We start from the raw sequence: 57,671 nt of genomic DNA on the forward strand, positions 1-57,671 counted from the left end.
GTCTGTGCCATCGGCAATTTGTTGAGAACCGCAGGCTATCGTATCGAAGCTCAAGGTCAAGTGGCCACAATAGTTGAAGACATGGCTAATTAAGTGGAATGCTGGCTGGCCTTTTCGCCCGGCAGCAACCTCCGGTGAACTAGCCGCCGAAAATGCCCGCCTTAAACGGCTGCTGGCGGAGCTGAATATGAACCGGTTATCCTCCAAAAGATCGCAACACACCTGACGAAGCCAGGGGGGATGTTCAACTTAAAAATGGTTGCTTCCGGTCCGCGACGAAAGGTGTATGGCGGAAGGGTTTGAACACTTAAGCTCTGTTGACCTGCCCCCATGATTAGATACAACGCTCAGTTAGTAATGTCGGATCTGTGACCCGCGCCCCATATGTGATCCATTCATAATCAGGAATAACCGGCTTCAGTCTGGCTGCATATTCTGGCAACCGGCAGATTTTTCGGCGAATTCGGAGGGTGTCATCCAGCCCAGTGCAGAATGGGGACGACTCTGGTTATAGTGTATGCGCCAGGCCTCGATTTTGCACCGTGCATCCTCCAGAGACATGAACCCGTTCTCGTTCAGACATTCCTGCCGCAGTCTGCCGTTGAAGGACTCTACCGTCGCATTATCCGTCGGTGTGCCCGGCCGTGAGAAGTCAATGCGGATACCCCTTTCATATACCCACCTGTCCAGCATTTTACCTGCAAATTCAGAACCATGATACCTATTGAGTGCATCCAGCTAGCGTTTAAGTCAGCTATTTTCTACAACTTGTAATGTCTGTGTCTGTCACAAGTGGAGAAAATCAATGAACACTTTAGTTAGTAACATCGGTGTGTCGGGGACTCTGATTGCCCTAGATATCGCTAAAAAACATCACGATGCAAAAATTCGGCACCCGGATGGACGAACATCCTACCTGCGTATTGAAAATACCCTGGAAGGGTTCAACCGACTGCTTGCGCTCACCGCTTCACCCCATGAAGATATTATCGCTGCATTTGAACCTACAGCTGATTATCACCGTAACATCGCATGGTGGTTACATAAGCAGGGAGTTCAGTGCCATCTTGTTTCATCTGTCAGATGTGCGCGAGCTCGTGAGATGCTGTTTAAGACCTGGGATAAAAATGATCGCAAAGATGCCAGTGTCATTATGTATTTGCTCGAACAAGGATTATCTTCACCATTTTATGATCCTCTGGCGAATGGCATTATCGATATACAGGAGATATCAAACACATACCATCAGGTTACTCTGGCACGAACACGATGTCTGAACAGCCTGGTTAACCACTATCTAACCCTTTATTTTCCCGAAGCTGAGCAGTTTCTGCATATGTCCCGGGCAGAGTGGTTCTGCCAGTTTTTACTTCAATTCCCTACACCGTCTTGTATCACGTCACTTAACCGGGATGTGTTTGTAAAACAGTCATGGGATGTTGTTGGGCGGAAACAGTATAAACAGCAGTTTCTAGAACATCTCTATGATGTTGCAGCGAATTCCATTGCATTACCGTTACCAGATGATTCTCTGGCAGTGGCCACGTTCAGATTACAGCTTCATCGATATATCGAACTTTCGGCCCAACGATTACAACTTGAGAAACAAGCAGAAAAATATTTGCAGAAACGAAGTGACTACCAGCATTTACGTACGATCCCGGGGATTGGACCTGTGATTGCCCTTATGGTTATTGCTGAAAGTGGTGATTTGACACGTTTCGCTCATTATCGACAGTACCTCAACTTTTGTGGTTTTAATCTCTCCGCCATTCAGAGCGGGCAAAAGCACAGTGGTTACAGATTATCAAAACGTGGAAATGCGCGGTTAAGATATGCCTTCTGGCTTGCCGCCACAGTAGCAGTAAGAACGAGGGAAAACAGTTTCCGGTACAAATATGAACGCTATCTTCGGGAAAATGGAGACAAGCCTGATCAGAAAAGAAAAGCCATGACGGCTGTGGCAACAAAAGTCGCCAGAGTGGCGCATGCAATTGTAAAGCAGAATATTGATTACAAAGGGTATTATGAAATAAGCCATGGGACGTGATTCAACGGGCCGTAAGGCGCATCGCGACCATTAGATAATGCTCAACGTCCATGGTTTCCCAAAAATGCTTTGTTAAGTCCTGTCGGGCCATTTCGGACCCTTGTATGTCATGGTAAGCATATTTATAAGCCGAAAGGAAATGTGGGCAGTATCGGATATTAAAATGAACTATCGTCTTTGTATTAGATGGCTGTATCCCTGCGTGTAAAATAGTTGACTCAGACGGTAGTCCGTTATCAGTTTTCAGCAACGGCGGTAAAGGGCGCCTGAGCGCTATGCTGTTCAGCATTTCTGCCACTTCTGTTGAACGCAGATTCTGCCCCACGCAGATCCCCAGGCACTCGCGGGTGTACAGGTCGATAACCGTCAGCAGGCGCAATCTGCGCCCGTCAAACAGCGCATCAGAAACAAAATCCATGCCCCAGACGTGATTCGGATACAGGCCCTGGGGCTGCGGTTGCCTGCGCTGAGCGGATTTATTGCGGCGTGGCCGTTTGAGGCGCAGCGACAGACCCTGTTCACAGTAGAGACGGTATATCCGTTTGTGATTATCGCGCCAGCCCTCACGCCGGAGCATCACGTATACCCGGCGATATCCGTAGTGAATTCGCGTTTCGGTGATCTCACGGATACGCAGGCGCAGTGCGCTGTCATCGGCAGCAACTGAACGATACCTGAGCGAGCTGCGGCTGAGCCGTAACGCAAAACATATCTGTCTTTCGCTGGCACCGTACCGGGCCTGTAAATCCCTGACCCATTCGCGCAGGCGTGCCAGCGTCAGCTCTTTTTTGCCAGCACGTCCTGCAGCATTGCCTTGTCGAGGCTGAGATCGGCAACCAGCCTCTTCAGCCGCAGGTTTTCCTCTTCCAGTTGGCGCATATGTTTGAGTTCAGATGGGGAAATTCCACCGTATTTCTTACGCCACGTGTAAAAAGTGGCATCGGAGATACCCAGCTTGCGGCAGACATCCGGTACGGACGTACCCAGCTCAGCCTGCTTCAGGGCAAAGACAATCTGCTCTTCGGTGAATCGTGACTTTTTCATCGGCACCACCTCCGTTCAGGGGAGTGTTTATCATGCCGGAATTCTGTTTCTGAATGGAACAGGATTTTGGGGTAGGGTCATCTAGATGCCCGCATCAGCGATGAACGCATTTCTCTAAAATACAACATGATCGGACAGGAAACGAATGGCCTCGGTGGTTTTGCCAATGCCTGTCGTACCATTCCCATTGCTCTAGACATTGCCCATGAAATGGAACAGTTGTGCCCTGATGCATGGCTCCTGAACTTCACTAACCCATCGGGAATGGTCACTGAAGCCATTCTCAAAAACAGTAAAATCCGCACCGTAGGCTTGTGCAATGTGCCGGTCATTATGCAAAAAGGAATCGCTAAGATGCTCGGTACTGATGACATAAATGATTTCATTATGCAGGTTACTGGCCTGAACCATTTCATCTTAGCCCGCCATATCTGGCATGAAGGTAAAGACAAGCTGAATGTCGCTATTCAACAGATCTCAGCAGGTAACGACCCACTAATACCCAAAAATATTCCTCCTTTTAAATGGCCTACTCATCTGTTCGAAAGAATGGGAATGATACCCTGCCTTTATCTGCGTTATTACTACATGAGTGATGATATGTACCGCCAGGAGTTGGGTGAAGCTCAGGGTGAAGGGACTCGCGGTGAAGTGGTTAAAGAACTCGAAAGAGAACTATTTGAAATCTATCGCAATCCGGACCTGGCAGAAAAACCTAAAGCGCTGGAAGGTCGTGGGGGCCAATACTACTCTGATGCGGGCTGCGAGTTGATGAGCGCGATTTATAACGACAAACGTATCATCATGCACGTCAACACACGTAACAACGGTGCTATCGCTGCCCTCCCTGACAATTGTGCCGTTGAAGTCAGTGCTATGATCACCCGTTCCGGGCCGATCCCGCTTAACGTGGAACCCTTCCCTGAGGATATCCTTCGTTTAATTCAGTTAATGAAGACCTTTGAAGAACTGACTATCGAATCGGCAATGAGCGGAGACCGGCATACCGCATGGCGTGCTCTGGTTATCAATCCATTAATCAAGAGCGGTAAAGTACTTGAGGATGCATTAAATGAAGTGCTTGAACATAACAAAGCATTAATGCCTGCATTTCATCAGTGCTGACTATTCGAACTGACGAAGTATTAAAAAGATTGATCCTGAATTGTAGCAATGGTGCCACTTCAGCTTTGCGCTGACATTACAATTTCTGGGATCGTCACAGTGCCTGTGGCGATCTCCGCCCACGTTTATTGCTGAATTTTGAGACGGAAAGCGTTAGCGAGCAAACGCTGCCAGGTAACGACACTATCATTATTATTACCTTGCCACGCGATTGCGTGTCAAAAATAGGATGTGTTATCATCCGCCCCGGCTACTTACTTTTACATCTTTTATGATTTTTCATGCACTGAATATTCAGTGTAATTTCTCTCGCCCGCTTTTTTCTTCGTGGTGAGCGGAACAGTTATGTAAAAGGCCACTTCCATGTCATTTTCTTCCATTCGAAATTTCTGCATTATTGCCCACATCGACCACGGCAAATCTACGCTTGCAGATCGTTTTATTGAGTTAACATCTACCGTGTCCCGACGGGATATGCGGGAACTCCTGCTCGACTCAATGGATATTGAGCGCGAACGCGGAATTACCATCAAACTACAAACGGTACGCATGTGCTATCAGAGCGATAAGGGTCACCAGTATCAGTTCAATCTGGTGGACACGCCAGGACACGTTGATTTTTCTGCGGAAGTTTCACGCAGCATCGCCGCTTGTGAAGGTGCAATACTGTTGATTGACGCCACGCAAGGCGTCCAGGCCCAAACTATTGCCAATCTCAATCTGGCTAAACAGCACGGACTGACCATACTGCCAGTCCTGAATAAAATCGACAGTCCGCAAGCTGATATCGATAGCGTAATGCGGCAACTGGCCGGGATCCCCGCACTGGATCTCAGTACAGTATTACAGATATCGGCAAAAACCGGGGAAGGCGTGGCTGACGTACTCACCTTTGTCGCCCGATATTTCCCCTCCCCTTGTGGCGAGTCAAATTCCCCGCTAAGGGCACTGGTATTTGACTCTCATTACGATCCTTATCACGGCGCCATCATGCATGTCCGGGTTGTGGACGGCAGCATCAATATCGGCGATCCCCTCTGTTTCATGTCATCTGGTTTTCGCTTTGAGGTCGCCGAAACAGGGGCTTTCCATCCTGGGCGACAACCCTGTAAAAAACTGGATACGGGAGAAGTGGGCTATATCGCCGCCGGGATTAAAGATGTGGGGGTGATTCAGATTGGCGATACCCTGACGCAGGCAGTAAATCCGGCAATCAAAGCGGTTTCGCGCTATCAGGAAATGAAACCGATGGTGTTTTCCGGACTCTACCCTGATGCCGATGAAAATCTGAAAGGGTTACGTAACGCCATGGATAAACTGTCGCTTAACGATGCGGCACTGCACATTGAACAGGAAGTCTCCGCATCACTGGGCGCAGGCTTCCGTTGTGGTTTTCTGGGTATGCTACACATGGACATTGTCTGCGAGCGCCTGAAGCGGGAATACGGCATCTCTGTGATTGCCACCGCGCCGAGCGTTGAATATCACGTCTGGTTGCATAATGGCCAATGCCTGAGCGTCGATAACCCGGCTCATTTTCCTGGTGAAGACACGCTGAGTTACGTCGAAGAACCTTTCGTCGTCAGTACCATTCATACGCCGGATACTTATGTGGGTGCCATGATGGAGCTTTGCGCCTCCCGGCGTGGCGAGTTTGTGGATATGCATTATCTGGGCAGTGCCACCGTACGTCTGACCTGGGAGATGCCGCTTAATGAGATGGTATTCGGTTTTTTTGACACACTGAAATCCCTCACCCAGGGCTATGCCACGCTTGATTACGAATTTTCAGGGTATCGACAATCCGATCTGGTACGCTGCGATATTTATCTCGATAACCAACTGGTGGATGCCTTTTCTTTTATTATTGCCAGACAAAAAGCCTGGGCACGCGCGTCCGAAATCGTTAAAACGCTGAAGTACGTCATCCCGCGCAAACTGTATCCGGTCCCGGTACAGGCAAAAGTAGAAAACCGCTTTATCGCGAGGGAAGATATCCCGCCATTGCGTAAAAGCGCTCTGGCACAAGGGTTCCAGGGCAGCTTGTCGCAAAAAAAACGACTCATTCGTAAGCAACGCGAGAATAAGAAACACAATATTGGGTTTTCAAAACGGGAAATTCCTCGTGAGGCATTTATGGCGATTTTGGCGATTGACGGCTGATTGTTAATTACAACCAGACACGGATAAAGAAACACACAAATGCGGTCTGTATATAGGCGCATTTGCTTCAAGCTCTATGTACGCTGGCTTCCCAAATCACTTACTGGTGTAAGCTTCTGTGGATTCACGCGGTTGCCACCTTTCTGCAACTCAAAATATTTGGTGTACAACCTCGTTTGGCGAGTGCTCGGCCAGTGAATGGGACCAAAAACAATTCAGCACTGTCTTCGACTCGCCGGTGGCAAGTTCGTCTTTCACCAGGATAATCTGGAAGGCACGCGCTGGGGCTGTGTTACATTACCCTATCGGAAGAAGAGGACGAAAGAGCAAGTAGCACACGAATATTGCGACTTGATGCGACCCAGTTCATGCAAAACGGCTGCCAGACCGCTTTTGGTCAAGAGCGGCCAATTCCTAAATAGCAAAATGGCCCTTGTCCAAAAGGACCAGGGCCATTGATTATTCTACACTGCGTTAATGGACGGAATTTAAAACTTCAGAATTTCGCCATCGGCTGGAATAAGTACGCGGCCCTGGATACCATGTTGCTTCACATGTTCCTTTAGTTCCTTGCGACTTAGTGTCATATGGTTGATTGCATCCATATGCGTTGCGATTATCGTTGCCTTCGGCATCGCTTGATACGCGTGAAGGACGTCGTCCTTACCCATGATGATGGAACCTGTGTAACCAACCATGCGGGCGTCCCCCGTATTCAGGATGATCACATCGGGTCTGAACTTCGCCAGGGTTTGGTCTACATCGCTACCCCAAACAGTATCTCCGGCAATGTAAACCGTTTTCATCCCCGGTGCCTGGAACATAATGCCCATTGCTTCACCCAGCATCTCGGCTACCGGTTTTTTTGAGTACATCTCATCCGTACCGTGCTGCCCGCCAATTTTGGTCAAGTGCACGCCTTCGAAAATAGTGTCTTCACCCAAGATCCGAACGTTGGTATAACCCTGCCCGCGGATCAGTTTAGCGTCGACCTCATCCTGCACGAACAGAGGAATATCCTTAGAAATGAACTGCTGGTCACCGCCGTCCCAATGGTCTAGGTGGGTATGACTCACGATCACCGCATCTACTCCCTCCAAAATATCCTTCGCCGGCATTGGCAACTCAACGAGCGGGTTGCGTAGTTGGCTGTTGAATGTCCCAGGGAAACCAGGGTACTTGCCTTTTTCTGCAAGGAAGGGATCGACCAGGAAGATCTTTCCTTTATAGTTGATCTTCAACGTGGCGTTGCGAACCTGTTGAACTTGCAGTATCGACTTGGTCGTCGTTGAATCGATATTGGCGACATCATTAGCCATTACATTTGCTGCCCCAAGAGATAAAGACAGAACGAGAGCCAAGGCTTTCAATCGTTGCATTTTGTTGCTCCATAGATGTTGTAGTTGGTAACCGCATTGTAAACGCACTACGCTAACTGTAATATTGGCTCAAAAGTCAATTATCAATACTTTTAGGCCACGCAGAGAGGTTTTCCAGCTATGACCGAAAAATTACCTGTTGTCGCCTTAATCGTTTACCCCAACTTCAGCCCATTCCACTTCTCCGTACCGTACATGGTTTTCGGCGCAGAGTTGCCAGAGGGTCGTTTGTTTGACCTGAAGATTGTTTCATTGGGTGCACAGCCCCTGACTGCAGAACGTGCGATGACCATACAGCCGGACGGTGGGCTGGACTTGGCAGAAAAAGCGGACATCGTGATCGTACCAGGGTGGCACGACCTAGACACACATCCAGACCCAGAATTGGTAGAGGTGCTTGCGCATGTGCATGCAAGGGGAGCCCATGTCGTGGGACTTTGCTACGGCGCATACGTACTCGCTTATGCGGGACTACTTGACGGCAAACGCGCCTCGACACATTGGATGGCGGAAAAGGATTTTTCCAAACGTTTTCCGCGTGTTAGACTTGATATGAATGCGTTGTATATTGAGGAAGACCGGTTAATTACTTCGGCAGGTACTGGTGCTGGGCTCGACTGCTGTCTGTATATTGTGCGTGCTTATTATGGGCCGAAGATCGCCAATAAAGTTGCGCGGACAATGGTCATTCCACCTCATCGCGAGGGCGGTCAAGCGCAGTTCATTGAACAACCCATGGCCATATCAACGCAAGATTCACAGGTAAACCGGCTGCTCGACTACTTACGTGAAAATCTCGGCAAGCGGCACAGCATTGATGAACTGGCGACTAGGGTGGCGATGAGCCGTCGAACACTCACTCGTCACTTTCAAAATGCGACAGGTATGACAGTCATCGATTGGCTAATCAATGAGCGCCTACGGCAAACACGCGATCTTCTGGAAACGACCTCGTTGTCGATTGAAAGAATTTCAGAACTGACTGGCTTTCAAACGCAACAGTCATTGCGTCAGCACTTCAAAAAGCGTTTCCAAGTCAGCCCAAGAGATTGGCGCAGGTCCTTTGGACAGAAAGCAGTCGGTGACTGAAATGAATACACTCGGCTAACTGTGCGTCAGCCACAGGCCATCATTGTGCCTCATAGCAACGGGTTCAAGGTAACCCCGTCATCCTTTAGGCGTGACGTTACGGCAACTCCTCATGTTTTATAAGTAGATTCATGCAATGTCCACCCTCCCTTTAGCTGTACACCCTAGACAAAAACATATGAGTGTGACCTTCGTTGTCATTATCTGATCAATCAGCGAAAACAGGACTGGCCTCACAAATATAGGAAATTTCGATACTCGTAACAAACTTACTCGGAATCCTAAGAACTGATTCCGCAATAGGTAACAACAGTGGTATCTTTACCATTGTGATTCTCTGATAAAGATGGCCATTCTGGTGATTTTTACAGAATAGAGTTTCTCATTTAGCTTATTATTAGCAAGTTACTGGCAAAAGCAATCCCAGTCAGAGAAGCCAAATTAAAGAAGCCCGCTCAGGAAACTAAGCGGGCTTCTTTGCTATTCGATGGTTTCTGGGGAACGGTTAAGAGCGAAAAGCCGACTTACTGAGCTTTGTAGTAATCTTCTGATAATGTCGGCCGTTCATCGAATTCACCGCTAGACCGCCACCCAGCTTATTTGAGTGGCCCTTCAGCCAAGCATTTCAGCCAACCACTGCCGTACGCTACGCGGCTCAAGCCCAAGCCGGTGCTGCGCGCTAGTCTCGCCATCAATCACGTTGTCTGCGGCTTGCGAAAGAGTTTGATAGAGGCCCACGACGCCGACAGTGGCCGGGCCAAGCATCGGCTCAATCAGTTTGCCGAACGAGTCAGGCGTCAATGCTTCGAATGTGACGGTTCGACCAAACTGCTCTGAAAACCCCACAGCGAGATCTGCGCCCCTCAATCCAGGCTGGTGGCCAACGCCGACAACACCGGTCACGGAATGGTCGGACAGTAGCCTCTCAGCCACCTTGGCGACATCGAGGTGCGAGCTCCATGAAACCGGGAAGTCGGCACCCACCGGATACCGCAGAACGCCCTTGTTCTCCGCTGGCTCGAAAACCATCGGCAGGAGCAGGTTCTCCAGATAGAGACGTGGAGCGACGATGGCATGCGAGACGCCGCTTTCCTCCACGCCACGCACAAGGATTGCAACGGCGCTGTCTTCGGGTGCCTGCAGCACAGTTCCAGGTTGGTCTATGATTGTGCCACTGGTCGAGACCACGACACGTTTGGGTTTTGCGGCCTTGATAGCCTGGACAATATTCTTGGCCTGCTGGACGCGGGCGGGCTCAGACATATTCGGTAGGTGGATGAAAACGCCGTCAGCATCGCGGTAGGCGGCAACTAGCGAATCAACGGAATCGTTATCGACCGCAACGGCAGGCTTGCCTGCGACCTTGGCAGGATCGCGAACAGCGGCGAGCACGTTCTTGCCCGAAGCGAGTAGACGGATATAGAGTGGACCGCCTTGGGCGCCGGTCGCGCCGTGGATAATATAGGACATACATAACCTCTTCATTGCTATAGAAACTACATTTAAGCAATACTTGCACCAGTTACGTCAAATGCACTAATGGAAGAAAAACAAATATGTCTCGAAAAAAACTGCCCCGATGTGGCGTGGAGCGCTTCCTGCTCCTTCTCGACGGACCATGGGCGACGCTGATCGTGAGGGAACTGCTGCACGGCCCTCGGCGATTTACAGAGCTCCGAGGGGCCTTGAATGGCATCAGTGCGCATACTCTGACTCATCGTCTGCGCCGTTTCGAGGAACATGGGTTGGTAACGCGCACGACCTTCGCCGAGACACCGCCTCGGGTCGTCTATGAACTGACCCCGTTGGGGCTGTCCTTGAAAGATGTTCTTTATGCCATGAAGGATTGGGGCGACGCGATTCCGGATGACGCACTGGACGCGCCAACATCCGACGTGGCGGCCCAAGTGTAAGCACCCCGGTAATTTGGTCAATATTAAACACAGCAAACGTTTTCAGCATAGGAGTGTAATTGGTTTCTCCTGTGACCTGACCCAAAATCCTGCTCCATTCAGTAACAGAATTGCGGCATGATAAATACTCCCCTGAACGAGGGCTGTACCGATAAAAAGTCACGATTTACCGAAGAGCAGATTGTTTTTGCCCTGAAGCTGGCTGAGCTTGGAATGTCCATGCCAGATGTCTGCCGCAAGCTGGGTCGCTAAAATGACCAATCACACCCTGTTTACTGTAGCCAGAGACATTCAGGTCTATTTTTGTGATCTTCAATCACCCTAGCAACTTGGATCAAATGAAAACACGAACAGATTACTCAGGCAGTATTTCCCAAAAGAAACTGACTTATCAGTTCACAGCCAGCAAAGATTAAATAGTGTAGTCAGGCAACTCAATGAGAGACCAAGAAAAACGCTATACTATGAGTCAGTGCAGAAGGCTTCGACTCAAGCAGCGCCTTAAGTGAACGGGAGATTTCAGCGATTTCCTGCGTCCGGTTCTCCTGGTAAGGACACCGCATGAGTTGCATCATGATCAGCGAAGACCTACAGAACTTGCGCGCATTGCGACGGCCCCGAATGCGCAACATCGACGGTGTCAAAATAGCTGGTATCATCAATTGACCTGCTCCCCATTGATTAAAACAGCGTGATGTTGGCTTTGTTGAATAAATCGGGTTTAGATAAAACTACCCCTTATCAGTCATTTTCTCAGGAAATTCGTACACTTTCAGGCATGCCTGCACGCGTCATTTTGTTCAATGCACGGATCATAACCATGGCCTCACCGACCGCCGGTTATAAGCCGTGTTCCATTTCCAGTAAGCATTGCTCCCCGTAAGCCTCTACCTCGCCACCGCCTGATTTCTGTCCGCATACTCCACCGGCCAGTAACCCGCCCGGGTGCGCGGCGGGATAAGCGCCTTGATTTTCTTACGCCGCAGCTCGTCATGGCATAGTTTTGTGTCATAAGCGCCATCGGCGGAAGCCACCTTAACTTTCCGATGGGTCTGACGAATAAGTCCCGGGAATGCTTCCGAATCGGTCACGTTGTTCAGGGATAAATCAGCGCAGATAACCTCGTGGGTATCGGCGTCCACCGCAAGGTGCAGTTTCCGCCAGACGCGACGTTCTTCCTGACCGTGCTTTTTCACCTTCCACTCACCCTCACCGAAGACTTTTAAGCCGGTGGCATCGATAACGAGATGGGCAATCTCGCCGCACGTGGTGTTTTTGAAAGGGATACGGACGGACTTAGCCCGTCTGTTGACGCAGGAATAATCTGGGCAACGGGGCGGGAGCTTCATTAAGGTAAAAATGGAATCAATGAATCCCTGAGCGGCGCGTAGTGTGAGGCGAAAGACGCGTTTGAGCATCAGTACGGTGGAAATAGCGAGTTCAGAATAGCGTTGCGGACCACCCCGTGAAGACGTTTTGGGTTCGTCATACCAGGCCTGAATGGCCGACTCATCAATCCAGAAGTCAGTGAACCTCGATTGACGAGAGCCTTGTTGTAGGCGTTCCAGTGGGTAATTTTGAACTTTTGTTTTGCCACGTGATACCGCCAGAGGGGGTAGGAATGTTGTGATCTGATCCTGATTGCGGCCAAAATTTCGATTTATTCAACAAAGCCCGTAAATTAATATGCAATTGTGTATGTTCAATGACGATATTTTCATAATATCCTGGTGGAGTCTCAGGAATCGTTTTTAAACTCAACCATCCGAAGTTAAACAATCCAATGCAAACCATGAGTAGCACAGCAATTATTTCATATTGATTTCTTCTAATACTTTGTAAAAACACAATCATCGACGAAACTCTCTTATTGATGTCATTTGTATATGAGATTCCTCGTTCAACCTCTGTTTTTATTAGGCACTATAGGCCACAACAGATGATGGTCGATGCCCCATTTCCTTCACACTGTTCTCCCCGATTGATAGAGTGCGCGTAGGATACACCTGCCCAAGTATGATGCATGTTACGATTTAAAACATGTGAATATTCATTATTGCCGTCACCCGATCAAAACATTCAGCAAAGACAGCTCAGACTATCTATATGTAACCTACAACTATTGGTGGTCATTCTGGTGGTCTTGACAGAAAGGGAATTTATGTTTAGCCTATTTATTAGCCAGTTACTGGCAAAGGCGATCCTAGCCAGAGGAACTGCTGTTCATTCGTTCCACGGTCTCTCGCGAGACTGCAACCATGTAGCATTTAAACGCTTCCATAAACAGTTATCGAAAGCAGCGTAGTTGCTACCAGAGCGGCAGGAGGTGGAATGATGCTTTCATTTAGTGTATCGATGTGAATGTTTGCTATTACCGCAGAGCTGATTGCAGCTATTGGAACAATAGTACAATTAGGAAATCTACGGAATAATTAACCTAATTGAATGCTTTATCATGTTTGCATAATTATATTGCGATGAGGACCATGCAGAGAATGGATTAAAGGCCTGCTTATTTTCGGCTTCAATTTCAGGGAAATTGCTAATTTTCAGGCCGGGATGCTTCGCGGTATTGCTGTGTTATACGAGAGTATAGTGCTAGCAAGTTCTATCGCCATCAGTCCATCGCTTGATATCACTTATAGTTGGCGACCTGATGCCCGTACTCAAGATATTCTTAGTTGTGTATAGACTGATCTTAGCGTTGTCACCACCATGGTTTTCTATCTCAATAAGCGTGTTGTTGATAAACAATCCCTCTGAAAGAAGCTTTTGATTGATCTCACCTACTTTGCGCTCACTGTCAAACTCGCTTAATACGATGACCGGATTTCCTGAATATGACTGATATTCCAGACACTGCCTTGCCATGTGCCTTAGGGTTCGATAAGTATCGGAGGACCCCGTCTTGCTAATGAAACTGCCGTCTAAAGATGATTGGCTGTTTTTTAAATCGCTTACGGTTATGGCGCATCCGCTGAGTGATATAGAAAATAATATTGTAGCCAGGGCCAAATATTTCAATTTATGCTCCATTATTCTGGTAAATGTCCTACGCAGGGTTGGGACAAAAATTGTGCTTTCTTTCAGACGGAATTGTGCTTTGGGAAGTCAACAATAACCATGAGCCCACCTTCTGCAGACGTACCCAGGAAAACACTGCTGTTGTGTTGCTGCGCAACCGCTTTGACTATTGCAAGCCCCAATCCACTCCCGCTTTGCATCTGATTGGGATCACGAAAAAATCTGTCGAACACCCGCTCCCTCAATTCAACCATGATGCCGGGCCCTGCATCTGAGATACGCAGTTGAGTGGATTTATCTAATGACCGTACCTCTACCTCAACCCGCCCGCTCTCAGGACTGTACTTAACGGCATTTTCAATTAAATTGTCGATCAGCGACATCAGCCGTTCCCTGACACCTGTAATCCAGATTTCATCATGAGAGTAGAATTCAAGCTCAATCCTGCTCTCAGCAGCTAGCGGTGCCAACTCAGCCATTCGCTCTTGTATGAGCGTCGTTAGCGGCACAGACTCTATAATAGTGTCAATGCGCGCTTCGCTGTGCATCAGCAGCAGCAACTGATTGACGAGACGAGCAGCACGGCTATTGCTGCGAATAATCCCTTCAAGCAACTCCTGTTGACTAACGCTGCTCACATAGGACTGCAAAGCCTCAACATTAACTCGCATCGCAGCCAAAGGGGTACGCAACTCGTGAGCGGCATCTTCAATGAAAGTCCGTTCCCTTTCAGTACTTTCTCTCACCCTGGCAAGAAATACATTAATCGCGTCCACCATTTGGCGAAGCTCCATGTGCTTTGGCACTGCTTTTAAGGGAGAAAGATCTTCTGGTGTTCGTAAGGAAACTTCATTTGCCACCTTGTTCCAAGGGCGCATTGCAATGCGGATTGACAGCCACGCAGGAAACAAAAGAAAAGGAATGCATACCAGCAGCGGCAATATGTAGTATCCGCGCGAGTTCAGGTATATAAAGAAGTTCCAGCCTCCTGCAGGGGTGACTAGTGTTACCTCTGTGTCGGAGGTTCCAGACTTCAGAGTACGGCTAGTCCAAGTGCGACCGTTACTCTGAATACTCTGAATTGCCCCATACCTAGTGTTTGTCACCCCTACCGGAGCGCCATCAGATGAATAAATTATCTCTTTATTCTTCCGAACGATTAGGCTGATTGACAGTTCTGGGTCTTCACCTCCGCCATAACCTTCCCGCAACGCCGTGCTGAACTTTTCCAGCACATCGGTTAGATCCTGCGGACGATCACCAACACGATCAACCAATGTCAGAATGGTTTCGTAAGTATTGCTGCCTGATAGCATAGGGGGGCTACGCAAGTTCTCCCACAAAATATAGGTCAGGAAAAGACACCAAAGCAGTGTAAGCAATAGCATCTGGGCGATCATAATTCGCCGTACGAGCGTTGGGGTTCTCAGATGGCGCCAAAAAATGCGCATCAACCTGCCCCCTTCCGTATCGGTACGGTATCAATGACATACCCTACGCCCCTCACCGTTCGCACATAGCCCTCGCCGATTTTGCGACGCAAATTACCCATATGCACATCGAGAGGATTGCTCATGTTTTCTTTTGCACCGAATATCCTTTCTTCCAGAAACCTTCGTGTAAGCACGCGGTCAGTGCGCAGCATTAAAGTTTCAAGCAGCGCGTATTCACTTGCCGTCAAATCAACATTGCCTGCACTCACTGTCACGCGTCGAGTCGGCACATGTAGAGATAATCCCCGAATTTCTATCACCTCATTCTGAAAACCGTAACTGCGCCGCGCAAGTGCTCTCACCCTGGCCAACAACTCGGCAAGAACAAAAGGTTTGACGAGATAGTCGTCTGCACCAGCATCCAGCCCAGTCAGGCGATCTTGCAAAGTGCCTCGCGCTGTCAGGATGATGACGGGGATCCCCTTGAGCTGCTGACGCAGGCGCGCCATCAGGCTCATGCCATCACCGTCGGGCAGGCCGAGGTCGAGCAATACAAGTTCTGGCACGCAGACATCGAGTTGATGCAGCGCATCCACTTTACGGCGAACCCATATGACATCTAATCCTTGATCTGCAAGGGCAATACGTACGCCATTGCCGAGATCGATGTCGTCTTCGATTAGGAGAATTTTCACAATAGTTATTTTATCAACAGTGAATGAAGAACGTCTGAAGAAAAAGACGGTATAAGGAAATCTATCAGATTTGCAGCACCGATACTTACTTCAGTATTTCTTCATTTTTGGCTCATGAGAACTTCAGGGTGAGCATTCAAACTGAACGTTCTGGCGTTTAAAACCGCTTGTATCGTAAACAGTTTAATCCACAAGGACTTCTTTAATGAGAAACATCGAACTACGTCATAAGTTCCTCCATTCACTCTCGGGGCGTACCCTGAAAAGACTGTTGTCGGGAGCTTTCCTGGCGTTACTGGCCACCCCAATACTGGCAGCAGAACAGAAACAGGGCAACGAGTTGACCCTGGGGGGTGGCGTGGATGTTGGGCCACGTTATTCAGGCTCGAATGAAAGCCGCGTCACGACTGCCCTGGTGATTGATTACTCTATGGTAAATGGTTTCTTCGTCAGCACCACGCGTGGTATCGGTTACGGTAACAGCATCGGCAAGCTGGATTACAGCGGGGCGCTGAGCTATCGCGCAGGCCGTAAGGATCGTGACGTGGACAGCGACTCGATCAACTACGGTAGCGACTACTTGCGAGGTATGGGTGACGTCAAAGGCTCGGCTATCGGTGTGATTGGCCTGGGATACGAGGTGACCGATTGGCTTAATTTGCAATTGCAGGCTGAGGTACCGATTTCTCAGCGAAGCAATGGTGAGGCCCTGCATTTCGGCATTGTCAGCCCGCTCTATACGTCATCGAAAAATGCTGTGAAGCTGGCGCTGACCAGCAGTTGGGGGACCAGTGAATATATGCAGACTTACTACGGGGTAAGTGCATCACAGTCGGCCGCATCGGGGTTTACTCGATATGATGCCGGGTCTGGAATTTATGCCTATTCACTGAATATGGACTGGACGCACAAGATCAACCAAGACTGGAGCGTAGATGCCGAAGCAGGTTTTACGCAGTTGACTGGTGACGCACGCAATAGCTCAATCGTTCAACGAAAAACATCGCCCACTGGAAGCTTGAAAGTGACATATAGCTTCTGATCTTTGTTTGTTACTGGACAAACAATTGAAACATCTGGCGGAGCTGGCAGACTTATGTAATTTCTTCCATTCCACTCAAATAATGTTTGAGAACTGGATTAATTTAGTCTGGTATTTTTTCTTGTTCTTTTTACCTACAGCTAGACATGGGCCGGACACGGGGCCTGAAGCGCTAAGCAGCCCCGTTTCAATATAATCCAGACCTCACAACGTTATAGATACCGCACCCTGAAAAAATTTCACTGAACAATTTCATGAAATTTTTGAAAAACCCAATAAAAAAGAGGAGATTTATCATGTCAAAAAAACAACCATTATCAAGTACAAACTATAGTTCTCCTGACTGGCTGACTATAAGTGAAGCAATTGAAATGACAAATAAAAAAGGGCTGGGGATTAAAAAAAAGTGACATTTACAAACATGCGTTACATGGTAGTATTCGTCTCTCCATTTACTTTCAGTCGCCAATAATATTACGAAAAATTCAAAGATCAGACTATAAAGTAAAGCTTAGAAAATCAGAACCGTCATTAATTAATCGTTTATGTTTTCTTGATAAAAAAACCTTTCTTAACGGGCATGATTTTATTATTAGTACTAACGGTACATATATCATACCCACGCAGAGAATCCTTGAAACTTCATTAATTGGATATGAACATGTTTTAATACAGAGGTTACTTTCCTACTCTCTTAAAATCCCCTTACCTGTAACAGGATCCATTGAGTTTAATTATGGCATAACAGTCAGTGTCCATGAGGAAACATATCAACTATTTGATAGGGTAACATGGAAACAAAGAATTAAACAAAAGATTATGCAACTACCTACAAATATCGCACAAGATGTACACGAGAAAATATTCTCTCAGAGGATAAATGGTTACTTGGAAAAAGAGTATTTCCCCGCTCATGTTCTACCCCGGGATGCATGCTTTGTCATTCGACATGCTGAACTTGATAAATTAATTAACATCGAGATTAAGAACAAAATGAACCCATTATCTTCAACACGAATATCAACACCACTATCTCGTTTTTTCTGGCTAGCCTGTAAAAATAATGAAGCTATCAGCCCGTTAATAAAAAAACCGTACAAGTTACTGTCCATTTTCGAGAAATGGGCATCTGATGAAGGTATTACCGACAGGCTCAGTGGTGATACGCTAAAAACTGCGCTTGAGCGCGGCTCTCCCACATCAGAATCAGATTGATATGAGTGAAATTCACTGAATCAGAATGTCCGTATTATGGGCTCAAAAAACAGTAATACGGGCTTGATTACTTTCTTTCCCTCACTCCTTTGTGTCTCTTTGTCATCTCCGGGCATATGCTATTTCCGTACTGGAGACAACTATAGCTTCTCATCAATTATTAAGTCTGAAACAAGTAGAAGTATAACCCGGTCTGAAACGCTCGAAAATACCCATGTACATGGAAGAAGATGTCTTCCCCTATTCAATAAAAATTTGACCTGCCAATGTAGCCTGGCTCGGTTCTTAAATTAACGAATGGATCAAAATCAAATTAGCCAACCACTAAATATATCCAGATAAGAGCCAGAATCATGATCGTATTAATGGATTGCACTGTATTATCCGACGCCTTACGAGCCCTGAAAGATGATAATATTCATCACTGCGACCCCCTAGGATTCACTTGCGATGAGATGAATGCCTTCAATTTTTTCTTCGGCAAGTTTACTCCAGAGGCACGACGACTAGAATTACCAGGAGGGACCTGCACGTAATTTAAGACGACCCTTGAATATTTCCAAAAAAATGAACCTAATGATGCTGGTAGTTATTTTATCCCCAAGGAGAGCTATTTTGAATACTGATAGCAATTTTCCTATACTTGTGTGGCGGGAGATTGTGTCTTTTGCGGAATGCTCTGGTTAATGATTGTTGAGAGTCAAAGCCAAATCGTATCGCTATGTTAATCAATGATTCGTTTGTTGTGATAACTGTTTCTGCGATAAGGTTTAATTTTCTCTCTCTGATAAATTCCCCAAGGCTCTGACCAGTTTCTAAAAAAACAACCTCTGCAAATGCCATTTTGAATATCCAGATTTGATAGCCACATCATCAATTTTTAGTGGCATGTCAATATTATTATTTATCCAAATAATTAAGTCTATTATAAATTCTTTTCTGTTTTTCATAACCATAATCTCAGAGTTACTCTACCAGAAAGTAGATTCTCATCTGGCTTATAGATTCAAGAGTTGACAACTCTCCGGTTCTGTAGAAATCCTCAATAGAGACCATACTTTTTATTATGGTGTGATGGATATACTGGCAGACAGCCCAGCCACCAATTCAACTCCCTCCGGCAACGTGTCTATATGAATCCGAACCGGGATACGCTGCGCGAGCCGCACCCAGCTAAATGTCGGCTCGACATTAGGCAGGCCAAGCTCACCCGTCTCGTCATTGTTGTCACCTATTCCACGTCCGATACTCTCAACATGCCCCGTGATCATCGGCTCAAATCCCATCAGAGAAATGTGTGCAGTATTTCCCGCGCGAATATGGACCAACTTGGTCTCTTCAAAATAGCCAACCACCCAAAAACTATGGGCATCAATGATGGCAACTTTAGTTTCTCCCGCCGTGGCATGGTCTCCAGGGCGAAGCCGCAAATGCGTGACATAGCCCGCAACCGGAGACCGAACAGTGGCATGACACAAATTAAGCTCTGCAAGGTCCAGTGCAGCCAGTGCACCATGATAATTGGCCGCAGCGACGCTGGCTGTGCTGGCTGTTTGCTGTAAATCCTCGCTGGAAATCACCCCTTTGATCTGAGAGCGTCGCCTGGCCGCATCCTGGCGCATCAGCATCTCATGACGTTTCGCCTCAACATCTGCTTGTGCGCTGACCACTGCCAGCTTCAGCCAGTGCGGATCGATGGAATAGAGCACATCGCCACGATTAACCCACTGATTATCGCGGACAGCCACGTCCAGCACCGGCCCGGAGACATCCGGCGCAATCTGTACCACCTCCGCACGAACCCGGCCATCGCGGGTCCAGGGCATCTGCGCATAATGTTTCCAGAGAATAAAAGCCAAAAGTGTAGCCACCGCCACCGCGCTTAGCGTCAGCGCGTAGCGGCCCAGTAGAGAAAGTAACGATTTCATGCAAATAACCCCAGTTTGGTCAAGCCCTGCAGCAGCAGGTAAAAAGTAATAATACAGATGGAGAAATCGAGCAGCGGGCGAAACGGCAAGCGGCGGTAACCCCTGCTGAACGAGAAAAGCGGTACGAGTAACAGCGTGCAGGCCAGAGCGACGAGGGCAATCACCAGCAGGCCGGGTACAAAAACGCCCCCAATATTGAAATCATTGATCATCGGCAGGGTCCATTTTCTGATCACGTAATGCGCAGTACAGATCAACCAGTCGGTCGACATACTGTCGCGATAGTTCGTCTGCAGCGGGCAAGCTGCGCTCGGTCAGGGTGGCGATCCGCTGAGGTAAGGTGTCAATATCTGTCGAACGGGTAAGGAGCGTCAGGACTTCTGTTATTTCATTGTTAACATGCGCATCACATCGGCGTAAATGCATTACACACAAGCCTATACGTAGGGCGTGCAACAGATGATTCAGTGCCCGTTCCGGTGACTGTCCGCTGCGCTGCAAACGCGGCAGTAACAACGCTGCCCGATCGATCATCAGGTTGGTCCAGCGGGTTTCGTCGATATTCAGCATGCCTTTCACGCTGCGGTTAATATCGCGCTGGCAAAGTTTAAGCAGGCGTTTTATCGCCGCATCTGCCTGAACGGTTTGTAGAAGGCTCATACCGATCACCGCAAAGCCGGTTGCGGAAAATAGTGCAATGGCGGTGTTAAGTGCCACGGAAAAATCTCCGCTGTAGTGCGCACCAAGTTCGCACAAAATAGGAAGTGTCAGGGTGATCCCCATGGCCATAAAAGTGGTGGGCGGCCTAGCCTGGAGCGATCCGGCAAACAGATATACTGGAGCAAAAACCGCAGTCAGCACGATGAAATCACTTACTTGTGGTAGCAAGGCGAAACTGTAAATCAAGCTAATAACAACCCCCCATACGGAGCCGATAATGTATTTCACAATATGCGGGGTGGGTGTGTCGAAACTGCCAAACAATGTACAACAGACTCCCAGGATCGAAACCGCCGTGCCGCCATCAGGCCAGGCCGAGAAAATCCAGACAAGGCAGCCGCTCAGGATGATGACGAAAGCGCCTAACGCCATGCGGGCTGCAGTAAGGAAATCCTGGTGGAATACATACCCTTTCACCGTATTCTTTTCCGCGTGCATCGGCGCGATCTTCGTGTGATGTATGGCCTCAGAAAGGCGCTCGCACTGCTGGATAAGGACAATAGCCTCTGTCAGATAGCGCGCAAAACTTACGCGCAAAGCATCTTCAAACGTCAGCACTTGCTCCGCATGCCAGTGCAGCAGTTGTTCACTGCGTTTTTTGAGCGCTTCAGCCGCGCTTTTACATTTTCCTTCATCTTTACACACAAGCCAGGCCTGGATATCACTCAGCAGGGTTTGCACATCGGCAGACATCCCCGCCATCAACGACAGGCGATCGCGTAATTCACAGTTGATGATGACTAATCGCGCTAGCCGGTCGTGGATCCCTTTTCTGGCTTGTTGGATCGGTACAGAGAGCGCAAAGTCATATGGGATATGATGGCTGATGCCCTGTAGGAACTGCAACGCCAGCGCCATATGCAGTGGCCCGGAAACAGCATCGGGCTTGCCTGCTAAAGTGTCTGCGACCCGCTGTCGCGCCGCGTGCAGCGTCTGCGATAATTTACTGTTGAACTGGCCGGAGATGCGCGAGGGCAATGCATAGCGATGAATAAGCGCCGCACAGAAAATACCAATCATGATTTCCTGTACCCGAACTATAGCGATGTTAAAAATCGCGCCAGGATCGGATACCGCAGGGAAGCCAATCAGGCTCGCGGTATAACCAGCTAGAACAAAGCCATAGGCGCGGGGCGTGCGTTCCAGCAGGGACAAATAAAGGCAGAAGGTGATCCAGCCCGTCAGTATCACGCTGCAAAATACGGGCGTATTCTCAAACGCGGGTACAATTATTACAGTCATACCCGCACCAACTACCGTTCCCGCCAGACGATACAAACTTCTGCTCAGCGACGCTCCGACGGAGGTTTGCGAAACAATATACACGGTGATAATTGCCCAGGAAGGCCGTTCAAGGCCAATTGACAAGGCAATGTAGTATGCGAGCATCGCTGCGGCAAAACTCTTCGTAGAGTAGAGCAGAGCGCTGGCATCATTCAACAGCGCAGGAGAAGCCGTACCGCGAAGACGATGGCATATCGTGTGTAAAAAATGAAAGTGAATAGCATTGATTTTTCTCATGCCGGGAATTATTACCGGGTTGCATATCCTATTAAATACTCTATTCTGTCAAAAAATACCTAAATGTTGCCAATCCTATGCTACCCCCACTCGCCAATACGCTGTTTGATCCGGACTCCACACCCTGCCCTGCAGTCGCGCGTCATCTGGATTTCGTTGATTACGCCGCAGAAGTGCCAGTGCATGCGCACCGCAAAGGGCAATTGATTATTGCCCTCTATGGGGCGGTAATTTGCCGTGCCGAAAATGACATCTGGATCGTGCCGCCCGATTGCGCCGTCTGGATCCCGGGGGGAGTGCCGCACAGCGCCAAAGCTACCTGGAATGCGCATCTCAACTATCTATTTATCGAGCCTGGAGCCGCCGCGCTGCCTGAACGATGCTGCACTCTGGCAATTTCCGGGCTGATCAAAGAACTCGTTGCTCGTTTAACCCGCGAGGGCGTCGAATACCCACCGGAAAGCCATCTCGCCAGACTGACCAGAGTGACACTTGATGAATTAGCCACCATGCCTCAGCAGAAACTGAGCCTCCCGGTGTCATCGCATCCTAAAATCCGCGCCATGGTCGATGCGCTGGTCAGTCACCCTGACGATCGAAGCACGTTCAAAGTGTGGGCAAAAAGGCTGGCACTCAGCGAGCGTTCTCTCGCGCGTATGATGCTGCGCGAAACCGGGTTGACGTTCGGACGCTGGCGTCAGCAACTTCAATTGATAATCGCTCTTCGGGAACTGGCTAGCGGCGTGTCGGTACAGAATGTGGCGGCAAATCTTGGGTATGAATCGGTTAATGCGTTTATCACCATGTTCAAAAAAACAATGGGCAGTACGCCCGCGCACTATTTTGCCGAACGGAAAATAAGCTCACACTAAATTGATATGTTGCAGCATCAGGTTATTCGATAAACCATAGTGTTGAGCGCCAGGAGTAAAGGTGGGCAAGGCCCGTATTATCAGAGCGCGAGTACATTCCAGCACGTCTATTAGCCAGCAGCATCAGGCCCGTAATCGCATACTAGAGCAGCTTGCGTCAGGGGACGGAGATGAAATCAGCCACCAGTTCTAAGCTACAACGCGTACCACTTAGCGCATTGAGCACTAAATTCGCCTGAGGAGAATCCAAAAGAGTGAGTCACGGGGTCGCACGCAGCCACACCGACGCATCCATCTCCCTTTGTTCGGGGAACCACACTACAGAAGGCAGCGCCTCAGCACTTCCAACGTAATGTGTCAGATGACTTTGCTGTTCGACACCATATTACAGGGCGCATACCACCGAATATTTACCATATGAAACCTCCAGCCAGGGCGCTATTGCCTCAGTCTGAGTCGCCTTGACGACAACAAAAATCAGATCAAAGGACAATGTTATATCTGCCGGATCGGTCTGTATCAGGCCGGGGGCCACAATCAGTCCATCATTGTGGCGAAGATGTGGTTGAGGATATGCGGTTCAAGCGCACAGAGCAGCTCTACGACCATGCTTTATGGAGCACTGCTGCTATGGTGGTACCAATAACACCCGGACCAATAAGCGCAACGGATGGATTTAACGACATAGTTTTATTCTCCTCATTACCACACTGAGCCATTGCTGCCTTTGTGCAACATTCTGGACTGTGATCGTCAGCCAATCGGTACAGTACCGATAACAATTATGGTATTTACCATAACTTTAATCCGGCAGCCTTATGAGATCCTGTCCATTTTTGAGCAATGAGCTCCTGATGATGGCATTACTGAACGTTTGAGCAGCGACACACTGAAAACTGCACTGAAGCGCAGATCTCCTTCTTCCGCATCCTTATCCAGCTAATAGCGTATTTATTTGTTTCACTATAAAACCGTATTAAGGATCTTCCCATACGTAATACTGCTTCATCGACTTTCCCTGCGTTTTCTACTGTGTTTTTTTGTCTTCTCCAGGCATGCCCCCGGTTAATTCACAACAGGAGATAACGATGACAACACATCACTTATTGCGACTTAAACAGGTCGAAGAAAAAACGGGGCTCAAACGCTCTCAGATTTACCTGTATATGAAAAATGGCGATTTTCCTCGTTCCATTAAAATCGGCCCTGCCAGTGTGGCGTGGCTGGAATCAGAAATTGATGGGTGGATCAACCTGAAATTAGCCGGGCGCGAAGTCAGTTGATGATATTCGTTTGGATTTTATCCACTTAATTTTTCCCTAAATACAGCGTGAGGAGATAACAGGATGATCCCATCAATTAATTACGCCATCCTGACCGATGCATTGCATGCACTGAAAGAAGGCAATATTCGTTACTGTGAATCCTTCGGATTCACTTTCGACGAAATGAATGCCCTCAACCAATTATCACTAGACGAGCTGTTTATCATTAGTCGTGAGTCTGCGCCATTTTTGACTGTGACGGTTCATCACGACGCATTACGCCTGCTTCTGGCAAAGTCCCGTAAGGAGATTATGCAGCAACAGCGTATCAACCATGCCATCCGGCTGGGTGGGTCGATTGCACTGCTAAATCACTATTTTGGTCTCACATCCAATGAGGTTAGCCTGCGTCGCCGGTTGCTGGATATCGCCATCCCTTATGGCAGGACACCCATCCCGGATGAGGAAACCGATGCCCGAATCTGGCGACAATGGCAAAAATGCCGGGTGGCTAATCTAGAATCAGCCGAGGCACTAGGGGCGATGATACAGGTCACTGAGAAATTGTCCGCCCAGCCCGATAACCCCTCGCTCACTGTAGTCTGGAACCGTATCAAGCTTTTCGAACGTGAAGCGTCTGACAGGGAGACGTCTCATGCCGGATGAGATCGACCGCGACCAGGAGTTTAATGAACAGCGGCTGGAAGATATGATTGAACAGAGCCGTTTCAAACCCGCTGTAACGCCTTCATTATTTCACTGTCAATTCTGCGGGAAGCCTATTCCAGAAAAACGGCGGCAGACACTTCCGGGGGTGACGACATGCACGGTATGCCAGTCCATCCTTGAACGTCGTAGGCGCTAATCATCATGCCAGTTATGCGCGGGGAATTCCTCTTCCCCGTGCGTTTTTATATTCCACTATCTGTCAACCATCCGTTAATTTATTTTATTACCCCCAGTAACAGAAAGAATAATCCGCCAGGAAAATCCATTTTAAATTTTATTAACTCTCTTTCTTCTTTTTTTGATTTTTTATATCGAAGGGTTTTTTAATATTGCACTCTGAATGCGCTGTTACTTAATGACTGATCTGATGGGCGTTAATTCTTCCGGAATGGATATTGCTCTTTAAAAATAAGGCTCGGGCTGTCACGAAACCACAATTCAGGGTGCCGCTGAATGTTCTCTCTGGCCCGTTAAAACCGGAATGCAGAATTGGGATGTGACATTTATTTAACTCATCGTTGTTTTTATTAGAGGAGGCCTCATGCGAAAACCCATTTATCACGTATTTGTCACCCACGAAAGTCAGCCCGACCCACAGGGTGAAAAAAACACCTGGTGGACGAAAGTCGGCGTGGCTTTTGCCCATAACGATAAACCCGGCCTGAACGTGGTTTTGACACCCGGCATTGCCGTTTCCGGCAAGTTAGTGCTCCTTGAGCCCAGGGATGACGGCGACGCGACACAGGATACTCAGCCCGTTTAACCGCCCTTCCCCCTTTTCCCGGCCCTGTGCCGTCTGATGGCGGTACGCGTTGCCCAGTTTACCGTTCCGAGGCCACCATGCTTTCCACCACCGTATTTCTGACGGCGGCCATGCAGTGCGCCCCCAGCATTCACCCGTCTACGGCACTTGATGTGGCGCGGGTCGAATCCGGTTTGAATCCGTATGCCATCGCTGAAATTCTGCCCGGTGGCAAAGGCGTGACTTCACATTTCCCCGCCAGCAAGGATGAGGCCGTCAGCATCACTAGACAGCTGACGGCACAGGGCCGACGCTATTCGGTCGGGTTGATGCAAATCACCAGCACCAATTTCCGTCATTACGGCGTGAGCGCCCGCGACCTTCTTGACCCCTGTACCAACCTGTCCGTCTTTGAGCACATCCTCACCGACTGCTACCGCCGCGGTGGTTCCCTCAAGCGTGCGCTCAGCTGCTACTACTCAGGAAATTTCACGACCGGTCAGCAAGCGGAATCTGCGTTTAACCACACCAGCTACATCCAGCGCATCGGCTACACCGTGCCGTCAACGCGGGAAGACCGGCAGCGACCTCCCGCCGAAAAGCTCGTGCCGGAAATCCATTACCCCACCGCCGTCATGCGTGGCGAGCTTACCGATAACGCCACGCCAGTTCTGACATCCCTGCGCTACCCCAATGCCGTGATCCGCGGCGCGTTACCCATTCTCGGCCCCCAGGAAGAACAATGATGAAACGAAAACAGTATGACTGGCCCGTCCTCTCTTCCTTGTTAATGGCAAGCCCGGTGCTGGCAGCAGACAGCGGATTTAATAAAGCCAATGAGACGCTGAGCAACACCTCTACCGGCCTGCTCGGACTGGCCGCCGTCACCATCACGCTGGCCACCATGTGGGTGGGATACAAAGTCTTATTTGACGGCAAGAGCCTGCATGACATGCGCAACGTCATCATTGGCGCCATCCTTATCGTCGGTGCGTCAGGTTTCGGTGCCTACTGGGCGTCATAAGGGAGGTAACGATGGCTACGCTGAACAAAGCGCTGACGCGACCTGCCGCCATAGCCGGCATTCCCCTCGTGCCGTTCGTGATTGTCAGCGGGGCCATCGTCCTGCTGGCGGTCTATGTCAGCTATTACCTGATATTACTGCTTATTCCCGCCTGGCTGGAGATGAAGGCAAAGGCCAGAACCGATATTCACTATTTCGGCCTGCTCTGGCTGGCCTTTAAAACCCGTGGCCGTTTTGGCACCAATAAACATTTTGGTGCCAATGCCCTGCTGGCAAACCGCTATGACGCCGTCGCCGTCTCGGAGTTTATTGAAAAAATGAAGTTAAACGAGCACGTTACGCTGGATAAATACATTCCGTATTCCTCCCATATTCACCCGCACGTCATCAGAAACCGCCAGGGGGATTTGGTTGCCAGCTGGGAGCTGGAGGGCACCGTTTTTGAATGCGAGGATGAACATCACCTGACGTTAATGGCGACGCATCTCAATAACGTGATTCGTGCGTATGAAGGCCTGCCGGTTACCTTCTATCTTCACCGTATCCGGGAAAAGTACCACGATGTCTTTGACGCGAATTCAGGCATTCCCTTTTCTGATGAAGTGACCCGGCTGTATTACCAGCCGATCAGCGAAAAACCGTTCTGGCGGCACCGGCTGTTTTTCACCGTATGCTATGCGCCCTTCTCTCCGCTTGAGAAAAAGGCCATGAAGGCGCAGCCGTCCGGTAAACGCAAAGCGGCGCTGGATGATGCTCTGAAAATGATGCTCGAACACCGGGAGGCACTGGCTTCGGCGCTGTCCCGCTATACGGCCACGCCACTGGGGATGTATGAAGACAACGGGCGGGTGTATTCCGCCCAGCTGTCCTTTTATCACCGCCTGCTCACCGGCCAGTGGCAGAAGGTGGCGGTCACGCGTTCGCCGTTTTACGACACGCTCAGCACGGCAGATGTGTTTTTTACCACAAATACCGCCGAGTGCCAGACCGTCCGCGGCTCCCGTTTCTTCCGCAGTCTGGAAATCAAGGACTACTCGCCTGAAACCGCGACCGGCCTGCTGGACGCGCTGCTGTATGCCGAAAGCGAGTATGTGCTGACGCAGTCCTTCACCTGCATGGCCCGCGATGAGGCGCAGAAGCATATCCGTCTGGCGGAAAAGCGCCTGAATTCGGCGGATGACGACGCCATTTCGCAGCGCGAAGAGCTGATTGTGTTGCGTGACTTGCTCCAGTCCGGGCATGTGTCCTGCGGAAAATACCACTTCTCCCTGCTGGTATCCTCAGACAGCGCCGACCAGGTGGTCAAGGATACCAACGCGCTGGCGCAGCCCTTCGCCGACCTCGGCATAATGACGACGCTGTCCACGCTGTCGCTGCCCGCCGCGTACATGGCGCAACTGCCGGGGGTGTATACGTTGCGCCCCCGTCTGGTGGCCGTCAGCAGCCAGAACTTTGCCGACCTGGCGAGCCTGCACAATTTTCATCCCCACAAGCAGAGCGACAATCCCTGGGGCGATGCCATCGCCATCCTCAAATCACCGGGTGGTGGCGGGTATTACCTGAACCTGCACGACAGCCAGAGCGGGCGGGATGACTTCAACGAAAAAACGCCGGGTAATACAGCGATTATCGGTAAAACCGGCTCCGGGAAAACGATGCTGATGACCGTCATGCAGCAACTGATGCAGAAGTACCGCAATCCGGCGACGTTCTCCGCCTCAGCCACAATCCAGCGGTTCACAACGGTGTATTTCGACAAGGACCGGGCGGCGGAGATGGCAACACGCCAGATGGGCGGACGCTACTTCCGTATCCGTACCGGCACGCCCACCGGGTTTAACCCGTTTTCGCTTGCCCCAACCCGGCGGAATATCAGCTTTATCAAACGACTGGTGCGCATGCTGTGCGGCCGCAACGGCAAGCCGCTCGATCCGCGCGATGAGGAGCGGATCAGTGCCGCCGTAGATACCATTATGCTCGACTACCCGCCGGAATACCGCAAGTTCGGTATCACCCGGCTGCTGGAAGTGCTGCCGGAGCCGCCAACCACCGATGCCCGCATCAACGGGCTGCGCATCCGCCTTAAACAGTGGGCGCAGGGCGGCGAGTTCGGCTGGGTATTCGACAATGAGGAGGACACCTTCAACATCAGCCACGTTGATAACGTGGGTATCGACGGTACGGAATTTCTCGATGATGACGATATTCGCGGCCCCATCACGTTTTATCTGCTTTACCGCGTCACCAGCCTGCTGGATGGTCGCCGGCTGGTGATGTTTATGGACGAGTTCTGGAAATGGCTGGCCGATGTCGAATTCTCACGCTTCTCGCTCAATATGCTGAAGGTGATCCGCAAGCTGAACGGCATCTTCGTCCCCGCCACCCAGTCGCCTGACGAAATCGTCAAACACCCTATTGCTCCGGCGATTATCGAACAGTGCAGCACGCAGATTTTTCTCGCCAACCCGAAGGCCAGCCGGGCGGATTACGTGGAAAAGATGAAAGTGCCTGAAAGCGTGTACGACATCGTCAGAAACCTCGATCCGGGTGAGCGCTCTATGGTGGTTCTGAAAACGCCGTTACGCGCGGGTGAAACCCGGCCTTTTGTGGCGATGGCGAAAATGGATTTATCGGGCCTCGGGAAACTTACCAAGATGCTGAGCGGGAGCGAAGACAACCTGAAACTGTTCGACACCCTGTATCAGGAAGGTATGCAGCCTGATGACTGGAAAGCCGCCTTCCTTAAAAAAGCCCTGTAATATTCATAACGGAGGTAATGAAAATGCGGTTCAGAGATATCACACTGGCATTATCGTTGTGTATTTCCACCCAGGCGATGAGCGCCGGAATACCGGTATTCGATGCCGTACAGAATACCGAATCCATGAATCAGTGGATCCAGAAACTCCAGCAGTGGCAGGAAACCGTCACCCATTACAGAAGTGAACTTGATGCCTACAAGCAGCAATTAGCCACGGCAACGGGCGTGCGTGACGTTCAGGCATTTCTCCGCGAGGCCAAAAGTCTGAAAACCGATATTGATAATCTTCGTCAGAACGGTATTTCACTGGATGACCTGCTGAGCAACCAAAGCGGGTCATATTCGTCTGAACTGAATAGCTTGTATAACAAATATAAAACGTTCGACACCTGTAGCCCATCCAGCTTTTCACAACGCTATCTGGACAGTTGCAAACAGATGATCCTGAATCAGGCCGTAGCGATAGAAAATACGTCCGAGGTTGAAAACAAGATCACGGGCACGCTCAACGATATATCAGATTTATCAGACCGTATTGCTAATGCGCAGGATTTGAAAGAGTCGCAGGACCTGGCTAACGCCATCGCAGCCAAAAGCGTACAATTGAATGCGCTGACCAGCCAGTGGGAAATGTCAGTCAAACAGGCTGAACAGCGAGCAACGCTGCTGGAACAGCAAAAACAGAAGGCCTTTGAGCAACAGCAATTAACTGCGCCCGTTGCCAATCTGAACTCTCTATAGGGAGGTTAACATGTTAAAACCCGTATTAACCTTATGCGTCATGTCAGGCATTCTCGTCTTATCAGGTTGTAAAGAGACGAAATCAGAAGCCTGGTATAAAGAACATCCCGATGAAACCTATAAGGTCTATACGCAATGCCTCAGGGATGGCAAGGCAAGCGACAACTGCGAGTTTGCGCACCGGGCAGCACTCATGTTTGCCCAGACAGGCAAACCCGGCATCAGGGAAAAATTCGAGACACTGTTTCAGCAGGAAGCCCAAAAAAGAAAATCCGTCACTCAGTAAGATCCCCGTCAACAAAAACAGGGATCCCTCCCTGTTTTTATCCCCTGTCTGTTCCTGACTAATGAGAGGCACCATGTCCGGTGGTATTTTTGTTGGTATGGACAAAAACATCATGGATGGACTCAATGCCGTGTTAGAAGGTCAGTCTTCTACCTACGGCACCCTAATCAGTGTGATTATCGTCAGTTCCTTCACCCTATTTATTACGTATCGCGGGTATCAGACGCTTGGCGGCAAACTCCAAACACCGGTTGAAGATGTTGTCTGGGATGTGGGGCGCATGTTGCTGATAACCACCTTTGTTTTAAACCGCGAGGGCTGGATGAATGCCATCATTGCGGCCATTGAAGGGCTTAAGGACGGCATAAGTGGCGATGATAATGTCTGGGCACTGCTCGACACGGTGTGGGAAAAGGCACAAGCGCTGGGGCAAACGCTGTTTAATCTCGATACCTCCACCTACGTTAAAGTGAATGGCGGTTTTGCCGAGGTGCTGGTCTGGGGCGGTGCAATCGTTATGTTACTGGCTGCAACGTTTGTCAATCTGCTCGCCGAAATCACCATTCTGTTAATGACCACCACCGCCCCACTCTTTATTTTCTGCCTGCTGTACGGTTTTCTTAAACCCATGTTTGATAACTGGCTGAAAACAATATTTACCGCAATCTTAACGATCATGTTCTCTGCCCTGTCTGTCCGAATCGCCATCAACTACCTGAATAAAATACTGGATGCCGCCACAGCAACGTCTGCTGAAAGCAATATGGTGACCCTGGCGGCGCAATGTTTGCTGGCCGGGATTGCCGCAGGCGTCGTGGTGTATTTTTCAGCGAAAATAGCCACTGCGCTGAGCGGTGCCGCCGTACAGGCCGTGTTACAGGGGGCAGCCATGAGCGGACTGAGCGGGCTGGCCAGCCAATCTGCCGACGTCGCCAGACCCGGCATAAAGACCGGGGGCCGACTGACCGCCAAAGGTGGCATGGCCGCAGCAGCGACAACCGGCAGGTTCATTGCCGCAGGTGCGGGCAAAGCCGTGAGCGCCTGGCAGAAACGCGCCACCGCCATTGAAAGCATGAAACGCCAGAATCAGCAGCGTCACCGTTAATCCTCCCGACCGCTAATTTCTTTTCTCTGTCACGCCGTGGCCTCTGCCAGCGGTGCGGCTCCTTGCATTAATCCGATAAGAGGCTTCCATGAAATTCAGCATCTTGCTTCTGGTGCTGTGCGCGCTTACGGGCTGCGCGCAGCATCAGGGCAACCTCCCGCCGGTGTCCGGCGATCCCCAGCCGGTTAATTCCCCCGCCATGATCCAGGAGCTGACTCACCATGTCTGATATTCAGCACATCATTAATGTCTCGCGCTCTTTTGAATCCATCCTGCTGGAAAAGGAAGAGCGTTCCCGCAAAACCGCCTGGCGGGTGGCCGCTGCCGGGCTGATTCTGGCTGCACTGGCGATCACGGCCATGATTATTCTGCTGCCGCTGAAAACCACTGACATTGAATTGTGGTCGGTGGATAAACAAACCGGTCGTTATGAGTATATGACCCGCATTAAAGAGCGGGATATTGCGGCTGAAAAAGCGCTGGCCCATTCACTGGCGGCACACTATGTCAGACTCCGCGAAGGGTATAATTATTTCTCCCTCCAGCGTGATTACGACGACGTACAGTTATTTAACAGCGACAGCGTGAACCGGGATTATCTGGACGGGTTTAATGGCGACCAGGCTCCGGACGTTATTTTTAATAAAGCCGAATATGTCGTCTATATCGACATTATTTCTAATGTGCATGCGCCTGCCACCGGGCCTGATAGCCTGGCAACACTGCGTATTAAGCGTACCCTCCGCCGTGTTTCTGATAATTCAGTGAAAACGGACTTCTGGAATATCCGTCTCACTTACCGCTATGTCCCGCATCAGCAACTGACGGACAGTCAGCGTGAAGTGAACCCGCTGGGCTTTATCGTCACCAGCTACCAGCGCGATAAAGAACTGAGGAGCGAATGATGCTGAAAAACATCCTGCTCCTGACGGGCTTAATGGTGTCATGCGCGGCATGGAGTGCCGCCACCCCGCGTGGCAGCGGCTATGACAGCCGGATGCAGAACGTATCGTATAACAGCCAGAACGCCACCGTGGTGAACACCCGCCCTGGCTACGTCACCACGCTGCTGTTTGACGACGATGAAGCTGTGATTGATGCGCAAGCAGGCTTTCCCAAAGGCTGGACGGTAACGAAAAGTGATAACCGGGTGGGCGTCAGCCCGAACCCCATCACCCAGCCGGTGACGGACGCCAGCGGCAACAACGTCAGCCAGGTATTTTTGCCCACGGCGAAGGACTGGAAGACCAACCTCTTCGTGGTGACCTCAAAGCGTGATTACAGTCTGGAGCTGAACGTGCTGGACCACGATTCCCCCGCGCAGGCGTTCGTTATCCGCTACCACTATCCGACCGAGGCTCGCCAGCAATCCGCCGCCGCCAGCGCCGCACGTCAGACGCAGCAGCGTGAAAGACAGGAGAAGCAGCAGATAGCAGCAGCATTCGGACAGGCCAGCACGCCACGCAACTGGCGCTACACCAAACGGGTCGCCGCCGGTTCGGCCTCCATCGCACCGGATTTTGCCTGGGACGATGGTCGTTTTGCATATATCGGTTTTTCCCCCACCAGAACCCTGCCTTCCGTTTTCCGGGTAGTTAACCGACGGGAGCAGGCGCTCACGCCCCGGACGGTTAAAAAGGGTAACTACATCGTGATGGTGGTGCCGGCAGCGCCACAACTGGTGCTGCGTTACGGCACCTCGGTGGTGGGGATCGAAAACAACGGATTCGGGCGCATCCCGATAACCCGCAGCGACACTGTTTCACCGTCCGTTACGCTGGAGGCCAGATGACCGATAAACCTGTCCCGGATGAACCGGAAAAAACCACCGCAGAGCGGGAAGCGGAAGCCCGCGAACGCGCCCGGGCGGCAATGGCGTATCAGGAGCCGGAGCAGAAAACACCGCCCGGCCAGCCGGAAGTGACCCGCTTTCGTAAGACATCCGGCCGCCGCACGCTGATCGTCAGCCTGCTGAGTCTGACTCTGGTGATCGCCCTGGCATCCGGCGGCGATCGTCTTTTCAGTGCATTGAAAGGGGGTAATGAGAAAGAAGCCAACACCGCGCCGCCGCCCTCTGCCGGGGCTGCGCAGCAGGAGCGTCAAAATCTGGGGATGGACAGTAACCCGTTTGGCCTGTTCGGGCCGCACACACAGGACGGAACAGCCCCTGCCCGTCAGATCGTCACTCCCGCACCACCCCGGCCACCGGCCCACCCCGCCCTGAACAAGGCAGCCGCGCTGGCTGACGGGCTGAACAACGCCCGAACAATGCCGGGCGATAATACACGCACGTCTCCGGGCCAACTTCGCAGCAACGCAGAAACGTCCGACAGTCGGTCATCATCCACGACGTACACATCCTGTCCGTCAGTACTGACCAGGGGAAAGGATGGCAGCCTGCGCTGCCCGGGTACCGCCGCGCCGGAAACGGGTAACAACGACAATGCGGGCGTCGCCCGTGTCACCGGCGTCAGACGGTTGGGTCTCGATCCTGATCTCTATATCCCGGTGGACCGCTATATCCCGTGTTCGATGATGTGGCGCTTCGTGTCCGATGTCGGGGGGCATATTTCCTGCCTGGTCAGTGAAGATGTTTACAGCGCCAGCAACCATGTGACGCTGATCCCGGCGGGAACGGTCGCCCGTGGCATCTACCGCACCGGGGCGCTGCAACACGGACGCAGCCGGATGTTTGTGCTGTGGACGGAGCTGCGTACGCCTGAGCCCGGCAGCCTGCAAATCCCGCTAACTGATACGCAGGCCAGCGGCCCGCTCGGCGAGGCGGGGATCGCCGGCTGGATCGACAACCACTTCTGGGAGCGCTTCGGCAATGCCCTGATGCTCAGTACCGTGCAGGACGTGGCGGCGGCGGCGTCAGATGCTGCCCCGGGGAAAGACCGCAATACCGACTACACCGAAAACACCCGCGCCGCCACGGCGGAAATGGCCAAAACGACGCTGGACAACAGCATCAATATCCCGCCCACCCTGTACCTGAATCAGGGTGATGTCATCGGCATCATGACCGGCACCGATATTGATTTCTCATCCGTCTGGCAGCTGCGACTGAAAAAGAGGTGGTATGAACGCTGAAAACCTGTCGCTGGATTTTATGAAAAACCAGCTGTTTGGTGATTTTATTGCGCAGGACGGCCTGACGGAAATTGCCGTTAACCGGCCGGGTGAACTGCATACCAAAATCCGGGGGAAATGGCGAACACATGAAGCCCCGATTACGCTGCGCCAGTGTTACGCCTTTGCCAGAGCGCTGGCGTCCTGGCAGGACGATAATATCGACGACACCTCGCCGATCCTTTCCGCCACGCTTGAATCAGGCGAGCGCATTCAGGCCATTATTCCCCCGGCCTGTGAGCGAAATACCGTGTCTATTACGCTGCGCAAACCCTCATTCGGGCAGAAAACGCATCAGTCATGGATTGATGCGGGATTTTATAACCGGGTGACCGGTAAGGAGCGGACGGAAGGCAAAGATGTTGAACTGACCCGCTACTATCAGAGTGAGGATATTCCCCGCTTTATGGAAAAAGCGGTGGAATACGGCAAGACGATTTTTATCGTCGGTGAAACCGGATCCGGTAAAACCACCTATATGAAAACGCTGCTGCACTATATTCCCCGGCACCTCAGGCTGACCACCATCGAGGATAATCCCGAAATCCGGTTCTATCACCACACCAACTATGTCCATCTCTTTTATCCGGCAGACGCCGGGGATAATGCCATTGTCACGCCCGGCAGACTGATACGTGCCAATTATCGTATGAACCCTGACCGGATATTACTGGCTGAAATTCGCGGACAAGAAGCCTGGGATGCGCTGAAAATCGTCGGTTCAGGGCATGAGGGATTGATGACCTCCCTGCATGCGGGCAGCCCGAAAGAATGTATTGAAGGGTTAATTGACCGCTGTTATGAAAATCCCGACTGCCGGAACATGCCTTTCGACGTTCTGTTACGCAAGGTGCTAAAAAGCATTGATGTGATAGTCAGCATTGATATTCACGGTGACATACGCCGGATGAGTGATGTTTATTTTAAACCCCTTCATCTCAATGGCATGAGAGGTCTATTCACCAAAGGACTCCAATAAATAACACATCAAGATACGTAACCGTCGTTTAAATATGAAGGTGACCGAAATGAAAAAAGTAATACCCTCCGCATTATTATTCTGCATTATGGCGTCATATTCAACCTCCGGCATGGCCGCTGACGCCTGTGAAGTGGTGTTATGCATGTACGGTAAAGCCACCGGGAACGGCGGCGGCAACGAATGCCATTCTGCTGAACGCACATTCTTTAATATCGTCAAAAAGAACAAGCATGGTTTTCTGCCGGACCATACCGCCGATGCCAGAAAATCATTTTTACTTGAATGTGACTCGGCAGCCCCGGCAATTATCAGCCAGATTATCAATAAATTCGGCCGCGTGCATGGTTAATTAGCGGAGGTTATCTTTATGACCAAACCGGGTTTTATTCAGCATCCCTGGACACATCAGCGTGGGGATTCCATGAGCGCAGCCTGCGTTATTGAGTACATTGAAAATGAGGCGATGCGTGGATGCGGCATTTATTATGAAATTTATCACTACCGGGTTATATGCCGGTTATTGCAATTACTGCAAACGCTGAACGCTACCGACAGAGTAACGCTGACAGAAGAAGCTAACCTACGTGGATTTACGCTTGATGAAACCAGCATTAAAGAAAGTCGTCAGTGTTATTCCGACATCATCAGGGAAATCCGTGAGAGCCACTATTAATCCCTGCCTTAGTTTTATTCGCAGGTCTCCTATAGTGCCAAAATATTTTAGCCGAGTCCGGCTTAAGGTGTGGCGGTTTTCAGGTTTTTACGGCCCAGCACATTTTTCGCGAATTAAGGAGTGAAAAATGCGGGCCGTAAAAATGAGGCAGCGGACAGAATTATTTTCGCGGGTTAAGGAGCGAAAATAGTTCAGGCGCCGCGCCTCACCGGCAAACAGCCGCGCCCACGCGGATTTTGCCAGCCGGGGGGAGCCGAATAAATTTCGCCGCCCCAGCGAGCGAAAAGCTGTCGCCCACGACAGCGGTTTATTTGGGGGCATCGCCCCGCACACCGTCGCGGCTAAGTCTCCGGCCAAAAGCCGGTAGCGTGGCGCGACCACCCTCTTTAAAGGTCAGCTTCCCTTTTATTCCCGCTGCGAGGAACGAGCAAAGGGAAGAAAAAGGCGAAAGCGACCGTCTTAAAGGGGGTGGTCGCGCGTAGCGGGCGACGGTGTGCCGCCGTTGACGTCGGGGGATTTGGCGCAGCGTCCAGCCGCGACATTACCCCCATGCGACATATCATAAGGGCGTCCAGCCCGCATGTACTGGCGCAAGCCGTGTCGTGCAGGAAAGCATGCTTCCCTGTACATGGCCGTACAGCGGCCACCTTCTTTACCCCATACGCTCGCCCCGCCTTTTCGCCCGACACCGTGGGGCGAATTGATGGGGCGATGTCATGGGGCGAACTGCTGACGAAGGAGGCATCGTGATTTTAAATAAGCTGGCCGTTTCACTGTCGCCGATAGTGAATGGCGCGCTGAGCTTCATGGCTTTTATGCAACAGCATCAGCTGATGCTGGCGTTGTTATCGGGCCTGACGATGCCGTTTTTCGCGTCGATGAAAAGCGATGAACGGCAAAAAGCCCCGGTGTGGCAAAAGCTGATTATTGCTTTTTCCATGCTGTGTTTTCTTTCCGGTACGATGGCCCCAGTTGTTATCTGGATTTTCCAGTGGCTTTATAAAGGCCGTGTAGTCGCCAGCATTCCAGTTCTGGCATGGCCGGTGCTGATTACTTTTACCGTAACGGGTTTTATTTTGCATATTCTGCTGCGCAGGGTATTAACCCCTGAATTAGACAAAATAAAGAAACACCTCGTCAGAAAAACCACGCTTGAACGGGAATTACGCACCGATGTCCGTACGGTGAAATCACTGCTGCCGGAAACACTGCATTATGATCCGCTGGACTATATCGACCTTAACAACGGGTTATTTATCGGCATGGACCGTGATATTCAGCCGATGTACCTGCCGTTAAATGACTGGCAAAAACAACACGCGGATATTATTGGCACCACCGGCGCCGGTAAAGGGGTGGCCACTGGGATATTGCTTTACCAAAGTATTCTGGCTGGTGAAGGGGTATTTGTGATGGACCCCAAGGATGATGAATGGGCCCCCCACCTTTACCGGAAAGCCTGCGAGGATGCAGGCAAACCTTTTGCCCTGATTGACCTGCGTAAACCCCAATACCAGTTTAACCTGATTGAAGAGATCACCGCCGATGAACTGGAAGAATTGTTTGTTGCCGGGTTCAGCCTAGCAGAGAAAGGTCAGGAATCTGACTTTTATCGCATTGATGACCGGAAAGCGGCCCGAATAGCCGCGCAGTTTGTCACCCATAATACTGCCTCAACCATTCGGGATGTGTATAACGGTGACTACGTTCAGGGTATTGCAGATAAGATAAAAGCCTTTTTCGGGAAAATTGAAGAGCTGGCTTTACTCAATGCCATTAATGCCCCCACTGGATTTTCGCTTAATACGATATTTGATGAAGGTGGTTGCTGCTATGTGATTGGCTCAATGCGCAACAGCAAAATCATTACCGCGCAGCGCATGTTGCTGGTTCGCCTGTACCAGCTGGCAGAAAGGCGCGAGCGAGTGAAAGACATCCCCCGCCCCATTGCTATTTATCTTTCCGAGCTGAAATACCATTTATCCAGACCGGCGCTGGAAGGCTTAGGCGCGGCACGCGATAAAGGCGTGCATATTATTATGGACCATCAGTCGATTGCCGATTTAAAAGACTGCCCGGCAGATTTGAAAGGCGACGCCGTTGTCGGCGCGGTCGTTGAAAACGCCAAATTCAAACTGGTTTATCGGGTCATGGACCCGGACACCGCTGAATGGGTGGCCAGGATGTCCGGCACGATATTAGTCGATGATGAGGTCCGCAAAGCGAAAACCGACGCCGTGCTGACAGAGACTATCGACGATGAACGCACCATCAGGCAGGCCGAGCGTTTCTTTACCGACAGCAATATGATCCTGAACTTACCCGATTTTGTCAGCTTCATCTTCACGACAAAAGCACTCCCGTCTGCTTCTCTGATTTCGCCCATCAGGGTGAAAAAACGCGAACTGGAGATCTGTGCCGTGTCGCCCGCGATTGCCGCCACCGCCACAACGGTAAACATCACCCTGGATTTTAGCGAGGAGGAAACCTCCCCCGGACCGGCATCAACGCCGGATATCACCACAACGCGGCCCGATCTTTTTTTTGATACGGACGAAAAAGACACAACAACACCGAATGCCGATAAAGAGGAAAACCCGTCATTGCTGAATTTTTAAAGGGGGGAATGATGCTTATCACCGCATACCGCGAACGCCAGACTCGGCACCGTGAAAAAATACAACGACTGCTGAGTTTTCTGAAAGAAGAAACGTACAGTGACTTTAAAACGCTGATGCTGCTATTCGGCTTCAGAGACCATAAATCGCTGTATTCCCTGCTTTCAAAAGTCGAGGGCATGGGCTTAATACAAAAGCACGTCCTGGTATCGCGCACAATGAAAATTTCTTTGTGGGGCATAACCAGTGACGGACTGGCCGTCGTGTTAACCCCCGGCGATGCGCTTTTCCCGGCGCGGTTTGAGCCGTCAAAAATCACCGGCTGGACGTTGGAACATCACCTTGATAATCAGGCAGCCCGGATCATTCTTGAGCAAAAAGGCGCATCCGGGTGGATAAATGGCGATCGCACAACCTTCCTCAGTCGTTACCAGGTCAGTCACCGTCCGGACGGTCTGATTACCCTCCCCGGCAGCACGGTGATCGCCATTGAGACCGAGCGCCGCCTGAAAACCAGAGCCCGTTATCAGTCTATTATCGCCAGCCATTTGCTGGCCCGAACCCGTAAAGACTGGATTTACGTTTTTTATATCGTGCCGGACCCGCAGAAAAAACGCGGTCTTGAACGGCTGTTTGACAGCATCCGGCACGTCATCGTTAACCATCAACACATTCCGCTGGAAACCCGCCACCGGAATGTCTTCCGCATCTATACGCTCGACGAGTTGCAACGGATCGATTTAGACCACGGCATATAGTTCTTCTCTATCACTTACAGTCCCAACCCACCCAACCAGCAGCGCAACGACCTGAAATAATACCCCTCGAAATACTCACCCAAAATCAGAACAGACAGGACACCAAATGAAAAGAGAAACTGATCTACTTTCGGACGTACTGACCGAAATGAGCGCAAAAGCACTGGTGACATGGATGACGCATTCCGCTTTGCAGGACATACCGCGCGAAGCATTACTGGTTCGCGGCCACGATTTTGTGTATGCCCTACATGCAAATTTTGTGCTGCTGCGTGATGTTCTGTCAGAAACGATGGAAGATATTGAGCAGCAGAGCCATGACCTCGAAGAAAGACTGAATAGCCTAGAACAACGCCTTCAGACGCTTCAGAAAGATACTGATAATTTATATTAGCTCACCTTTGACCTAGCACAACTACGACATAGGGCCAAACCTAATCTGACAGGCAGCTTTGTGCCAAAAGCGGACGTTGCTAGCACCTAGGGTGTTAATAAACAGTGGGCAGGTCAGTGAGGACCTTTACGAAGCGCTTTCTTACCTCCTTATATCCGTTGCTTTCATAAAATTTGTGCGCTCTGACTCTTCTTTCACTGCTTGATAGCTCAATCTGAGAACATCTTTTATCAAGGGCGATTCGCTCAGAGGCGAGGAGAAGTTTCTGACCTATCCCCGCCCCACGTGACGACTCATCTATGACCAGTGCTGAGATTAATGCCCATAAGCCATTTTCATGGACAGGCGTGATAAAGTTCACAACAACAACCCCGCAGATTTCTTTATCTAATTCAGCAACTAAAATACTAAGACTGCAATGTACTTCATTAATGCGTAGTTTTAAACTCTCTGAGCTTGTCTGATAGCCCAATTGCAGAAAAAGCTTTTTTAGAGAGGATATATCTTTTAACTCTGCAGCCCTTATTAAGACCATTGCCATTATCTCCTTCAGTACAGTTCAGCAAAAATATTCGAATCTCACTAATCAATAACATTCGCTTCCCTCTACTATCAGCGGTGGATGGCCAGAATGTTATGAATAACCCAGCACAGAACTGACAGAATCCCCAAGGATAATCAAAACACTTCCGAGCTGCTGTCACTTGGGATGTGCTTTTAGGTTTAATGTTCGCTCCTTGCACATAGAAGCCTGATGAAATTACACTGCCGGTATATTGTTAGTAACAATATCCATTCTATTCTTTTAGTCGCTGAAACTCTCTTTCAGTGGAGTGTGGCAAGCAATACCCATAGGAATTTGCTATAAACAACTTTCCTTTATCATCAATTATTTCACACATACACCGATAAAACTCACCTAACGAGCTTCGGAATGTCTCAGTGCTCGTGGGCTTTACTGAGCAAAAATGAATAGATATTCTCGCATGACAAACCCACTCTCTTGGTATTTTTTGTGCATCCAAAAGATACATTAGCTTGCATGTTTGTTGATCCCGAATCTGTTTGCATAAGTCATGCTGACATAAAGGAGGATTTGAGAGAAGGTTCAATGTGATTGGGTCAGAATATGTTTTTAAAGATAATCCCTTCAACTTTCCTATTGCCCAAGGCTTTGTTGAATAAATCGGATTTAGATAAAAGCTCCCCTCGTCGCTGACTTTCTCAGGCAATCCGTACGCTTTCTGGCATGCCTGCACGCGTCATTTTGTTTAATGCGCGGATCATGGCCATAGCCTCCCCAACCTGCGCATCATAATCCCGCAACGTAAGATGCCCACCAAACAGCTGTTTGACACGGTACATTGCCGTTTCAGCCACCGAACGTCGGTTGTAAGCCGTGTGCCATTTCCAGTACGCATTGCTTCCCGTGAGCCGTTGCCGGGCAACCGCCTGATTTCTGTCGGCATACTCAGCCGACCAGTAACCCGCTCGGGTTCGCGGCGGGATAAGTGCTTTGATTTTCTTACGCCGCAGTTCGTCGTGGCACCGTCTGGTGTCATAAGCTCCGTCGGCTGAAGCGACCCTGATTTTCCGGTGTGTCTGGTGGATAAGTCCCGGGAATGCTTCTGCATCAGTCACGTTGTTCAGGGACAGGTCAGCACAGATAACCTCATGCGTACTGGCGTCCACGGCCAGGTGCAGCTTCCGCCAGACGCGGCGCTTTTCCTGACCGTGTTTTTTCACCTTCCACTCACCCTCACCGAAAACTTTTAAGCCGGTGGAGTCGATAACCAGGTGGGCAATTTCACCGCGTGTGGGGCTTTTGAAAGGGATGCTGACGGACTTAGCCCGCCTGCTGACGCAGGAATAATCCGGGCAACGGAGCGGGAGCTTCATCAGGATAAAAATGGAATCGATGAATCCCTGCACAGCGCGCAGCGTGAGGCGAAAGACGCGTTTGAGCATCAGAACGGTGGAAATGGCCAACTCGGAATAACGTTGAGGACGACCACGTGAAGAGGTTTTGGGTTCGTCATACCAGGCCTGAATGGCCGACTCATCAAGCCAGAATGTCAGTGAGCCCCGATTGACGAGGGCTTTGTTGTAGACGTTCCAGTTGGTGATTTTGAACTTTTGTTTTGCCACGGGATACCGCTACAGGATCGAGAATGTGGTGATCTGATCCTGATTACGGCCAAAAGTTCGATTTATTCAACAAAGCCGTGAGGCACTGCCAGCATAGTTTTTGGCCCGACAAACAGGTAGTCCTCATTTAATACCAACTGCTCCGCAATAGCCGCAGAATCGCCAAAAATCACCGAACAGGTTGATTCTTTGCCATAGGGGAAAATTAACGCTTCCATATTACTGAAATACCCTGTGCTGGCCGTAGGTAAATACCATTTCGCCGCCCGTAAATCGCGTAATGACGTGCTATTAATTAACGGATGTCCTTTACGAGCAATAACACCGAATTCAGCAATAGCTAAATGTTCATCATTGAATTCATGCAGAGAAATATCGGGAGAGATAACGCCAATAAAGAAATCCATGCGGCCAAGGCGTAAAGAGGGCAGTAATTCTGACAGTTGTCCCTCAATCACGGTCAGTCTGGCGGTCGGGTAACGTTCCTGAAATTTCTTAACCACAGTAGGAACAATGCCAAATGCAGGTAAGTGGGAGCAACCGAAGGTCACGGACCCATGAGATGATCGTTCAATCTGCCTTAATTCATCAATTGCTCGTTCCAGTTCATTAAGAATCATATTCATTCTAGGCTCAAATATCCTCCCCATCTCGGTTAAAACCGCACCTCGTGCCCCTCTGACCAACAGTGAAACACCTAATATTTTTTCTAATTCCTGAATGCTGCGCGTCATCGCTGGCTGGGTTTGGTGCGAAGCCTGAGAGGCAGCTCGTATGCTGCCAAATTGTATAATTGCTTTGAGGTTTTTAAGTTGATTAATCTTCGGCAGTTCTCTCATCATATACCTGCTGTTTCTATTAGATTTATTCATATAACTGTGAAAATTAAATGCAGCACTCATCTATGTAAACATAGCCCATCCTACAAAATATCGTGATAAAATAAATTATATCGTGGCCCCTATTTTTTCAATAACACATTGATTTTATGCCCAAAAATATTCTGCTCGATAAATTTAACCCGGCAGAAATTTTCTTTTCCGTTATTCCTGAATAATATTGACTCTCTTTTAGTCAATAACGCCTTGAGTGATTGGCAGATCATTCGTGTTTTGTTTAGTTAGCGCCAAAGTTCAGAGTATTTTCAATAGAAACATCATGAGTTACAGCACCGGTAGAATAGCGGATACCAAAGCAGTCTCCACACTTCACTTGTCTTAGAATGAGACTTCACACTATTTAGAGGTTAGCGACATGCGTCACTTCTTTAATTTTGAATATAACTCCAACAGATTATTTACCTGAAATTTATTGAGAATATTGGCTCGATGTGCACTGATAGTCTTAGGGCTAATACTCAGTATACGGGCAATATTAATATTAGAGTACCCTGACAGAAGATACTGGCAAACTTGGCTTTCCCTTTGGGTAAGAACAGGTTGTTGCATTTTATCTGGCATTAGAGCTGATTCTTTCTTCTTAAATATTACATTACAGCTATTCAATAGTGGATAGAATACGCTTTCCAACTGTGCCTGCGTGGCAGTTTTACTGAATACGAGTGAAGCTATATATCTTACTGCGACCACGTACTTTGACTCTTCAGATTCTTTAGTGAAAATAAAAATACGCTCACTTTTTGTTGTTTGTTTAATTAATTTTAAAAGACGAAACTGATCAAACCTAGAAACATTATCAGTATCAAAAAAGATGATGGGTTGGTCAATGGTTTGTATTGCATTTTCAATTTCGGGTAAAGAGTGACATAGCGTAATATCTGGTTTTTCTTTTTTGGGGTGCATTCCAGTAACTTTATCAACAACAGTTTTCAAGAAAAACATAATGATATCATAATGACTGAAGATAATAACATTAATCATAATAAACCCTACGGTATTAACATGCAGTATTGAAGCAGTCATTATTAATTAACATAATTACTTCGTGAGCAATAACGTTATATAATGAACAATAATCTTTGAAGGAAGAACAAGATTTTTCGTTAGTGTAATATGTCATAATGAGTTAAGTACATTTATTATGGCGTAGGTACTATAGAGAAAAATGACGCCTTCTGGAAGTAAGTTAAATTTTAACGTGATGCTAAAAATGCATAACTGATAAAGGAATGCCAGTCCTGTTTGGGAGCAGCACCATTTCTTCCCCCTTTCAGTTTTTACGAGATGCATGAATCAGCACCGATGAACGCACTACCGGAGGATATCATTCATGCTGTCGAGCACCTCAATATGCAAAATGACGGTGTGATCCGCTCGTTGATGGCATTACGGCAGTTACCAATGAATATCAGTGATCTGTTCACTATTGATTAACACGCCTTGGTATTAGCAACATCCGCTCTTGGTATGAGCAGAAATTTAGACCTCTTTGAACACAGTTCCTTTAGGATAGACTCTTCGATGCTCGCTCTAACTACACTTCCTTTTAAGGGAAAACCATAGTAACGATCACCACATGCTGAGGATCACTCAAACCAGATTTATGTAACCCGCAGTTATTGGTGGTCATGCTGGTGGTGTTGACATAAAGGGAATTCAGGTTTGGCTTATTTATTAGCCAGTTACAGTATCCACCTCTGCACTGATGTAATGGTACTGGCTGATGGCAGGTAACTCCTAACTTCATCACAATATTGCGGTAACCCGTGTTACAGAGCTCAAAACCCAATATTCATAATTTCAGCTGCACACAAAAGATAATAACAGTGCTGAACTAGATTAATTCACCCCAGTTTAAACTTATAATTAAAAACATTTCTTTTCATTCTCATCTTATTAAGATTATCAATTACACATCTAACAATGATTCAGTTTTATTTAACTATCACACACTAAACGCATTGAGCATTGTATCCGTAACCTGAAATAAGAATAGATATAAAACTGTGGCTGAGATAATTGCAACGGAAAAATAGCAGCAAGTTACCCTCTCAGTTACTATGGTTAACTCAACCGCTATCAATATAAAGATAACGCCCCAATAAATCCGAAACACCACGCCACCAAAGCCATAATCAAAACCATAACAAATTGAAAAATAACAAGTAAAACTTAAAAAACAAACGTCTTACATTTACAACAAGTCGCACTGCACTTAATAAATCAATTAAATCAATTAAATCAATTAAATCAATTAAATCAATTTAGGGAAATTTCCTACAACACCCCTATCGCCCTCCTATATTCGTAATTAGGGGGGTGAGTTATATTGTGCTGATTAAAAGGTCAACCTTGTTAATTTAACATTTTAAACAATCCTACTCAGTTCTAAACCAACACCCTTGTGGATAGACCAGATTATCAGGTCTACGCATCTAATTAGAGTAATACTATGAATAAAGTATTTAAAGTCATTTGGAATAGTGCCTTAGGCCGCTATGACGTTGCATCTGAAATCTCTAAATCAGGAAAAAAAACTAAGTCACTTTGCTCAGGAACTGTCGATACAACTTTAGGTTTAACGACCCCTTCTCGCCTGAGCCAGATTGCCATCACCTTGATGTTTACATTAGGGGCGAGCTCTGCTTTTGCTGCGGATGTAAGTGTTCCCGGATTTACACCTGAAGTTGATTTTACGCAGACGTTTAGTGGAGCCAACAATACTTTATCGGGGAGCTTTAGCAGCATTACTCGCGGAGCCAATGGTTTTACAAACATGAAGTTAGGGGATATTCCGACAGATAAATTCCTTAATGGTGCTGAGAATCTGCTCAGTAAAAATATTTTCAACTTGGGTTCAATGGTAACTGAAACCTTCCTTGACCCGAAAGGCACTGGCGCATTAATTACCATTAATGTGTATAACAACGACAAAATGTCAATTAAACCACTTGCTGATTTTTCGGTACCGGTTTCTCATGCGGTCGGTGAAAATGGTCAGTATGTGAATCGCAACCTATTCCATGTGCTGGATGGTAGCGACCTAAGTGTGAATGTTGGTAGCACTGCCGCAGGCTGGGTTAATGACAGCGATAACTATTTTAACGCCATTCTTAAAGGCAGCCTGAAAAGTGAAGCTGCAACAACGACCTCTTCAGGATTCTATGTTGAATCTACTACATCGGCCCAGAATACAGTCTTAAATTATAACGCTAAGACAGTGGTCAACTTGGGTAATAACAGTAATAACCTTCGTGACCGCGACACCGCAGTGGCGAATGCTGTACTTGATGACTTTACCGGCGCATTCACCAGCCCTTATCTAGGGGCCCAAAATGTTCAAAATTTTGCAGATTTCCAAAAATATAACCAAGACCTGATCGATGCTATTAAGAGTGGTGCTATTACACTGAGCAGTACCGCCTATCAGACAGAACTGGCGAGAGCCTATATCACTAATGGCAGCAATAGCTCACCTAAAGTTACCCCGATCTATCTTGATATGGGGATTAATGCTAATGATGCTGTAAACCATTTCGTTGATTCTGATCGTGTTGCCTTTATTCATGGTGAAGGTCAGCATGCCATAGTGAACATTGGTGCTGATGCCAATATTCAGGCTTATAACACCGATATTTCAGTGGTGCGTCTGGAAGACGGTGCAACATTGAATAATGCTGGGACACTAGGTTCAGCCGCAGGCACTGTTCGTGGCACCAATATTATTTTTGCCACTGATAGTACGGTAGTTATTGAATCTACAGGTGTTTTGGATGCAGGGACTAACCCTGACATGCTGGATTTCAAACCCACCCCGACCTCCACATTACCGCTATATGTTGCCAACGGCAGCCATACCGCTATTTTGGCTAATGGAACTTCGTCAGTCACCAACAATGGTGTGATTAATACCGCTTCTCGTGGGGCAAGCGTTTATACTCGCGCAGCGATGATCGATGGCAACTCATCCTTCGTCAATAACGGTGCAATCAACATCGCGGCAACTGTCGATTTAGTCCCTCCGGCAGGATATATGAATGAAGGGGTTAATGTTCAGAAAGGCTCTACCTTTGAAAATAACGGTACTGTCTATGTGGGTCGTCAAGCCCAACGTTCAGCGACTGATATCGTCACTGATCTGGCTATTAAGACCCAGTCTTATGCCGTCAAATTGCTACAAGATACCGTTAATCTGAGCAATATCGCCACCTTTACCAATAGTGCGACCGGTAAAATCGTGATTGGTAGCAAAACTGAAAACTCTATTGCTGTTGATGCGCAAGGGGTGAGAACGGCAGTCAATCAGAACGGTACCATCGAGCTAAACGGTGCGGGTGCAACACCTGGAGAAAAATCAGCGCAGAATATTGGTATCTTATCCCGTTACAGCGCCACGAATATCTTCAATAATGGCGACATCGTTATAAATGGTATCAATACCGTCGGTATTAAAGTGCTGACCAACAGCTCAGCCACTAACGCCGGTAACGTTTATGTGAATAACGGGCTTGATGCTGCCACTAATCTGGCGAACTACGGTATTCAGGCCGTTGGTGCAGGCGCGGTAGCTAATCTTTCTGGTCAAGTTTATCTTGCTGGCGATGGGGCTATCGGGGTGGTTGCCGAAGATAAAGGCACCATTAATGTCTCCGGTACCGGTCAGGTTGAGTTTGTCTCCGGCACCAAACAAGTGGGCTACCTGATTTATGGTGCCGGTGCGAGTGTTAATAACACCGCGGTTGGTGCTGAAACCGTTGCAACTGAAGGTTCTACCTTATATCGCGTCGATAAAGGGGCCTCTTTCGCTGGAACGACGGCCTCAACCATGAATGCAACGGGTAAGAACTCATCCCTTATTCAGGTTACGGGTGCTGGCAGTAGCTTTACCTCCGGCGCGTTAGATATGGTCCTGTCTGGCGAGGGCTCTACTGGGGTCAAAGTTGAAGGAGGAGCCACCGGCACCATCACGGCAGATGCCAGTCTGGAATTGAGCGGTGATGGGGCTACTGCCGGGATCGTCGATGGCAACTACTACGGCCTGGATGGTATTGCCACCGGTGCTACCGGAAAATCTGTCTTAACCAGTTCGGCGGTATTGACCACCGGTAACACCGCGTCTGGTGCCTATGGCTATATCGCCCGTAATGGCGGTGAGCTTATCCACAAGGGCTCCATTGATTTTACACAAGCAGGCAGTACTGGCGTGCTGGTAGACGGCGGGATTCTGACCAACCAAAACCTCATTACCGTAAATGGGACTGCGGTCAATATTCAGGGCGCTAACTCTACCGTGAATAACAGCGGTACCGTCAACGCGACCGACGGCACCGCCGCTTATCTGCTGGGTGCGGGTGCGAGCCTGACCTTATCCGGTAGCGGTGAAACCAAAGCGGGCGGCACCGCCCATGGCGTACTGCTTGATACCGGTGCCACAGCACTGACCGTGGATGGCGCAACCATTACCATGACCGCGGGCGGCACAGGTAATGCGATTGAAAACAAAGCGGAAATTACCGGCATTCAGTTAAAAAACACCTCGCTGACGGTGGGTAATGGTGCAGGTATTCGTACCGGTGCCTCCATGGCGGCAACCAACTCTGGCACGATCAATGTCAACGGCAGCGGTACCGGTATTCTGTTTGCCAACACGGGCGACACCATCACCGATAATACGCTGGACATGTCCGACTCGGCCGATCTGGTGATTAACGTCAATTCAGCCGCGGGCAAAGGGATTGTCACCAACTCCAGCCAGGATCTGAAAACCGGTGCCAGCGTAAACGTCAATGATGCCGCAGGCGGTGCAGCGCTTATCGTTGGCGGCACCACGGCACAAGTGGAACAATCAGGTAACCTGAAATCTAAGTCACTGAGCAGCCCGGTGGTCGATATTGATAATGGTTTTGTTAACAGCTTCGTCAACAGCGGCACCATTCAAGCCAACAGCGCCACGCAGCAGGCTGTCGTAACCAATACTGGGACGGGTCTGGCCTTTACCAACGCCACGGGTGGCACAATTGTTGGCAAGGTGGATCTGTTAGCGGGCAACAACACCGTGACCCTGATGCAAGGCAGTAAAGGCAATGATTTCACCACCGGCGCGGGTGACGACCTGTTTATTCTGAAAGATCTTACATTAACTGATACAGGTGTGTTCAGCTCACTGAACGGCGGTACCGGCATGGATACCCTGCGCTTTGATAACTCGGCGTATACCCTGAGTAACGCTGCTGCCATCAGTAATATGGATTATATCGATCTGATCAATAACTCGACGCTGACACTGGACAATGTGCTGCTGGCGCTGGGTGACAGTCAGGATGACAATGCCAACACCGGTTTTAATCTGGGTGACGGCAGTCTGTTGCAGGTTAATAACCTGAATGCCGTGAGCTTTAACAGCAAGTTGAACGGCCTCGGCACGATGGCCGTTAATACCGCCGGTAATGCCTTTGATTTTACGGCTAATGCGGCACAGAACGCCTTTAACGGGGTACTGGCATTAGGTCACGCCACTTTTGAACTGGCGGCGGATAACACGGCAGCATTAGTGAATGCCACCCTGAAACTGGGCGCGGACAGTATCACCACCGTCGGTGACGGTGTGCAAACTATCGGTGGGTTGGCCTTTGACGGCGGTACGGTGAAATTTAACACCGGCACTCCGGGTGAGACGGTGGCGAAAAGCACTATCCATACCACCAAAGAGATGAACCTGCTGGGCACCGGGACGGTGGTTGTGGACATCGACAGCGTCGACAACAGCCAGACGCCGGTCAATCCAGTACTGCCCATCATGGAGCAGGATGACGCCAATACCGTGCTGCAACTGGCGGTGAGTGATGTGGCCGTGCAAGGTAATGGCGGCAATCTGGTGCTGAAAGACCAGGATGGTAATGTCATTACCGATGCCACCACGGCCGATATTGCACAGAATGGCACCACGGTCGCCAAAGGCACTTACGATTATCGCCTGAGCAGCGGTACGGGTAACGACGGTTTGTATATCGGTTACGGCCTGACCGAAGTTGAACTGCTGGGCAGCGGTGCAGATGCGCTGTCATTGTACGCCACCAATAAAACCGGTCCTGCGGCGGATTTGAGTGCCAAAGTGACGGGCAGTGGTGAGTTGGCGATTGATACCGGTGCAGGAAATACGGTAACACTGTCCAATCTGGATAATGATTACACCGGTTCTACCGATGTACGCAGCGGCACCTTGCAGATGCTGAATAATAATGTGTTGGGGAATACCTCGCTGTTATCACTGGCAGCAGATACTGCCTTTGACATGAGGGGTCACAGCCAAACCGTGGGCGAACTGAACAGTACTGCGGGTTCAACGGTTGATCTCAATGGTGGCAGCTTAACCTTGAGTCAGGGCGGTGTGTCTGAGGGTGAACTGACCGGCAGTGGCGCGCTGACAATTGCCGCCAATGTGCTGACCGTTAAGGGTGCCAATACTGGCCTGAGCGCGGTGACCACCATTGCCAGTGGCGCACAAGCGTTACTGAACAATGCAGCGGGTCTGGGCGATGGCAATATCGTTAACGCCGGTCTGCTGACACTGAAAGGGGCGGCGGGCCAGTTAGCAAATGCTATCAGTGATGCTGGCAGTGTGGTGCTGGAAGATAACAGCGACATCACATTGAGCGGTGATAACCGCCTGTTCAGCGGCCTGTTTGCTATCACGAACGGCAGCCAGTTAACCGCTTCTCAGGCAGAACATCTGGGGACGGCAGCGGTCACTAACGACGGTTCATTGGTGCTCAATAGCGATAATAACTGGTTGTTGGCAAACAGCATTAGCGGCAGTGGTAGTCTGACTAAAAACGGTGACGGTACCCTGTCATTGACTCAAACGGCGGCCTATACCGGCCAGACAGATATCAATGCGGGTGGCCTGATGTTAGGCAGCAGCGCTGACCCCATGACGCTGGCAAGCCAGCAGGTGAATATAGCCAGCGGTGCCTTTATGGGCGGTTTTGGTGGCGTAGCGGGCGCGGTTGATAACCAGGGCGTGCTGTTTGTGGGCAACCCAACGGCACCGGTGGTACCGGCGATGGGCCGTCTGGCGCCGGCCAGTAACATCTTTACCGTTGGCACTGACTTAACCAACAGTGGCACAATTTTTATCGGCAATAAAACTAATGATGGTACGGGCACCACGGGGAATCAATTAGTGGTGAACGGCAACTACATTGGCAACAATGGTCTGCTGCATTTCAATACGGCGTTGGGTGCAGATGACTCCGCAACTGACAGCATGATTGTGAACGGTAACACCAGCGGCACCACTAACGTAAGCGTAGATAATGCGGGCGGTACGGGCGCTAAAACCTTAAACGGTATTGAACTGATTCAGGTGAATGGTCAATCCGACGGTGAGTTTGTGAACCCTGGCCGTATCGTAGCGGGTGCATATGATTACTCACTGGTACGTGGGGTGGGTTCAAACGCCAGTAACTGGTATTTGACCAGCCTGAGTAATTTGCCGATTGATCCAGAGAACCCGGTTGATCCAGAAAACCCGGCGGGTCCAGGCGAGGAAACTAAACGTCCTGAAGCCGGCAGCTACACCGCGAACCTGGCCGCAGCCAACACTATGTTTGTGACGCGTCTGCACGATCGTTTGGGCGAAACACAGTATATCGACGCCCTGACTGGCGAGCAGAAAGTGACCAGCATGTGGCTGCGTAACGAAGGCGGACATAACCGTTCACGTGACACCAGTGGTCAGTTGAAAACTCAAAGCAACCGCTATGTGATGCAATTGGGTGGCGATATCGCCCAGTGGAGCAACGATGGTCTGGACCGTTTACACCTGGGTGTAATGGCCGGTTACGGTAATAGCAAGAGCGACACCCACGCGAAATCGGGCTATAAGTCGAGTGGTTCGGTTGATGGATACACCGCCGGGGTGTACAGCACCTGGTATGCCAACGACGAAGACAAGTCGGGCTTGTATGTTGACGGTTGGGCGCAGTACAGCTGGTTTAACAATAGCGTGCAGGGCGACGGTCTGGCGACGGAAGAGTATAAATCGAAAGGGATCACCGCGTCGGTCGAGAGCGGCTACACCTTTAAGATCGGTGAAAATCAGTCTAAGAACGAAACGTACTTTATCCAGCCGAAAGCCCAAATCACCTGGATGGGTGTGAAGGCTGACGAGCACCGTGAAGCAAACGGTACTCAGGTGAGTGGTCAAGGCGACGGTAATATCCAGACGCGTCTGGGGCTGCGTTCTTATATGAAAGGCCACCACGAAAGTGATAATGGCAAGGATCGCGAGTTCCAACCGTTTGTGGAAGCCAACTGGATCCACAACACCAAAGATTTTGGCACCAATATGAACGCCGTTGACGTGAAACAAGCTGGCGCGAAGAATATCGGTGAACTGAAAGTGGGTGTTGAGGGGCAATTGAACAAGCAACTGAATGTCTGGGGTAACGTCGGCCAGCAATTGGGTGACAAAGGTTACAGCGATACCGCAGTGATGTTAGGGGTGAAATACAACTTCTAATCGTTATTAGCTCTCATCAATAACGGTGCTTCGGCACCGTTATTGATCTCCGAACAATTTAATAAAATCTCATTCTGAATAACTAAAAATTGCAAAGCGGATCAGAAGCCGCCATCAATATCAGTCACACCAATCAGCTTATGATTGACAAACTCCTTCAGCCCCAGACCAATCAGCTCGCGGCCATAGCCTGAGCGGCGCACACCGCCAAATGGCAGGTCAGCCTTCACCGCAGTCGGATGGTTGATGTAGACCATGCCGGTAGACATTTGAGCTGCAACCTTGCGGCCCCGTTCGATGTCTTGAGTGAACACCGAACCGCCAAGCCCGAAAGGCGAGTCATTCGCAATCTCGATAGCTTCCGCTTCATCTTTGGCTTTAAAGATCAGCGATACCGGGCCAAAGAATTCCCAGTAATACGCCGGGTTATCCTTAGTCAGGCCGGTGAGCAACACCGGTTGCACGAAGGCGCCCTGCGACGGCACCTCAGCGCCAATCACGGTCAGGGTCGCGCCGTGGCCGACAGCTTCCTTCACCTGTTTACGCACATCGTCGGCCGCACCCTGTGAGGACAGCGGCGCCAGAGTCGTGGCAGGGTCCAGCGGATCGCCGGCCTTGAGCTGGGCAACGCCAGCTGTGTACTTATCAAGGAAAGCGTCGTAGATAGCCTCGACCACGATAATACGCTTGGACGAGCAGCACACCTGGCCGGCATTCCAGTGGCGGCCAAACACCGCCCACTTAGCGGCCTTGTCCAGATCAGCATCTTCCAACACCACAAAGGCGTCAGCACCACCCAGCTCCATCGTCGACTTCTTCAATGCCTTACCGGCCTGTGCTGCAACCACAGCGCCTGCGTCCTCCGAACCCGTTAGCGCAACACCATGTACACGCGGATCGTTAATGATGGTTTCGAGTTGCTCACGGCTAGCGTAGAGGTTTTTGAATCCGCCTACCGGCAGGCCGGCTTCAAGCATCAGCTTCTCAAACACATCGGCAGATTGCGGTACGTTAGACGCATGCTTGAGTATCACGACATTCCCGGCCGCTAACTGCGGCGCGATGATTCGAGCTATCTGGTAGTAGGGAAAATTCCACGGTTCGATAGCCAGGATGATGCCTAGAGGCTCATGCACCAGCCACGCTTCGGTCACCGCAGGGTCTTTAGAATGCAGCTTCTCCGGCGCCAGTTGCTGCTGCGCATTCTCGACGTAGTACTCAAAGATAGCCGCCGATAGTTCGACCTCCGCTTCGGCCTCTCCCAGTAGCTTACCCATCTCCAGTGTCAACAACTTGGCGTATTCGGTATGCTTGGCTCGGAGCAAGTCGGCCGCCTTTTGCAGCACGGCAACACGATCGGCGATTGTGGTATTTTTCCATTGCTTGAATGCCCCATCGCCTTGATCCAGAGCAAGAGCAACATCGGCGGTAGTGGCGTCAGGAAACGTCTTGATCGTTTCGCCGGTGTAGGGATTGGTTGTTGCGTAGGCCATCTTTCGTTCCTTGGTTGCATGCAGGGGCCGTTCGCGAACGAACAGCCTATAAAAGAAAGTCCGACTCAGGATCGTCACCGACTAAAACCAGAGCGTTCCCGAGAGAGGAAACGTCATTCGGACGGCAGTGATATCACTCAACAATTAGATGATGAACGTAATACAAATAAAAAACAGCATCGTAGAAGAGTGTATTCGCTCCATGGCGATTCAGACACTTTTATCCGATTAAAATATGTGACTCTCTTAGCGCTATTTATAAACTGGCTTCAAGCGAAATCATGGGTACTGTTTTTAATGAGCCAGAACAGCATCTCCGTCTGAGCCTGCATAGACCAACACCTATCGCCCCTTCTTGCGCTAAACCAGCACCGCCTCACACAAAGTCCACGCCAAACACTATTGCAGTCGGCTGACTCATTCCATTTCGTCATTGCACATAATTACATCATCTAAGTGTCAAAGAGGATTCACTTGCACAAATAGATTATGAGTGTCATATATAATAGATGTTGGTCATCATAAATAATTATTGGGATGGGGAATCAATATGAAATACACCACTTTTGGTCGTAATAGCGGCCTACGGGTCTCCGAACTGGCACTGGGTACCGGTAACTTTGGTACTTCCTGGGGATATGGCTCGGAAAAAGAGGAAGCAAAACAGGTATTTGACCGCTATGCCGAGGCCGGAGGTAATTTCATCGACACCGCAGATACTTACCAATTCGGTCAATCTGAACAGATCGTAGGAGAGTTTATTGCTGCGGAACGTGATCGTTTTGTGGTCGCAACAAAGTATACGCTGGGAGCACAACCGGATGCGGGGATTGCTCAAACCGGAAACAGCCGCCGCAATATGATTGCTTCCGTGGAAAGCAGCCTTAAACGGCTTAACACCGACCGCATTGATTTATTGTGGGCCCATTTTGATGACCAGTTAACGCCTCTTGAAGAAATTGTGCGCGCTTTTGACGACCTGACTCGTGCAGGCAAAATACAGTATGCAGGGCTTTCCAATTTCCCGGCATGGCGCATTGCACGGGCAGATACCTTGGCAGAATTACGCGGCTGGTCACGTATTGCCGGTATTCAGGTAGAGTACAGTTTGGTACAGCGAACGGCTGAACGTGAACTACTACCGATGGCCGAAGCACTCGGCTTAGCAGCCACACTGTGGTCACCTCTGGGGGGAGGATTGCTGACAGGAAAATATCGTCAAAGCGATGAAGGTCGTCTACTTGGTTTTGCGGGCCGATTGGTGCATACCGAGCAAGATACTGCGCTACTCGATGAAGTTATCGCAATAGCACAGGAACACCACATGCAACCATTACATATTGCTATTGCCTGGTTGCGCCATAAAGCCGCAAACTCCCCTACCAGTCTAATCCCTATTTTAGGCTCCCGTACCCAAGCCCAACTGGATGACACACTGGCAGCATTAGATGTGATATTGAGTGATGAACAAGTGGCACGTCTTGATAAGGTCAGCGCCATTACTCTGGGGACGCCACACGAACAAATCGCCAACACTCTGGCACGGGCGCAGGGCGGCGATAGTACCCGTATCATCGCCCCCCGACCACCGCGGGCATGAATCAAGGTCTGTATTGATGAGAGGCAACATCTATTGATGTGCTAGCATGGCATACTTTATGATGCTGCCTGTTCAATCAGGAGAAATGTATGGCCCGAGTATCAAAGCAACAGATGGCACTCAATCGCGAGTCAATCGTACAGACCTCTTCGCAACTCTTCCGTGCCCGGGGTTTGAATGGTGTCAGCGTCAACGATTTAATGGCTGCGGTCGGATTGACCCATGGCGGGTTCTATGGGCACTTTACCTCTAAAGATGAATTGGCGGCTATCGCCAGTCGCAAAGCGCTCGACGATTCCAGCACCCGTTGGCAGCAAATCAGCAGCCAGCCCGAGCATCATAATCTGCGCACGTTAGTCGAACTTTATCTCTCAACCACCCACCGTGACCATGCAGAAGATGGCTGTGCAATTACTGCGCTAGCCAGCGATGTGGCACGTGGGAATGATGAGAATCCGGTGCGAGAGGTTTATCTCAGTGGCGTGAGATCCCTGCTAGACAGATTAATGTCTGTTTCTGATATAGAAAATGAAGAACAACGCAGGCAACACGCGCTGGTACAGCTTGCTATGTTGTCCGGTGCATTAACACTGGCGCGCGCCACCGCCGGGGATAAGTTGTCGGATGAATTTCTTGAAGCAGCCAAAAAAGCCTTATTGACTGAAGAAAAGTAATGTCCCCACGGCCGGATTATCAAGATGCCAATCATGCTGTGCTAAAAACTTTTCGCCTATAGCTTAAGTGGCTATTTGCCCGCAAACATCCTGTCACTAAGGAAATCGATAAATACCCGTAATTTAGGCGTGATATAACGCCCGGAAGGCCACACCACATGCAAGCTCACTGTGCGCTTTACATAACTATCCAGCAAGCTTCGTAATTTGCCTTCCGCCACTGCCTTTCCCATCGAAAAATCCGGTAAGCAGGCGATGCCCAATCCTCTTAAAGCAAAACACATTCTGGTTTCAATGTTGTTGCATACCATCGAGATTGGGATCCGCAAATCAGACTCATTGGGCAAGGGCCAGGTTTCCAATTTTCCGCTGTTAGGGAAACGATAATGCAGGCAGATATGATTCGCCAGTTCAATAGGGTGCATAGGCTCACCATGCTGCTCCAGATAGGCGGGCGATGCCACCAGTAGCATGGTGGACTGCCCCAACTTACGGGCTGACAAACGGGAATCAGTCAGTTCACCGGTACGGACGACGGCATCAAATCCCTCTTCGACCACATCAACAATCCGATCACTAAAATCCAGATCCAGCTCAATGTCGGGGTATGCGAGCATAAAATCGGCCAATACGGGTAACAACAATGTGCTCACCAGTGGCAAACTGACCCGCAACCTGCCGCGCGGTTTATCGGTAAGTTGTAACAGCTCAAGCTCTGCCGCCTCTACCTCAGCAAGAATCCGCCGACTACGTTCAAGAAAAAGCGCACCTTCGGAAGTCAGTGCTATGCTGCGAGTGCTGCGGTGAAATAATCTCACGCCTAACCGCCCCTCGAGCCGTGCGATATTCTTACCAACCGCTGAAGCGGAAACACCCAATATACGCCCTGCCATCACAAAACTACGGGTCTC

Annotated in this window: 47 protein-coding genes and 9 pseudogenes (2 of these 56 only partly in view); 36 read left to right on the forward strand and 20 right to left on the reverse strand. The window is 49.7% G+C overall.

All coding sequences use genetic code 11. The features are described from left to right. On the forward strand, window positions 1-93 hold the end of the coding sequence (locus V1956_RS16465; RefSeq protein WP_140474625.1) for an OsmC family protein. 363 nt of this gene lie to the left of the window's left edge; only the last 93 of its 456 coding nucleotides appear in the window; the start codon falls outside the window, past its left edge; it ends in the stop codon at window positions 91-93. A gap of 324 nt (window positions 94-417) precedes the next feature. On the opposite strand, the pseudogene V1956_RS16470 reads toward V1956_RS16465, so the two are convergent. Continuing rightward, window positions 418-717 (reverse strand): annotated as a pseudogene (locus V1956_RS16470) (integrase core domain-containing protein); the annotation flags it as partial. An 88-nt stretch (window positions 718-805) separates the two neighbouring features. On the opposite strand from V1956_RS16470, the gene V1956_RS16475 reads away from it, so the two are divergent. Then, entirely contained in the window at window positions 806-2,050 is a 1,245-nt protein-coding gene (locus V1956_RS16475) for an IS110 family transposase (protein ID WP_140474624.1), read from the forward strand. A gap of 229 nt (window positions 2,051-2,279) precedes the next feature. Here the strand turns inward: V1956_RS16475 and V1956_RS16480 are convergent. Next, window positions 2,280-3,094 (reverse strand): annotated as a pseudogene (locus V1956_RS16480) (IS3 family transposase); the annotation flags it as partial. Window positions 3,095-3,169: 75 nt separating this feature from the next. Here V1956_RS16480 and V1956_RS16485 point away from each other — a divergent pair. Together V1956_RS16485 and lepA are read left to right on the forward strand one after the other, a co-directional pair. After that, window positions 3,170-4,219: pseudogene (locus tag V1956_RS16485) on the forward strand (family 4 glycosyl hydrolase); the annotation flags it as partial. Between the two features lie 363 nt (window positions 4,220-4,582). Further along, on the forward strand, window positions 4,583-6,382 hold the full coding sequence (lepA, locus tag V1956_RS16490; RefSeq protein ID WP_140474623.1) for a translation elongation factor 4: 1,800 nt from the start codon (window positions 4,583-4,585) through the stop codon (window positions 6,380-6,382). A gap of 488 nt (window positions 6,383-6,870) precedes the next feature. On the opposite strand, the gene V1956_RS16495 is transcribed toward lepA, so the two are convergent. Next, window positions 6,871-7,761 carry an MBL fold metallo-hydrolase gene (locus tag V1956_RS16495; protein WP_140474622.1) on the reverse strand — a complete coding sequence of 297 codons (891 nt, stop codon included), beginning with the start codon at window positions 7,759-7,761 and terminating at the stop codon, window positions 6,871-6,873. 120 nt (window positions 7,762-7,881) lie between these two features. Here V1956_RS16495 and V1956_RS16500 point away from each other — a divergent pair, with 120 nt between their 5' ends. Beyond that, window positions 7,882-8,850 (forward strand): GlxA family transcriptional regulator, encoded by a 969-nt coding sequence (locus V1956_RS16500; protein ID WP_140474621.1) that lies wholly within the window; start codon window positions 7,882-7,884, stop codon window positions 8,848-8,850. A gap of 612 nt (window positions 8,851-9,462) precedes the next feature. Here V1956_RS16500 and V1956_RS16505 read toward each other — a convergent pair. Next, window positions 9,463-10,320: an NmrA family NAD(P)-binding protein gene (locus tag V1956_RS16505; protein WP_140474620.1), complete on the reverse strand. Its 858-nt coding sequence runs from the start codon at window positions 10,318-10,320 to the stop codon at window positions 9,463-9,465. A gap of 86 nt (window positions 10,321-10,406) precedes the next feature. On the opposite strand from V1956_RS16505, the gene V1956_RS16510 reads away from it, so the two are divergent. The 3 genes and pseudogenes from V1956_RS16510 to V1956_RS16520 form a co-directional block, all read left to right on the forward strand. Then, window positions 10,407-10,763: a winged helix-turn-helix transcriptional regulator gene (locus V1956_RS16510; RefSeq protein ID WP_140474619.1), complete on the forward strand. Its 357-nt coding sequence runs from the start codon at window positions 10,407-10,409 to the stop codon at window positions 10,761-10,763. Window positions 10,764-10,880: 117 nt separating this feature from the next. Beyond that, a pseudogene (locus V1956_RS16515) lies at window positions 10,881-11,009 on the forward strand (transposase); the annotation flags it as partial. A 16-nt stretch (window positions 11,010-11,025) separates the two neighbouring features. Next, window positions 11,026-11,268 (forward strand): annotated as a pseudogene (locus V1956_RS16520) (IS30 family transposase); the annotation flags it as partial. Here V1956_RS16520 and V1956_RS16525 read toward each other — a convergent pair. Together V1956_RS16525 and V1956_RS16530 are read right to left on the reverse strand one after the other, a co-directional pair. Next, a pseudogene (locus tag V1956_RS16525) lies at window positions 11,258-11,407 on the reverse strand (replicative DNA helicase); the annotation flags it as partial. The pseudogenes V1956_RS16520 and V1956_RS16525 overlap by 11 nt on opposite strands. Window positions 11,408-11,516: 109 nt before the next feature. Continuing rightward, a pseudogene (locus tag V1956_RS16530) lies at window positions 11,517-12,360 on the reverse strand (IS5 family transposase). A gap of 480 nt (window positions 12,361-12,840) precedes the next feature. Between V1956_RS16530 and V1956_RS16535 the strand changes: the two are divergent. After that, a complete protein-coding gene (locus V1956_RS16535) occupies window positions 12,841-13,068 on the forward strand; it encodes a hypothetical protein (protein ID WP_347237674.1) in 228 nt (75 codons plus the stop codon). 293 nt (window positions 13,069-13,361) lie between these two features. Here the strand turns inward: V1956_RS16535 and V1956_RS16540 are convergent, their stop codons facing one another. Genes V1956_RS16540 through V1956_RS16550 form a run of 3 tightly spaced genes read right to left on the reverse strand, consistent with a single transcriptional unit; the run spans window position 13,362 to window position 15,915 of the window. After that, on the reverse strand, window positions 13,362-13,799 hold the full coding sequence (locus V1956_RS16540; RefSeq protein ID WP_140474617.1) for a hypothetical protein: 438 nt from the start codon (window positions 13,797-13,799) through the stop codon (window positions 13,362-13,364). A gap of 50 nt (window positions 13,800-13,849) precedes the next feature. After that, on the reverse strand, window positions 13,850-15,238 hold the full coding sequence (locus V1956_RS16545) for a sensor histidine kinase (RefSeq protein ID WP_442825351.1): 1,389 nt from the start codon (window positions 15,236-15,238) through the stop codon (window positions 13,850-13,852). After that, window positions 15,238-15,915, reverse strand: a complete 678-nt coding sequence (locus tag V1956_RS16550; protein ID WP_140474615.1) for a response regulator — start codon at window positions 15,913-15,915, stop codon at window positions 15,238-15,240. The genes V1956_RS16545 and V1956_RS16550 overlap by 1 nt, the downstream gene beginning before the upstream one ends. A 205-nt stretch (window positions 15,916-16,120) precedes the next feature. Here V1956_RS16550 and V1956_RS16555 point away from each other — a divergent pair, with 205 nt between their 5' ends. Together V1956_RS16555 and V1956_RS16560 are read left to right on the forward strand one after the other, a co-directional pair. Then, complete coding sequence (locus V1956_RS16555; protein WP_140474614.1) at window positions 16,121-16,957, forward strand: MipA/OmpV family protein; 837 nt, start codon at window positions 16,121-16,123, stop codon at window positions 16,955-16,957. 888 nt (window positions 16,958-17,845) lie between these two features. After that, on the forward strand, window positions 17,846-18,172 hold the full coding sequence (locus V1956_RS16560) for a hypothetical protein (RefSeq protein ID WP_442825352.1): 327 nt from the start codon (window positions 17,846-17,848) through the stop codon (window positions 18,170-18,172). 594 nt (window positions 18,173-18,766) lie between these two features. On the opposite strand, the pseudogene V1956_RS16565 reads toward V1956_RS16560, so the two are convergent. The 4 genes and pseudogenes from V1956_RS16565 to V1956_RS16580 form a co-directional block, all read right to left on the reverse strand. Further along, window positions 18,767-19,122: pseudogene (locus tag V1956_RS16565) on the reverse strand (helix-turn-helix domain-containing protein). Between the two features lie 114 nt (window positions 19,123-19,236). After that, a complete protein-coding gene (locus V1956_RS16570; RefSeq protein ID WP_140474612.1) occupies window positions 19,237-20,100 on the reverse strand; it encodes an efflux RND transporter periplasmic adaptor subunit in 864 nt (287 codons plus the stop codon). Further along, on the reverse strand, window positions 20,097-20,312 hold the full coding sequence (locus V1956_RS16575; protein WP_140474611.1) for a DUF1656 domain-containing protein: 216 nt from the start codon (window positions 20,310-20,312) through the stop codon (window positions 20,097-20,099). Before V1956_RS16575 ends, V1956_RS16570 begins: the two co-directional genes overlap by 4 nt. Beyond that, entirely contained in the window at window positions 20,302-22,341 is a 2,040-nt protein-coding gene (locus tag V1956_RS16580; RefSeq protein ID WP_140474610.1) for an FUSC family protein, read from the reverse strand. Before V1956_RS16580 ends, V1956_RS16575 begins: the two co-directional genes overlap by 11 nt. Window positions 22,342-22,418: 77 nt before the next feature. Between V1956_RS16580 and V1956_RS16585 the strand changes: the two genes are divergently transcribed. The 21 genes from V1956_RS16585 to V1956_RS16685 all read left to right on the forward strand — a co-directional run bounded on the left by V1956_RS16585 (window position 22,419) and on the right by V1956_RS16685 (window position 40,423). Further along, window positions 22,419-23,213, forward strand: a complete 795-nt coding sequence (locus tag V1956_RS16585; RefSeq protein ID WP_140474609.1) for an AraC family transcriptional regulator — start codon at window positions 22,419-22,421, stop codon at window positions 23,211-23,213. 1,088 nt (window positions 23,214-24,301) lie between these two features. Further along, window positions 24,302-24,496: an AlpA family transcriptional regulator gene (locus V1956_RS16590; RefSeq protein ID WP_050089999.1), complete on the forward strand. Its 195-nt coding sequence runs from the start codon at window positions 24,302-24,304 to the stop codon at window positions 24,494-24,496. 63 nt (window positions 24,497-24,559) lie between these two features. Then, on the forward strand, window positions 24,560-25,144 hold the full coding sequence (locus V1956_RS16595; RefSeq protein ID WP_140474608.1) for a DUF2857 domain-containing protein: 585 nt from the start codon (window positions 24,560-24,562) through the stop codon (window positions 25,142-25,144). After that, entirely contained in the window at window positions 25,134-25,343 is a 210-nt protein-coding gene (locus V1956_RS16600) for a TraR/DksA family transcriptional regulator (RefSeq protein WP_140474607.1), read from the forward strand. The genes V1956_RS16595 and V1956_RS16600 overlap by 11 nt, the downstream gene beginning before the upstream one ends. Window positions 25,344-25,748: 405 nt before the next feature. Beyond that, entirely contained in the window at window positions 25,749-25,970 is a 222-nt protein-coding gene (locus V1956_RS16605; protein WP_140474606.1) for a hypothetical protein, read from the forward strand. Window positions 25,971-26,047: 77 nt separating this feature from the next. After that, complete coding sequence (locus tag V1956_RS16610) at window positions 26,048-26,695, forward strand: lytic transglycosylase domain-containing protein (RefSeq protein ID WP_140474605.1); 648 nt, start codon at window positions 26,048-26,050, stop codon at window positions 26,693-26,695. Next, complete coding sequence (locus tag V1956_RS16615; protein ID WP_140474698.1) at window positions 26,695-26,973, forward strand: TrbC/VirB2 family protein; 279 nt, start codon at window positions 26,695-26,697, stop codon at window positions 26,971-26,973. Before V1956_RS16610 ends, V1956_RS16615 begins: the two co-directional genes overlap by 1 nt. 11 nt (window positions 26,974-26,984) lie before the next feature. Continuing rightward, window positions 26,985-29,732 carry a VirB3 family type IV secretion system protein gene (locus tag V1956_RS16620; protein WP_442825353.1) on the forward strand — a complete coding sequence of 916 codons (2,748 nt, stop codon included), beginning with the start codon at window positions 26,985-26,987 and terminating at the stop codon, window positions 29,730-29,732. Window positions 29,733-29,755: 23 nt separating this feature from the next. Continuing rightward, window positions 29,756-30,475: a type IV secretion system protein gene (locus V1956_RS16625; protein WP_140474603.1), complete on the forward strand. Its 720-nt coding sequence runs from the start codon at window positions 29,756-29,758 to the stop codon at window positions 30,473-30,475. A 10-nt stretch (window positions 30,476-30,485) separates the two neighbouring features. Then, entirely contained in the window at window positions 30,486-30,761 is a 276-nt protein-coding gene (locus V1956_RS16630) for an EexN family lipoprotein (protein ID WP_140474602.1), read from the forward strand. 73 nt (window positions 30,762-30,834) lie between these two features. After that, a complete protein-coding gene (locus V1956_RS16635; protein WP_140474601.1) occupies window positions 30,835-31,866 on the forward strand; it encodes a type IV secretion system protein in 1,032 nt (343 codons plus the stop codon). Window positions 31,867-31,954: 88 nt separating this feature from the next. Beyond that, entirely contained in the window at window positions 31,955-32,095 is a 141-nt protein-coding gene (locus V1956_RS16640) for a hypothetical protein (RefSeq protein ID WP_170215684.1), read from the forward strand. Further along, a complete protein-coding gene (locus V1956_RS16645) occupies window positions 32,088-32,771 on the forward strand; it encodes a virB8 family protein (RefSeq protein ID WP_442825354.1) in 684 nt (227 codons plus the stop codon). Before V1956_RS16640 ends, V1956_RS16645 begins: the two co-directional genes overlap by 8 nt. Beyond that, on the forward strand, window positions 32,771-33,658 hold the full coding sequence (gene virB9, locus V1956_RS16650) for a P-type conjugative transfer protein VirB9 (protein ID WP_140474697.1): 888 nt from the start codon (window positions 32,771-32,773) through the stop codon (window positions 33,656-33,658). Before V1956_RS16645 ends, virB9 begins: the two co-directional genes overlap by 1 nt. Next, entirely contained in the window at window positions 33,655-34,959 is a 1,305-nt protein-coding gene (gene virB10 / locus V1956_RS16655) for a VirB10/TraB/TrbI family type IV secretion system protein (RefSeq protein ID WP_442825355.1), read from the forward strand. The genes virB9 and virB10 overlap by 4 nt, the downstream gene beginning before the upstream one ends. Then, entirely contained in the window at window positions 34,949-35,977 is a 1,029-nt protein-coding gene (virB11, locus tag V1956_RS16660) for a P-type DNA transfer ATPase VirB11 (RefSeq protein ID WP_140474598.1), read from the forward strand. Before virB10 ends, virB11 begins: the two co-directional genes overlap by 11 nt. A gap of 49 nt (window positions 35,978-36,026) precedes the next feature. Then, window positions 36,027-36,329 carry a TrbM/KikA/MpfK family conjugal transfer protein gene (locus tag V1956_RS16665; protein WP_140474597.1) on the forward strand — a complete coding sequence of 101 codons (303 nt, stop codon included), beginning with the start codon at window positions 36,027-36,029 and terminating at the stop codon, window positions 36,327-36,329. 18 nt (window positions 36,330-36,347) lie between these two features. Next, the gene (locus tag V1956_RS16670) at window positions 36,348-36,653 is read left to right on the forward strand and encodes a hypothetical protein (protein ID WP_442825356.1); all 306 of its coding nucleotides are present in this window, start codon (window positions 36,348-36,350) and stop codon (window positions 36,651-36,653) included. A 746-nt stretch (window positions 36,654-37,399) separates the two neighbouring features. Next, complete coding sequence (locus V1956_RS16675; protein ID WP_140474594.1) at window positions 37,400-39,271, forward strand: type IV secretory system conjugative DNA transfer family protein; 1,872 nt, start codon at window positions 37,400-37,402, stop codon at window positions 39,269-39,271. Window positions 39,272-39,282: 11 nt separating this feature from the next. Beyond that, window positions 39,283-40,029 carry a MobC family replication-relaxation protein gene (gene mobC / locus V1956_RS16680; protein WP_140474696.1) on the forward strand — a complete coding sequence of 249 codons (747 nt, stop codon included), beginning with the start codon at window positions 39,283-39,285 and terminating at the stop codon, window positions 40,027-40,029. Window positions 40,030-40,135: 106 nt separating this feature from the next. Continuing rightward, on the forward strand, window positions 40,136-40,423 hold the full coding sequence (locus tag V1956_RS16685; RefSeq protein ID WP_140474593.1) for a hypothetical protein: 288 nt from the start codon (window positions 40,136-40,138) through the stop codon (window positions 40,421-40,423). A 94-nt stretch (window positions 40,424-40,517) separates the two neighbouring features. Here V1956_RS16685 and V1956_RS16690 read toward each other — a convergent pair whose 3' ends face one another. The 5 genes and pseudogenes from V1956_RS16690 to V1956_RS16710 form a co-directional block, all read right to left on the reverse strand. Beyond that, window positions 40,518-40,958: a GNAT family N-acetyltransferase gene (locus tag V1956_RS16690; protein WP_442825822.1), complete on the reverse strand. Its 441-nt coding sequence runs from the start codon at window positions 40,956-40,958 to the stop codon at window positions 40,518-40,520. A 689-nt stretch (window positions 40,959-41,647) separates the two neighbouring features. Then, window positions 41,648-42,571, reverse strand: a complete 924-nt coding sequence (locus tag V1956_RS16695) for an IS5 family transposase (RefSeq protein WP_442825019.1) — start codon at window positions 42,569-42,571, stop codon at window positions 41,648-41,650. A 62-nt stretch (window positions 42,572-42,633) separates the two neighbouring features. Beyond that, a complete protein-coding gene (locus V1956_RS16700) occupies window positions 42,634-43,197 on the reverse strand; it encodes a LysR substrate-binding domain-containing protein (protein WP_442825823.1) in 564 nt (187 codons plus the stop codon). A gap of 27 nt (window positions 43,198-43,224) precedes the next feature. Continuing rightward, window positions 43,225-43,473: pseudogene (locus V1956_RS16705) on the reverse strand (helix-turn-helix domain-containing protein); the annotation flags it as partial. 357 nt (window positions 43,474-43,830) lie between these two features. Continuing rightward, on the reverse strand, window positions 43,831-44,451 hold the full coding sequence (locus V1956_RS16710; RefSeq protein WP_372558521.1) for a LuxR C-terminal-related transcriptional regulator: 621 nt from the start codon (window positions 44,449-44,451) through the stop codon (window positions 43,831-43,833). A gap of 321 nt (window positions 44,452-44,772) precedes the next feature. Here V1956_RS16710 and V1956_RS16715 point away from each other — a divergent pair, with 321 nt between their 5' ends. Both V1956_RS16715 and V1956_RS16720 read left to right on the forward strand, forming a co-directional pair. Further along, window positions 44,773-44,904, forward strand: coding sequence for a hypothetical protein (locus tag V1956_RS16715; protein ID WP_372558520.1), 132 nt, complete (start codon window positions 44,773-44,775; stop codon window positions 44,902-44,904). 1,018 nt (window positions 44,905-45,922) lie between these two features. Further along, window positions 45,923-52,993 carry an autotransporter outer membrane beta-barrel domain-containing protein gene (locus V1956_RS16720; RefSeq protein ID WP_442825357.1) on the forward strand — a complete coding sequence of 2,357 codons (7,071 nt, stop codon included), beginning with the start codon at window positions 45,923-45,925 and terminating at the stop codon, window positions 52,991-52,993. Between the two features lie 101 nt (window positions 52,994-53,094). On the opposite strand, the gene V1956_RS16725 is transcribed toward V1956_RS16720, so the two are convergent. Beyond that, on the reverse strand, window positions 53,095-54,486 hold the full coding sequence (locus tag V1956_RS16725; RefSeq protein WP_442825358.1) for an NAD-dependent succinate-semialdehyde dehydrogenase: 1,392 nt from the start codon (window positions 54,484-54,486) through the stop codon (window positions 53,095-53,097). 550 nt (window positions 54,487-55,036) lie between these two features. On the opposite strand from V1956_RS16725, the gene V1956_RS16730 reads away from it, so the two are divergent. Both V1956_RS16730 and V1956_RS16735 read left to right on the forward strand, forming a co-directional pair. After that, window positions 55,037-56,086: an aldo/keto reductase gene (locus V1956_RS16730; RefSeq protein WP_420074797.1), complete on the forward strand. Its 1,050-nt coding sequence runs from the start codon at window positions 55,037-55,039 to the stop codon at window positions 56,084-56,086. A gap of 89 nt (window positions 56,087-56,175) precedes the next feature. Further along, window positions 56,176-56,760 (forward strand): TetR/AcrR family transcriptional regulator, encoded by a 585-nt coding sequence (locus V1956_RS16735; RefSeq protein ID WP_442825359.1) that lies wholly within the window; start codon window positions 56,176-56,178, stop codon window positions 56,758-56,760. Between the two features lie 71 nt (window positions 56,761-56,831). On the opposite strand, the gene V1956_RS16740 is transcribed toward V1956_RS16735, so the two are convergent. Then, window positions 56,832-57,671, reverse strand: partial view of a LysR family transcriptional regulator gene (locus V1956_RS16740; RefSeq protein ID WP_442825824.1) — the 3' portion only. 42 nt of this gene lie beyond the right edge of the window; only the last 840 of its 882 coding nucleotides appear in the window; the start codon falls outside the window, past its right edge; the stop codon is at window positions 56,832-56,834.

The organism is Yersinia sp. 2540 StPb PI (assembly GCF_052217165.1).
In the GTDB taxonomy this organism is placed as follows: Bacteria; Pseudomonadota; Gammaproteobacteria; order Enterobacterales; family Enterobacteriaceae; genus Yersinia; species Yersinia enterocolitica_E.

Excerpts from the sequence above, each read along its gene's own strand:
- V1956_RS16475 (WP_140474624.1), top strand. The coding sequence starts at position 806 with ATGAACACTTTAGTTAGTAACATCGGTGTGTCGGGGACTCTGATTGCC.
- lepA (WP_140474623.1), top strand. The coding sequence starts at position 4,583 with ATGTCATTTTCTTCCATTCGAAATTTCTGCATTATTGCCCACATCGAC.
- V1956_RS16495 (WP_140474622.1), bottom strand. The coding sequence starts at position 7,761 with ATGCAACGATTGAAAGCCTTGGCTCTCGTTCTGTCTTTATCTCTTGGG.
- V1956_RS16500 (WP_140474621.1), top strand. The coding sequence starts at position 7,882 with ATGACCGAAAAATTACCTGTTGTCGCCTTAATCGTTTACCCCAACTTC.
- V1956_RS16505 (WP_140474620.1), bottom strand. The coding sequence starts at position 10,320 with ATGTCCTATATTATCCACGGCGCGACCGGCGCCCAAGGCGGTCCACTC.
- V1956_RS16510 (WP_140474619.1), top strand. The coding sequence starts at position 10,407 with ATGTCTCGAAAAAAACTGCCCCGATGTGGCGTGGAGCGCTTCCTGCTC.
- V1956_RS16540 (WP_140474617.1), bottom strand. The coding sequence starts at position 13,799 with ATGGAGCATAAATTGAAATATTTGGCCCTGGCTACAATATTATTTTCT.
- V1956_RS16545 (WP_442825351.1), bottom strand. The coding sequence starts at position 15,238 with ATGCGCATTTTTTGGCGCCATCTGAGAACCCCAACGCTCGTACGGCGA.
- V1956_RS16555 (WP_140474614.1), top strand. The coding sequence starts at position 16,121 with ATGAGAAACATCGAACTACGTCATAAGTTCCTCCATTCACTCTCGGGG.
- V1956_RS16570 (WP_140474612.1), bottom strand. The coding sequence starts at position 20,100 with ATGAAATCGTTACTTTCTCTACTGGGCCGCTACGCGCTGACGCTAAGC.
- V1956_RS16575 (WP_140474611.1), bottom strand. The coding sequence starts at position 20,312 with ATGATCAATGATTTCAATATTGGGGGCGTTTTTGTACCCGGCCTGCTG.
- V1956_RS16580 (WP_140474610.1), bottom strand. The coding sequence starts at position 22,341 with ATGAGAAAAATCAATGCTATTCACTTTCATTTTTTACACACGATATGC.
- V1956_RS16585 (WP_140474609.1), top strand. The coding sequence starts at position 22,419 with ATGCTACCCCCACTCGCCAATACGCTGTTTGATCCGGACTCCACACCC.
- V1956_RS16590 (WP_050089999.1), top strand. The coding sequence starts at position 24,302 with ATGACAACACATCACTTATTGCGACTTAAACAGGTCGAAGAAAAAACG.
- V1956_RS16595 (WP_140474608.1), top strand. The coding sequence starts at position 24,560 with ATGATCCCATCAATTAATTACGCCATCCTGACCGATGCATTGCATGCA.
- V1956_RS16600 (WP_140474607.1), top strand. The coding sequence starts at position 25,134 with ATGCCGGATGAGATCGACCGCGACCAGGAGTTTAATGAACAGCGGCTG.
- V1956_RS16605 (WP_140474606.1), top strand. The coding sequence starts at position 25,749 with ATGCGAAAACCCATTTATCACGTATTTGTCACCCACGAAAGTCAGCCC.
- V1956_RS16610 (WP_140474605.1), top strand. The coding sequence starts at position 26,048 with ATGCTTTCCACCACCGTATTTCTGACGGCGGCCATGCAGTGCGCCCCC.
- V1956_RS16615 (WP_140474698.1), top strand. The coding sequence starts at position 26,695 with ATGAAACGAAAACAGTATGACTGGCCCGTCCTCTCTTCCTTGTTAATG.
- V1956_RS16620 (WP_442825353.1), top strand. The coding sequence starts at position 26,985 with ATGGCTACGCTGAACAAAGCGCTGACGCGACCTGCCGCCATAGCCGGC.
- V1956_RS16625 (WP_140474603.1), top strand. The coding sequence starts at position 29,756 with ATGCGGTTCAGAGATATCACACTGGCATTATCGTTGTGTATTTCCACC.
- V1956_RS16630 (WP_140474602.1), top strand. The coding sequence starts at position 30,486 with ATGTTAAAACCCGTATTAACCTTATGCGTCATGTCAGGCATTCTCGTC.
- V1956_RS16635 (WP_140474601.1), top strand. The coding sequence starts at position 30,835 with ATGTCCGGTGGTATTTTTGTTGGTATGGACAAAAACATCATGGATGGA.
- V1956_RS16640 (WP_170215684.1), top strand. The coding sequence starts at position 31,955 with ATGAAATTCAGCATCTTGCTTCTGGTGCTGTGCGCGCTTACGGGCTGC.
- V1956_RS16645 (WP_442825354.1), top strand. The coding sequence starts at position 32,088 with ATGTCTGATATTCAGCACATCATTAATGTCTCGCGCTCTTTTGAATCC.
- virB9 (WP_140474697.1), top strand. The coding sequence starts at position 32,771 with ATGCTGAAAAACATCCTGCTCCTGACGGGCTTAATGGTGTCATGCGCG.
- virB10 (WP_442825355.1), top strand. The coding sequence starts at position 33,655 with ATGACCGATAAACCTGTCCCGGATGAACCGGAAAAAACCACCGCAGAG.
- virB11 (WP_140474598.1), top strand. The coding sequence starts at position 34,949 with ATGAACGCTGAAAACCTGTCGCTGGATTTTATGAAAAACCAGCTGTTT.
- V1956_RS16665 (WP_140474597.1), top strand. The coding sequence starts at position 36,027 with ATGAAAAAAGTAATACCCTCCGCATTATTATTCTGCATTATGGCGTCA.
- V1956_RS16670 (WP_442825356.1), top strand. The coding sequence starts at position 36,348 with ATGACCAAACCGGGTTTTATTCAGCATCCCTGGACACATCAGCGTGGG.
- mobC (WP_140474696.1), top strand. The coding sequence starts at position 39,283 with ATGCTTATCACCGCATACCGCGAACGCCAGACTCGGCACCGTGAAAAA.
- V1956_RS16685 (WP_140474593.1), top strand. The coding sequence starts at position 40,136 with ATGAAAAGAGAAACTGATCTACTTTCGGACGTACTGACCGAAATGAGC.
- V1956_RS16690 (WP_442825822.1), bottom strand. The coding sequence starts at position 40,958 with ATGGTCTTAATAAGGGCTGCAGAGTTAAAAGATATATCCTCTCTAAAA.
- V1956_RS16700 (WP_442825823.1), bottom strand. The coding sequence starts at position 43,197 with ATGAATATGATTCTTAATGAACTGGAACGAGCAATTGATGAATTAAGG.
- V1956_RS16710 (WP_372558521.1), bottom strand. The coding sequence starts at position 44,451 with ATGATTAATGTTATTATCTTCAGTCATTATGATATCATTATGTTTTTC.
- V1956_RS16715 (WP_372558520.1), top strand. The coding sequence starts at position 44,773 with ATGAACGCACTACCGGAGGATATCATTCATGCTGTCGAGCACCTCAAT.
- V1956_RS16720 (WP_442825357.1), top strand. The coding sequence starts at position 45,923 with ATGAATAAAGTATTTAAAGTCATTTGGAATAGTGCCTTAGGCCGCTAT.
- V1956_RS16725 (WP_442825358.1), bottom strand. The coding sequence starts at position 54,486 with ATGGCCTACGCAACAACCAATCCCTACACCGGCGAAACGATCAAGACG.
- V1956_RS16730 (WP_420074797.1), top strand. The coding sequence starts at position 55,037 with ATGAAATACACCACTTTTGGTCGTAATAGCGGCCTACGGGTCTCCGAA.
- V1956_RS16735 (WP_442825359.1), top strand. The coding sequence starts at position 56,176 with ATGGCCCGAGTATCAAAGCAACAGATGGCACTCAATCGCGAGTCAATC.